Genomic DNA, 57671 nt, shown 5'->3' on the forward strand with positions numbered 1-57671 from the left:
TGCCGCGACCACGACATCCTGTTCGTCGTCGACGAAGTGATCACCGGATTCGGGCGTATCGGCGGTTCGTGGTTCGCCTCGTCCCGGTTCGACCTGCGTCCCGACATGGTCACCACCGCCAAGGGAATGACCTCCGGCTACCTGCCGATGGGTGCGTTGTTCGTCGCTCCGCAGGTCGCCGAGCCGTTCTTCGCCGGTGGAGTGTGGTGGCGTCACGGATACACCTACGGCGGTCATGCCGCTGCCGCGGCGGCCGCCCTCGCGAACCTCGACATCCTCGAGCGGGAGAACCTGCTGGCCGAGGCAGCGCGGATCGAGAGGACGCTCCACGAGAAGCTCGCCCCCCTCGCGGCGCACCCGCGGGTGGCCGAGGTGCGCAGCGGTGTCGGGGCGGTGGCAGCAGTACAGCTCGCGGATCCCTCCGAAGCCGCCGAATTCGTCAAGACGCTGCGGCAACACGGAATCGCGGGACGCGCCGCAGGTCAGGGGGCGATGCAGATCTCGCCGGCGTTCGTGATGACCGACGAGCAGATCACCGAGCTCGCTGCCGGAATCGCCGCAGCGCTCGGCTGATACGTTCCTTCGGCCCGAGGGGAACTTCGGCGAGATCCAGCTCGGCGCTGCCGTCACGTGCAGCGAGGGACCGTGCGTAGCGCTCGTGCAAGACCGCGCGTACTTCGTCGGGGCTGTAGTGCCGCCGCTGTCTTTCGTTGCGCGCGGCGACCACGCCCGTCGTTGCGACACCCACGAGCCCGGCGAGTCCGACGAGTTTCCACCACTTGCCACCGCGCAGCGCCATGCGAACGACCCTAGCGCCCGGCAGACGTGGCAGGCTGACGGCATGGACACTTCCTCGGGAGCCCGGACCGTCGGCGCGCGTTCGCGTCTCACGCTCGACGAGGCGGTGGCGACGACCCGTACCGGCGACATCTGGATCTTCAGAGGTCCGACGCCGGCGGACCGTGCGGTCCGGACGTTGACGAATGCGCCGGTGAATCATGTGGGGATGACGGTGGCGCTCGCCGACCTGCCGCCGCTGATGTGGCACGCCGAATTGGGCCGGACGCTGCCGGACATGTGGACCGGTCGGCACCAACGCGGCGTCCAGTTGCACGATCTGCGTAGTGCGGTGCAGGTCTGGGGGGCGCGTTACGGTCAGCGGGGCTGGTTGCGGCAGATCTCGGTGGCGGTCACACCGCAGCAGGAGGATCAGCTGCTTCGTACCATCGCGCGGTTGGACGGGACTCCGTTCCCGTCGACGACGAAGCTCACGGGGCGGTGGTTCGCCGGTCGGCTTCCGCGTCGTCGCCGATCCACTCTTCCGTCCGGGGGGCTCGAGAGTGCGTACTGCGCGGAAGTCGTCGGGTTGACGATGGAGGAGATGGGGTTGCTGCGGCAACGACACAGGGGGAGCAACTGGTACGACCCGGGACGTTTCTGGAGTGGAGATCGGCTTCCGCTCGCGCCGGGCGTGGAGTTCGGCGGTGAGATCGAGGTCGTGCTCGACGAGGCCGATCTCGCTGCGGGCCGGGCCACAGGCGCCGCACTCGCGCAGTGAGTACTCCTCGCGGAAGTGATGAACACCTCCTCGGTAGTTATGAAAGGTAAAATCGATAGGTAGCTCTACACTGATAGGCGTGACCGATCAGAGTTACCAGCCCACCCTGTCGCAGCTGCGTGCCTTCGTGGCAGTGGCCACCTACCGCCACTTCGGCACGGCCGCAGCGCGCCTCGAGGTCAGCCAGCCGACGCTGTCGCAAGCTCTGGCGGCCCTCGAGAACGGCCTCGGGATCCAACTCATCGAGCGGAGCACCCGGCGCGTACTCGTGACCCCTTCGGGAGCGCGCCTGCTTCCTTACGCAGAGGTGGTGCTCGACGCCGCCGACGGCTTCGTCGACGCGGCGGCGGGCGTGTCGGACGGATTGTCGGGTCCGTTGCGCGTGGGGTTGATTCCCACCGTCGCGCCGTACGTGCTTCCCGAAGTGCTGCCTGCGCTCGACGAGACGATGCCGACGCTGGCGCTGCAGGTCGTCGAGGATCAGACGGCCCGGCTGATCGATGCGTTACGTGCCGGAACCCTGGACGTAGCTGTGCTCGCCTTGCCCACCGACGTGTCGGGGTTGATCGAAGTTCCTTTGTACGAAGAAGATTTCGTTCTCGTCCTCCCGGCCGGACACGAGTTGGCCGGGCGCACGGACATGACGGTCTCGACGCTCGGTGATGCCCGGTTGCTGCTTCTCGACGAGGGGCATTGCCTACGGGACCAGACACTCGATCTGTGCCGGTCCGCCGACGCGCGGCCCGCGCTCGGCGACACTCGCGCGACCTCTCTGTCCACTGTGGTGCGTTGCGTGGCAGGGAGATTGGGGGTCACGCTCGTTCCCGCCTCCGCCGTCGCCGTCGAAACCGCACGAGGCGACCTCGATGTCGCGCACTTCGCGCATCCGGCACCGGGCCGCCGGATCGGTCTGGTGTTCCGCTCGTCGTCACCTCGCGGCGTGGACTATCACATCCTCGCGGAGACTATCCGCGGTTGCGTCCCCCCGGCCTGCCGGCCGGTCTCCTGACGGTCCGAGCTCACCGGCGCCCGCGCCGCGGCCGACCGGTTCGCTTCGGGCCGCCTCGACGGGCGGTCCCCCCTTCCGGTGTCCGCTTCTTCGGAGCCGAACCTTTTCGTTCCCCGCGCCGTGAGGCGCTTCCGGCCTCGGGGTCGGATTCCTCGCGACGTCCCCGCGAACTGTTCGCCGTCCGTCCTCGAACGATGCCGACGAACTCGTCGACCAGTTCGGTCGTCCGGTCGGCGATCCAGACGAGACCCACCTGGGAAGCCGGTGCGTCGACGACGGGCCGATAGGTCAGGTCCCGTCGGTGATGCAGGCGTGCGAGCGATTGCGGGGTGACGAGTATGCCCACCTCCGACGCGACGTGGGACACGGCCTGCTCGGTGGTTTCGGGACGTTCGAAGGCGGCCTCGCCGGGCAACGCGGCCCAATCCAGAACGTCGTCGAGAGGATGCAGGACCGTCTCGTCGGCGAGATCGGCGACGGACACCTCGTCCACCGCCGCGATCGCATGTTCCTTGGGCACCACCACGACGGAGACCTCGGTGTAGAGCGGGATCACCGACAGGCCGTCCCGCTGCAGCGGCAGGCGAAGCAGCGCGATATCGGCTGCATCCTCCCGCAGCGGATCCGCCCCGGCCGTCGGCTCGACGGCAACCAGTTCGATCGGTACTTCCGGCATCCGCTCGTTCCACACCCGCACCCACTTCGCGGGGGTTACTCCCGGAACGTAGGCCAGGCGGAAGGGCTGCACGGTCGGTTCGCTCACCGAGCCAGGCTACCGCCCCTGATGCTCCGGCCCTGCAGCGAATCAGCCCTCGACGATCTCGAACTCGTCGAAGACCACTTCACCCGCCGCATCGGACTCTGCGAGATTCACCTCGCCGACCAGCGCCCAGCCGTGGTCGCCCTGGGGGTCGTGCAGAGTCTGCCGTACCCGCCACAGTTCCGGCCCGGTCTCGACGGAGAACAGCATCGGGCCACGCGCATCGGGACCGGTGCCGATCTCGTCGTACTCCTCGAAGTACAGCTCGAGCAGGTCCTCCCAGTCCTCGGCTTCGAGCCCGTCCCCGAGCGTGGCGAGCTCGTCCCAGCGTCTGCGTGCGGCGAGTTCGACCCGCTTGAACATCGCATTGCGGACCATGACGCGAAATGCGCGCTCGTTGGCGGACAGGGGACGCGGGGTATCGGTGCCGAAGGCGATCTGCTGCCCGTCGGCTTCGGCGCCGGGTTGGGTCAACGATTCCCATTCGTCGAGCAGGGACGAGTCGACCTGCCGGATGAGTTCCCCGAGCCATTCGGTGATGTCGTCGAGTTCCTCGGTCCGGGCGACATCCGGCACCGTCTGCCGCAGGGCCCGGTAGGCATCCGCGAGATACCGCAGGACGAGCCCCTCGGAGCGGGCGAGCCCGTAGTGCGAGACGAGCTCGGAGAAGGTCATGGCGCGTTCGATCATGTCGCGCACCACAGATTTCGGCGAGAGCGGAAACTCCGACACCCAGGGGTGTCCAGAGCGATAGGTCTCGAAGGCCGGTTCGAGGATGTCGACGAGCGGCTTGGGCCAGGTGATCTCCTCGAGCAGTTCCATGCGCTCGTCGTACTCGATACCGTCGGCCTTCATCTGCGCGACAGCCTCTCCTCGCGCGGCATGCTGCTGCGCCATGAGCACCTGTCGCGGATCGTCGAGCGTCGACTCGATCACCGACACCACATCGAGGGCGTAGCCGGGTGAGTCGATGTCGAGGAGTTCGATCGCGGCGAGCGCGAACGGCGACAACGGCTGGTTCAACGCGAAGTCGCGTTGCAGGTCGACCGTGAGCCGGGCGGTGCGGCCGAACTCGTCCGGTTCGTCGAGTTGTTGCACGACACCGGCCTGCAACAGGCCCCGATACAGCGAGATCGCCTTGAGGATGTGCTTCCGCTGCGCAGGCCGCGGTTCGTGGTTGTCCTCGAGCAGATGTCGCATCGCGTCGAAACAGTTGCCGGGCCGGGCGATGACGTTGAGCAGCATCGAATTGCTCACCGAGAAGCGCGACTGCAACGGTTCGGGAGAGGCCGCGATCAGTTTCTCGAAGGTCCCCTCACCCCACGACACGAAGCCCTCGGGAGGTTTCTTGCGCTGCACCTTCCGGCGCTTCTTCGGGTCGTCTCCGGCCTTGGCCAGAGCTCGTACGTTCTCGATCTCGTGCTCGGGAGCCTGCACGACCACGGTGCCCATCGTGTCGAATCCGGCGCGCCCCGCTCGCCCCGCGATCTGGTGGAACTCGCGGGCCTTGAGCTGACGGGTCCGGGTTCCGTCGAACTTCGTGAGTCCGGTGAGCAGCACGGTGCGGATGGGAACGTTGATCCCGACTCCGAGCGTGTCGGTTCCGCAGATCACCTTCAGCAATCCGTCCTGGGCGAGCTTCTCGATCAGGCGGCGGTATTTGGGCAGCATGCCCGCGTGGTGGACGCCGATGCCGTGCCGGACGAGGCGCGAGAGAGTCTTCCCGAATCCGGTCGAGAACCGGAAACCGCCCAGGGCGGAGGCGATGGCTTCCTTCTCCGCCTTCGTGCACATGTTCACGCTGGTGAGTGCTTGGGCGCGCTCGAGAGCCGCTGCCTGGGTGAAATGCACGACGTAGACCGGTGCCTGGTGGGTGGTGACGAGCTCTTCGATGGCCTCCCCGATCGGGGACTGCGAATAGGAGAACGTCAACGGAACCGGACGTTCGGAACCGGAGACCTCCACGGTGGGCCGGCCGGTGCGACGGGTGAGGTCCTTCTGCAGGAAGGACACGTCGCCGAGAGTGGCCGACATGAGCAGGAACTGGGCGTGCGGCAGTTCGATCAGCGGCACCTGCCAGGCCCAGCCCCGGTCGGGTTCGGAGTAGAAGTGGAATTCGTCCATCACCACCTGCCCGATGTCCGACTCCGCGCCCTCGCGGAGGGCGAGGTTCGCGACGATTTCCGCGGTGGCGCAGATGATCGGTGCACCCGAGTTGACCGACGCGTCACCGGTCATCATGCCGACCTTGGCGGCCCCGAAGACGTCGCACAGGGCGAAGAACTTCTCGCTGACGAGCGCTTTGATCGGCGCTGTATAGAAGGTTCGCTTGCCGGAGGCGAGGGCGAAGAAGTGCGCACCGAGGGCCACCATCGACTTTCCGGAGCCGGTGGGTGTGGCAAGGATGACGTTGGAGCCGGCCACGAGTTCCATGAGTGCTTCTTCCTGGGCCGGATAGAGTGTGATACCCCGATCCGTCGTCCAGGTGGTGAACGCGTCGAACAGTGCGTCGTCGTCGACGGGGTCGGGTATCAGGTCCGGAAGCAGCACTTCTCCAGGCTAGTCGGCCGCTGTGCGACCGCCCGCGCCGGTCACGTGGCGCTGCGTTCGTCGGAACCCATCGCGCCCAACACGGCCATGCGGGTCTCCGGGCCACCGGTGATCTGCGATTCGCTCACGCCGGACATGAGCAGTCTTCTCCAGCGGTCCTCGTCGAATTCGAGTGGAGCGGTGGTCTCGAGGAAGTTCTCGACCACCTGCAGGAATCGGAGCGGGTCGTCGCGGAACGGGAAATGGCCTGCGCCCCGGAAGATCTCGAGGCGCGAGCCCGGCATGGCCGAATGGGCGAGATAGCCGTGCGCGATCGGAATAACGCTGTCGTGATCACCCCAGATCAACTGAACGGGCAGATTCTCCGTCAGGTAGCAGCGGTCGAGCATGGTCACGACCTGCCCACGCCAGTCCACCACGGCCCGCAGGGTGCGCAGATACGCCTCGTAGGCCGTGGGATCCGGCAGATTTCCCAGCACGCGGACCAGATCCGAGGTGTCGTGAAGCAATGCGCCCGGCCGCAGCGGAGACGCGTTGACCCGGTTCAGCACGACCCCCGCGGCACGGAGGGCCGGCATCGCTCCGGGAAGTCGCAGGATCCTGAGAGCCTCGCTGATGATCGGCACCGAGATCAGGCGCAGTGCCGGGTGGACCTCCTTGGTGACCCCTCCCGACGCGACGAGCACCAGACGGTCGACCATACGGGGGAACTGATAGGCGAACTGCATGGCCACGCCGCCGCCGAGCGAATGACCGATCACGGTGACCGACTCGACTCCCAGGACCGACAGGAGATCGCGCATGCCGTTCGCGTAGGCCGCGACCGAGTAGTCGGCGCGCGGCTTGTCGGACCGGCCGTGACCGAGCAGGTCGGGCGCGATCACGGTGTACTTCTCCGCCAGGTGCGGGATGACGTCCTGCCAGGTCGAGGAGTCGTCACCGATGCCGTGGACGAGCAAGAGGGCAGGACCGCTGCCGGCCAGGCGGAAAGCGCGTCGGTAGCCGTGGATGGTGCGGAATACGATCCGGGGTTCGTTGTCCGGAACCGGGCGAAGCGTCCGGGCGCGCGGTGGAACCATGAGCGTCTCCTGCGACGTCGGTGAGCGCGTGGCGGTAGCCGGTCGCTCCGGCCTTCGGGCAAGGCCGGATAAACTACCACTCTTGCATGTCGCCGAAGCGTACCGCCTGTATGTGACGTCGACAACGACGATTGTGACGTTCATGAAACATCCGGCGGGCCCGTTGGGGGCTCAGCGCGGTGCGGAGTCGTCTCCCTCGTCCGTGTCGAATCCGCCCGGTCGCTCGTCGCCGGGATTGCTGTCGCCCGGCTCCGGAAGATCGTCGTCGGTATCGGTGCCGCGCCGGTCGTACTCGGCGAGGAAGCGTTCGAACTCCGCTCCGATCTCCTCGCCGGTCGGCAGACTCTCGTCGGAGGGCAGGGGAGAGGTCTGTTGTTCCTGGGCGGCCACGTAGCTGTCGTACTGCCGTTCGAGCGCGTGCACCACCCCGAGGACCTCTGCGTTGTCCTCGATGTGCTCGTCGATCTGCTCGCGGACGCGGGCGGCGGCCTCACCGAGCGCCCGCAACGGGAGGTCGAGTCCACCGACCTCGGCGAGATTCGTCAGCAATGTCTCCGCAGCCGCCGGATAGTCGGTCTGAGCGAGGTAGTGCGGGACGTGCACCGAGAAGCCCACCGACTCGTGCCCGTGCTGCCCCATCCGGTATTCGAGCAGGGACGACACCCCGGCGGGAACCTGCAGTTCGCCCGACCAGCGGTGGTGCCCCGCGATCAGGTCCTTGTTCGTCGAGTGCGCGGTGACGGCCAGCGGCCGGGTGTGTGGGATTGCCATGGGGATGGCATTGAGACCGATCGTCCGGCGCACGCCGAACTGCTCGGCGAGCAACCGGACCGCGGTGATGAAACGCTCCCATCTCAGATCCGGTTCGGCGCCCGCGAGCAACAGGAAAGGAGTGCCCGCTTCGTCGATGAGCGCGTACAGATTCAGTTCGGGCTCCGCATAGTCCGAGAAATGGTCGGCCTTGAACGTCATGAGAGGACGCCGCGACCGGTAGTCGATCAACTCGTCGACGGCGAACGACGCCACAAGCTCGGTCTCGAGGTTCTCGCGCAGGTGCGTGGTCGCCAGGCGCACCGCGTGACCTGCGTCGGCGAACCCTTCGAGACCGTGCACGAGCACCGGTCCCTCGCCGTCCGGCGAGGTGAGCTGAGGAGCGGGGAACTCCAACTCGTACATTCGGGACTGCTCGTCCATCTGCGAACCACTCCGATCACGCTTCGACTCGGCATCTCCGCCGGGGCCACCCGACGTGGCATGGTGGTGTTCGAGTCTAATTGACGCCACGACGGCCGAATCCGGGTGCACACCGTGCCGACGTCGACGACCAACGGAGGTGCGGGTGACCCGACGTGAAGCTCGTCCGGGCCGCCGTACACGGGCGGGTCGGTGCGTGGTGGTCATTGCGTGTCTGGTGTTCGCACCCGCCTGTTCGAGCACCGTCTCCGGTGACCCCCGGCCGGCCTCGGCGCCGGCAGCGACGACGTCCGCTGCCGGGCCGGCGAGCCGACCACCGGTGGAACTACTGCTCCCGCCGGAGCGGCTGCCCGCGCAGTACGTCGCGGTGGTCCTCCCGCCGGAGGCGGTAGCGCAGGCCGCGCCCGACCTGACCGGTATCCATCCCGGCTCGAAAGTGGACCCGGGCGGCTGCCTGCCACCGGCCCAGGACTACGGTTCCGGCGGAACGGCCATGGTGGTCGGCACGAACAACCGGAGTCGTGCCACGATCAGCGTCGAGGTCGCCCGGTCGGCACAGACCCTCGCCGATTATCGGACGTACCTGACGGAATGCTCGCGTGTGGAAGCCACCGTGCGTGGGGTCACCTCCACCGTGGAGACCGTCCTCGAGGACGATCCCGCCCCACCCGTCGGCGCCGCCGAGACGCTGGCCCTGACCCGGACGGTCCGTTCCGGACAGGGGCCGGGGAGCGTGACCCAATCGATGACCACGCGCGTCGCGCAGATCGAGGATGTGCGTGTGACGGTCACCTACATGTCCTTCGATTCGGCACCTCCCGATGCCGCGAACCTGGACCGTGTGTTCCGGGAGGCCGTCGAGTACGCCGCACAGCCCTGACGGGCGGTGGGGCAGCTTAACAGCGCGCTCCGACTTGCGTGGTCGGCCGTGTGGGTTTCCGGTCTCCCGCGGCAGGTTTGTCCACACGCCGTGGGTTCATCCCCAGATGACCGTGGATCCCCGTCGTGACCGGCTTCGAGGTCCGAGTCGTAGACCACGGTGCGAGCATGACAACTTCCACACCCTCTTCCTCGCATCCACTCCGTCTCGGCGATGTCGGTGAGGTGATCGCTGCACTGCCCGCGCTGATGGGATTCCCGCCGGCGCACTCGATCGTCGTGATGTGTCTGACGCCGACCGGCGACGCCCCGACCAGGCCCGGTGGGAAGGTGGCGACGATCGGTGCGGTGATGCGACACGACCTCGTCCTGCCGCGGGCGGGGGAACCGGTACCCGAACTCATGCGGGCGGCGTTCCGGCGGTTCTGTGCCGTAGGTGCTCGTGAGGGTGCCGAATCCGTGGTGGCCGTTCTCGTGGACGAAAGCCTCACGGATCGGGACGATCCGGCCGTTGCCGAGGTGTGCAGGCTCGTCGACGATTTCGCCGATCATCTCGACGCCGTCGGAATCGAACTGGCGGGTGTCTACGCACTTCCCGAGATATCCGGGGGAGCAACCTGGTTCGTTCCCGGCCAGGAATTCTCCGGCAGTGTGGCCGACCCCGGGTCCTCGGTGGTCGCTGCGGCACGGGTGTTCGAAGGAAGCCCGATCCGCGCTTCCCGCAGGGAACTCGAGGCGCTGCTCGCCCCGTACCCGCCCGCGGTGCGGCAGGAGGTCGCGCGTTGCATCGACGAAGTCGTCGAAACGCGCGACCGCGAGTACGAGCGCTGCGCCCGGGACGGTGGTGGCGAACGCGCCGATCGTCTCGAACTCGAGACGGTGCTCGCGCACATCGAGGCCTACGCGGAGGGGGCCGATCCGACCGCCTCCGATTTCGCCGAACTCGCGGTGCTGCTCGCCAACCGGACGGTCCGGGACGCGGTCATGGGGCTCGCCACCGGTCCGCTCGCGCGGTCGGCAGAGCGCCTGTGGGCCGAACTCGCGCGAGCACTGCCCGATCCCGAACGCGCCGACGCCGCAGCTCTCGTCGGTTTCGGTGCCTATGTGCGGGGAGACGGCCCACTCGCGGGTGTCGCGCTCGCTGCGGCCCTCGAATCCGATCCCCGCCACAGACTTTCGGATCTCCTCGACCAAGCGTTGCAGGCAGGCCTGCGGCCGGAGGCGATCCGCGGGCTCGCCGAGACGGGCCACGAGATCGCGGTCCGGTTGGGGCTGGTGCTACCGCGTGGCGACGAGCAGTCCTGACACCGAGTTGCGAAACGCGCTCAGCTACGGCGTGCGGCATGCAGCCGGTCGCCGAGTCCTCGGGTGAACTCCCATGCGTCGGAGACGATCCCGTCGAGATCGGTGTGCTGGGGGTTCCACCCGAGTTCGGCGATGGCGCGACTGCTCGAGGCGATGAGGACGGCGGGGTCTCCGGCACGGCGCGGTGCGTCGACCGCGGCGATCGGCAGTCCGGTGACACGTTCGCACGCCGAGATCACCTCGCGGACGGTGAAACCTTCGCCGCTCCCGAGGTTGTAGATGTCGTGACGTCCGGACTCGGACTTGGTCAGCGCCAGCAGGTGGGCGTCGGCGAGGTCCTTGACGTGGATGTAGTCACGTACCGCGGTGCCGTCCTTGGTGGGATAGTCGGTGCCGAAGACGGAAATATGATCGCGCACACCGAGAGCGACCTGCAGCACCAGGGGAATCAGGTGTGTCTCGACAACACGGTTCTCCCCGGCTCCTCCGTAGGCGCCGGCGACGTTGAAGTAGCGCAGGCTCGTCGCCGCGAGACCGTGAGCATGCGCGTACGAGGAGATCGCGTGGTCGATGGCGAGTTTCGACGCACCGTAGGGGTTGGTGGGTCGTGTGGGCGCATCTTCGGTGATGGGCACGCTGTCGGGCTCGCCGTAGGTAGCGGCGGTGGAGGAGAAGACCAATCGCGGCGTGCCCGCGCGGCGCATGGCCTCGAGCAGAGCGAGGGTGGTCACCACGTTGCCCTGCCAGTACTTCTCGGGGAACTCCACCGACTCGCCGACCAGCGATTGTGCACCGAAGTGGAGAACGCCGTCGAAGCGCGGGCCGGTTCCGGAGAGGAGCTCGCCGGCGACGACCGCGATGTCGCCCTCGACGAAATCGGCACCCGATGGGACCGCATCGGCGTTGCCGGTGGACAGATCGTCCACGACCACGACGTCATGGCCACGTTCGAGCAGCACGGTCGTGCACACGCTGCCCACATATCCGGCGCCGCCGGTCACAAGAAGTCTCACGGTGGGAATCCCCTTTTTCGCATGCCCGTGCCGGACATGCGAAAAAGGGGTCTGCGTCAGACCTGCTTCACCTGCACGGCGTGGGCCATCTCGTCGGAAAGCTCGAAGCTGTCGTGACCGGCCACGGTGATCGACACCGAGCCCGGTCGCGTCTCGACTGTAACCCGCGCGTCCGGTACGACACCGGCCTCACGTAGCCGGGCGATGATCTCCGGGTCGGACTGCACGTACTCCGCGAGCCTGCGGACCACCACGGCGGTCGGGCGGCCGGGCGGGATCTCCGTCAACCGCACCAGCTTCTCGTCGACGACCGCCGTGCGGTCCAGGCCCAGCTGGGCCAGACCCGGGATCGGGTTGCCGTAGGGGGAGGTCGTCGGGTTGTTGAGCACCTCGACCAGGCGGCGCTCGACTTCCTCGCTCATGACGTGTTCCCAGCGGCACGCCTCGGCGTGCACGTTCTCCCAGTCGAGACCGATCACGTCGACGAGGAGCCGCTCTGCGAGCCGATGCTTACGCATGACGGAAACCGCGAGGTCGCGGCCCTTCTCCGTAAGCTGCAGGTGCCGGTCGCCGGCAACTCGGAGCAGGCCGTCACGCTCCATCCGAGCGACGGTCTGGCTCACCGTGGGTCCGCTCTGCTCGAGACGCTCGGCAATGCGCGCGCGCAGCGGCACCACGCCTTCCTCTTCCAAGTCGTAGATGGTCCGGAGATACATCTCCGTCGTATCGACCAGGTCCTTCACTCTCACACCCCTTCGTCTGGGCCGATTCTAACCGTGCGAACAGGGCAGCGGGGGCGGCCCGGGAGGCTCGCATGTCCGTGGGCGGACCAGTAGCGTCTGTGTCCATGACCACGAGCTCTACCGCGGCGGGCGGTACGACACAGCTGAGCGGCGATCGGATAGTGGTATGGAGCCCCGACTACCTCGATTACCGGTGGGGTTCGACACATCCGATGAATCCCACGCGTCTCGATCTCACGATGGCGCTCTCCCGCAGTCTCGGTCTCCTCGAGGGCGTCGAAACGTTGCGCCCGTCCCCTGCCGAGGACGGCGACCTGCTGCGCATCCACACAGCCTCCTATGTCGACGCGGTCAAACGTGCGGGCTCCGCGCCCGAGGGCACGTCACCTCCGGCCGATGCTCCCCACGGCCTCGGTACCGAGGACAATCCGATCTTCCCCCGCATGCACGAAGCCAGCGCGACCCTCGCCGGAGGAACCCTCGCGGCCGCGCGTGAGATCGCGAGCGGCCGAGCTCGCCGCGCCGTGAGCATCGGCGGCGGCATGCACCACGCGATGGCAGACTGGGCCGCCGGATTCTGTGTCTACAACGATGCCGCCATCGCGATCTCGTGGCTGCTCGACCACGGCTACGACCGCATCGCGTACATCGATGTGGACGCCCACCACGGGGACGGGGTGCAGCACGCCTTCCTCGGCGATCCCCGGGTCCTCACCATCTCCTTGCACCAGCATCCGGCGACGTTGTGGCCCAACACCGGGTGGTCCAGCGAGATCGGATCGGGTCCGGCGGAGGGCACTGCGATCAACCTCCCGGTGCTGCCGGGCACCGTGGACTCGCTGTGGTTGCGCGCCTTCCACGCCGTCGTGCCGGGAGCGATCGCTGCGTTCCGCCCACAGATCCTCATCAGTCAGTGCGGAGCCGACAGTCACCGCGAGGACCCCCTCGCCGACCTCTCGCTCACCGTCGACGGTCAGCGTGCGTCGTATCTGGCCATGCGGGATCTGGCCGATCGCTACTGCGAAGGTCGCTGGCTCGCTGTCGGTGGCGGCGGATACGGCCTCGTGCGGGTGGTCCCGCGCGCGTGGACGCATCTGATCGCGGCAGCACTGGATCGCGAGATCGACCTGAAGACACCGATTCCGGCGGACTGGCGCGAACGCGTCGGCGCACTCGCCCCGAGCGTCGAACTGCCCGACGACATGGGAGAGGACTCCGACGTGTCGTACCTGCCGTGGGACGGTCCCGGCGGCACGCCGGAGACGGGGATCTCGTCTCTCGACCGTGCACTGACCCGCATCGATTCCGCGATCATCGCCACGAGGCGCGCGGCGTTCCCGCTGCTCGGCCTGGACCCGGAGGACCCGCGTGACTGAACAGCACAACCCCGCGGCGGGATCGAGTTCCGATCCTGTGCAGGGCACGACGGCGGTGGGGGAGACCGATCCGGCTCGCGAGCGGGCCCTGGCCCGGGCGCGGGACTATCCGCGGCACTGGGTCGCCGACGTACTGGCCTCCGACGGCGGTGTAGTCCACTTGCGCCCCATCGTTCCCGAGGACGCCGACAGGATCCTCGCCTTCCACAGCAAATTGTCCGAACGCACCCGTTATCTGCGGTACTTCGGCCCGTATCCGACGATCTCGAAGAAGGACCTGTTCAACTTCACCGTGGTCGACCACCACTCCCGCGTGGCGTTCGTCGCGGTGCTCGGCGACGAGATCATCGCGGTCGGGCGGTACGAAGGGCTGCCGAACGAAGGTGACGGACTCTCCGCGGAAGTGGCCTTCACCGTCGCCGACGCCCACCAGGGGCGCGGTCTCGGTCCGATCCTGCTCGAGCACCTCGCCGGAGCAGCCGCCGAAAACGGACTGCACACCTTCGTCGCCGAGGTTCTCGCCGAGAACCGGCACATGATCACGGTGTTCCGGGAAGCCGGTTACCAGGTCAGCCGCAGTTTCGAAGGGGGAGTGGTCCGGCTCGAGTTCGCGATCGACCCCACCGAGGCGCTGGTCTCGGTGCGCAACGCACGCGAACGTGCCGCCGAGGCGCGCAGCGTGCGCAACATTCTGAGCCCCGGCAGCGTTGCCGTCATCGGCGCGTCCACCGACAGCCGCAAGGTGGGAAACGCCGTGCTCGTGAACATGTTGCGCAGCGGGTTCACCGGACCGGTCTATCCGGTCAACGCCGAGAACCGGTCGGTCCGGGGTGTCCGCGCGTACCCGACCGTCCGCGACATCCCGGACGAGATCGATCTGGCGATTGCCGCAGTGCCGGCCGAGTCGATCGATTCGGTGCTCGACGACTGTCTCGCCAAAGGTGTCAAGGCGCTGCTCGTCGTCTCGTCGGGGTTCGGCGAGACCGGACCGGAGGGCCGCGACGCAGAGCGCAGGCTCGCCCTCGCTGCCCGCTCGCACGGCATGCGCCTGATCGGACCCAACGCTCTCGGCGTGGCCAACAACGACCCCGCGATCCGGCTCAACGCCACCCTCGCACCCGTGCTGCCGGCCACCGGCAACGTCGGGTTCTTCTGCCAGTCCGGTGCGCTCGGCATCGCGATTCTGGACGAGGCCGCCAAGACCGGGGTCGGCCTGTCGTCCTTCGTCTCGGCGGGCAATCGCGCAGACCTCTCCGGCAACGACCTGCTGCAGTACTGGGACACCGACCCGGCGACCGAGGTGGTGCTGCTCTACCTGGAGAGTTTCGGAAACCCGCGCAAGTTCTCGCGTATCGCCCGCCGGGTGGCGCGCAGCAAGCCCATCGTCGCGGTCAAGAGCGGCCGTCATGCAGTTCCTCCGGCGCTTGCCGCCCGAACAGGTGAGATGGACGACACCATCGTGCGGTACCTGTTCGAGCAGGCGGGTGTCGTGCAGGTCGAATCCATCGGTCAGTTGTTCGACTCGGCGCTGTTGTTCGGCTACCAGCCGTTGCCCGCCGGTCCGCGGGTCGCGGTGGTGGGTAACTCCACGGCTCTGGGGGTTCTGGCCGTCGACGCCGCACGCGGGCAAGGGTTGCAGGCTCCGGACGCAGTGGATCTCGGCGCGCAGGCGTCACCCGAGGAGTTCGCCGAGGCGGTCGCGCGGGCACTCGAATCGCCGGAAGTCGATTCGGTGATCGCCGTCTTCGTTCCGCCGGTGGCCGTGGACGTCCAGCCGTACGCTCAGGCACTTCGCGACGCGGTAGCCGGTTCGGAGAAGCCGGTGGTGACCACCTTCCTGGCGACGGAGGGTATTCCCGACGTGCTCGCGGTCCGAGGACCGGACGGGACGCCGGTCCGCGGGTCGGTGCCCTCGTATCCGGGTCCGGAACGAGCGGCGCTCGCCCTGGGGCGGGCATGGCGGTACGCGAAGTGGCGGAGTCGTCCGCCCTCTCAGGTCGTTCGCCCCGCGGGCATCGACCCCGAGCGCGCACGCACGCTCGTCGAGGGTTGGCTCGAGACGACTCCCGACGGCCGATTCCTGTCGGATACCGAAGCGGCGTTGTTGCTCTCCTGCTACGGGGTGGAGATCGCCGATTTCCGCGCGGTGACGACGGAGGACGAAGCGGTGGCGGCTGCCGAGGAGGTCGGCTTCCCCGTGGCGGTCAAGGCCACCGGCGCTCAATGGCGGCATCGGCCGGACCTGAGTGGCGTCCGGCTCGATCTCGTGGACGCCGACTCGGTGCGAGTCGCCTATCGCGACCTGGCGGCGGTGACAGGGGAGCCGTTGCTGCACGTGCAGCGTATGGCGCACAAGGGCATCGGTTGCGCGATCCGTGTGCAGGACGATCCCTCGTTCGGTTCGCTGATCTCGTTCGGTCTCGCAGGCGTGATCTCCGACCTCCTCGGCGACCGGGCGTATCGCGTCCTTCCCCTGACGGAGGACGAGGCTGTCGAGCTGATCGACGCGCCGAAGGCTGCACCCCTGCTGTCCGGATACCGGAACGCCACGCCGGTGAACAAGCCGGCACTGGTGGACTTCGTGCAGCGCATCTCGGCGCTCGCCGACGATCTCCCCGAGGTGCGAGAACTGGTGTGCGAGCCGGTGCTGGCCTCGGCGCTGGGTGCCGAACTCACCGACGCCCACGTTCGGATCGGCCCCGAACCACACCCCCTGGACCTCGGCCCGCGCAGGTTGCGCTGACGGACGCCGACGGACAGGACCCGGACACAACGATCCCCGAGAACCCAGCCCGGTTCTCGGGGATCGGATCCGCTGACGCGCCCGGTCAGCTGGCGTAGGCGCGAAGGCGCTCGGCGCGGTCTCCTTCACGGAGCTTCGCCATCACTTCGCGCTCGATCTGGCGGACCCGCTCACGGGACAACCCGAAGAGCTTGCCGATCTGGTCCAGGGTGCGAGGCTGGCCGTCGTCGAGTCCGTAGCGCAAGCGGATGACCTGCTGTTCGCGCTCGTCGAGCGTGGCGAGCACGCTGCGGACGTCGCTGTGCAGAAGGCCGGCGATGACGGCGGTCTCGGCGGAGGTCGCCTCGGCGTCCTCGATGAAGTCGCCGAGCGGAGCCTCCTCGTCGTTGCCTACGGGCATGTCGAGGCTCACCGGGTCGCGGCTGTGGTCGAGCAGGTCCGCGATCTTCTCGACGGGGATGCCGGACTCTTCGGCGAGTTCATCGTCGGTCGCCTCGCGGCCGAGCTGCTGGTGCAGCTCGCGCTTGATGCGGGCGAGCTTGTTGACCTGTTCGACCAGGTGGACGGGGAGCCGGATGGTGCGGCTCTGGTCGGCCATGCCGCGGGTGATGGCCTGACGGATCCACCAGGTCGCGTAGGTCGAGAACTTGAAGCCCTTCGCGTAGTCGAACTTCTCCATCGCCCGGATCAGGCCGAGATTGCCTTCCTGGATGAGATCCAGCAGGGGCATGCCCCGCCCGGTGTAACGCTTCGCCAGCGAGACGACGAGGCGGAGGTTCGCCTCGAGTAGGTGACTGCGAGCAGCCTGCCCTTCGCGGACGATAGTGGCGAGGTCACGCTTCTTCGCCGCGGACAGGCGCTTCTTCGTCTCGAGCAGGTGCTTGGCATACAGGCCGGCCTCGATCCGCTTGGCCAGCTCCACCTCGTCGGCTGCGGTCAGCAGGGCAGTCCGTCCGATGCCGTTCAGATATACGCGAACGAGATCGGCTGCGGGGCTCTGACCGTCGAGGTCGGAATCGCTGCGAGCGGTTGTTTCGGGGCGTGCCATGACGTGCCTCCTCATCGGTGGTGTCTCAAGGGGTTCAACGAGCGGCGAAGCCGTGGAGTTCCCGTCTACCCGCGAGTACCACCGCGCTGACCTGCGCTAACCCGATCAGCTCCTGAGAAGTTGCTGAGAGAACCGAATCGTGGAACCTCAGGGGGCCCGAAGCGGAATCAGGCCGGTTCGACCAGCCCGTGACGGACGAGTCCGTGGACGAGGCCCACCGCCCGATCGGACAGTTCGTCCTCGTCCTCGTCGTGCGCCGCCGCGAGCAGGGAGACGAGATCTCCCAGCGGCAGCCCGTCGGCACGCATTCCTCCGAGCAGAGCGGCGGCGAGATCGTCCACCTCGTGTTGCCAGGCCGGGCCGCCACCGCGGTGCACTCGCGCCACCACCTGTTCCCAGCCCTCCGCGCCGGGCAGGTGAACCCGCTCCAGAGCCGTGTCGGGGCGAACCACGAAGCGGCCGTCGAGTACGTCGTTCGCACGCAGCCAATCGAGGCGGCGGAAGTAGTCGACGGCCTCGTCTCCGAGCGCGTCGGTGAAGGCATGCCGCAGGTCCTCGGCGAGCACGTCGGATGGAAGATCGGTGCGGCGCAGATAGACGAAGCCGAACCCCACGCCTTCGACACCGTTCTCCTCGAAGTGCTCGAGCCACTGCTCGGCGCGCACCGCCACCGCCGGGTCGCGCTGATCGGCGTCACCGTCGCGCAGCCAGGTACCCACGTACAGGGCAGGGTCGGCGACGTCACGCTGCACGATCCAGGCGTCGATGCCGTGGGAAGGCAGCCAGGACGCCACCCGGGCCCGCCAGTCCTCACCCTCGATGTGCACCCAGGAAGCGAGCATCGCAGCGGTTCCACCCGGTGTCAGGTAATCGGCTGCCTGCGAGATCATGAGCTTGCTGGCGCCGTCGAGATCGAGACCGGAATCGCGGTAGCTGTGCTCGACCCGTCCCGCGCTCACCACGAACGGCGGATTCGCGACGATCCCGTCGAAGGTGCGCCCGGCCACCGGGGCGAACCAGGAGCCTTCGAGAAACTCGATGTCGATCTCGTTGAGCGCGGCACCGGCGGCCGCCAAGGCCAGACAACGGGGATTGATGTCGGTCGCGGTGACCTCTCGTGCGTAGTCCGCGGCCCGGATGGCCTGGACTCCGCAACCTGTGCCGAGATCGAGCACCGACCCGACCCGATCGGTCGGTGTCGCCTGCAGCAATGACAGCGAAGCCTGTCCGACGCCGAGAACATGATCGGGACGGGTCGGGACCGGCCGGATCGAGCCGTCGAGATCGGACAACACCCAGCGACTTCCGGCACCGGCATCGAGCGGACGAAGATCGAGTGCAGCCCGAAGATCGTCACCGTCACGTTCGAGCAGCCCTGCACGCACCGCCTGATCGGGTGACACGGGCGCGAGCGCACGGCCGACTTCCGCCTCGGAACAGGGGTCCTGGAGGAGGAACAACCGCACCAGCACGCCGAGATCCCCGGCGTCGCGTGCGCGGCGCCGCGCAGGAACGGGTTCGCTGCGCCCGAGTGCGGCATGTGCCTCGGGGCCGAGGAGGTCCCGCACGGTGTCGAGGTCGTAGCGGCACCGGAGCAGGGCAGTACGCAAGGCCGGGCAGAGTGACAGGAGAAGGTCGCGGTCCACCACGACATTCTCGCAAGCGCCCCGGTCGCCCTTCCGCTCAGCCGTCGGTCGAATCCGGACGGCTCAGCCGTCGGTCGAATCCGGACGGCTCAGCCGTCGATCACGTGAGGGCGGGACGACTCGATCGACGGCACGTCGTCATAGCGGCCGTCCCAGCGACTCGGCTCGTCTTTGCGGCGGGGCGGGCGATCGTTGGCGATGAGGACGGCGATCCACGGCAGCGGAATCGACACCCCGATGATCGCCATCGATATCCAGGGATTCTCCCAGACGCCGTAGGCGATCGTCGCAAGGAGCAACGCGGGGATGCGGAAGGACATGATGGTGAGGTACTTGCGAACCCGTGCTCGGTGCTGATCTTCGAGCGATGTCTCCGCTGCGGTGATCAGAACCGGGTTGTCGGGCGACCCGTTCTCGGGGGATCCACCGAAACCGTGAGTTCTTGCCATGTCTTCCACCTTCCCACGACAGACCGTCGCCCGCACGTACGCATCCGGCCGTTCCGTGCGGCATCATGGACACGTGAGCACGGATATCAAGGAACGGCCGGATACCACCACCGACGAGACGACCCAGGACGACACTCCGAAGTTCTTCCATTACGTGAAGAAGGACAAGATCGCGGAGAGTGCGGTCATGGGTACCCACGTGGTTGCGCTGTGCGGTGAGGTCTTTCCGGTGACCCGGTCGCCGAAGCCCGGCTCGCCGGTGTGCCCCGAATGCAAGAAAGTCTACGACGGTTTGCGCAAGGGCGACTGAGGTACCGGGCGGCACGACTCGTCGTCCGTCTCGGTGCCGGGTGATTCCGGCGGCGTGATCTCGGCCGGGGGGACTTCGGATCCCCCGGCCTCCTCGTCGTGGCCGGCCGGATCGGCTTCGGCAGGCTTCCCGTCGATCGGCCACGATTCCGGTTCGCGTTCATCTGCTCTGACGAGGTCGGACAGCCGGATCGCGGTTGAACCTGCAAGCCATCGCGTGAGGTTCGTCACCGGGCCGCTGTCCGGTGAGGAATCACGCGCTGCCTGTTCGGCGATCCACTCGCGCCACTGTTCCAGGCGGGTGGCGCGGGCCGGCCAGAACTCCTGCACCGTGGCATTGAACTCGGCTCCGAGCACCACGGCGAAACCCAGGAAGAACGTGAACAGCAAAAAGGCGATGGGTGCGGCAAGGGCCCCGTAGGTATAGCCGGTACCGGAGACCCATGTCAGATACCAACGCAGGATCACGCTCGAGGCGAGAAAGAAGACGCCGGCCAGCACCGCGCCGCCGAGCAGACGGTGCCACGGCAGCGACTTGGGCAGCGCGACCTTGTACAGGGTTGTCAGACCGATCAGGAGCAGCAGACCCACGGCGGGGAAATAGAAGGTGTCGATTATCCGCGAGCCGAGGTCGAACCATGCATCGGGCAGCAACTGGCCGATGAGCGTGGGGCCGAGGGCGACGAGTGGCAGTGTGAACACTGCGAGGATCAAGAAGACCACATAGAGCAGCAGACCGAAGATCCGCTGCCAGACAGGGTGGCGGTGGTCCTGCTGATGGTGCGCTTCGACGATCGAGTCCACGAACGTCGAGATCGCCGACGACCCCGCCCACAGCGACAACACGAAGCCGAGGGACATCACGTCGGCGCGCCCGCGGCCGAGGACGTCCTCGACGGTCGGTTCGATGATCTGGTCGACGACACTGTCGCTGAAGACCGAGCGGAGGAAGATCACCGTTTTCGAGGTGATGATCTCCAGCGTGTCCGGGCCGAACCATCCACCCACATAACCGAGGCTGCCGATCAATCCGAGCACGAGCGGCGGGAGTGAGAGGGTCTGCCAGAAGGCCGCAGTCGCAGCTTTGCTGAAGATCGAATGGTCCCACGCCGACGACGCGGTGTGTGCGACGACTTCCCACCCCTGTACCACCACGTGCCGTATGCGGCCGCGGGATGCCTGGGGGTGAGGTCGTGGTGTGGCGTTCATCTACTTCCAGAATTCCTGAAGTCACGCTCGCGTGCGCGCTCAGGCAGGTAAGGCTGCGTCGAATTGTGCCATGTGGTTCCGGGGACCCGCCGACGCCCGGCTACGGCGGGTCTGCGGCTGCCGAGACGATAGGCTGCATGACGGTCGGAGCCCGGACGAGTGCGTCCGGACCGACTCGAGTGAAGCGGACAAGGAGCACGAGAAACCGGTGAGCACCGAAACCGTCGGACAAGCTACGACCTCCGCCCCTGTGGCCCAGTTGCGTGCCTGGCAGCGGCGCGCCCTCACCAAGTATCTCGCCACGAAACCACGCGACTTCCTGGCCGTCGCGACCCCCGGAGCCGGTAAGACCACCTTCGCGTTGCGCGTGGCCTCCGAACTGCTGCGCGACCGCACGGTGGACCAGATCACGGTCGTTGCTCCCACCGAGCACCTCAAACACCAGTGGGCGGGTGCGGCGGCCCGCATCGGCATAGCCCTCGACTCGAACTTCACGAACTCCACCGGGCAGACGTCGAGTGACTACCAGGGTGTCGTGGTGACCTACGCCCAGGTCGCGTCACACCCGTTCAAACATCGCGTACGCACGGAGGCGCGCCGCACACTGGTGATCCTCGACGAGATCCACCACGGTGGCGACGCGAAGAGCTGGGGCGAAGGCATCCTCGAAGCGTTCGGTGACGCCACCCGCCGGCTGGCGCTCACCGGTACCCCCTTCCGAAGCGACGACAGTGCCATCCCGTTCGTGACCTACGAGCCGAACGAGGACGGCCTGCTGCAGTCGAAGGCCGATCACGCCTACGGTTACGCCGACGCGCTCGCCGACGGCGTCGTGCGGCCCGTCGTATTCCTCGCCTACTCGGGTGAGGCCCGGTGGCGCACGAGCGCCGGGGAGGAGTTCACTGCGCGCCTGGGTGAGCCGCTCAGCGCCGAGCAGACGGCGCGGGCATGGCGGACCGCCCTCGACCCCGAGGGCGACTGGATTCCCGCGGTACTGGGGGCGGCGAACACCCGTCTTCAGCAGTTGCGTGCCGGCGGAATGCCGGATGCCGGTGGTCTCGTCATCGCGACCGATCAGACCACCGCCCGCGCGTACGCGAAGATCCTCGAGGCGGTCACCGGCGAGATGCCCACCGTCGTGCTCTCCGACGATCCCACGGCGTCCGAGCGGATCTCACAGTTCAGTGCCGGGAATCAGCGCTGGATGGTCGCGGTCCGCATGGTCTCCGAAGGTGTCGACGTTCCGCGACTCGCGGTAGGGGTGTACGCGACCAGCGCATCGACACCGCTGTTCTTCGCTCAGGCGATCGGCCGGTTCGTGCGGTCGAGGCAGAAGGGGGAGACGGCCAGCGTCTTCCTGCCGTCCGTGCCGGTCCTGCTCGAACTCGCGAGTCAGCTCGAAGCCCAGCGCGATCATGTGCTGGGGAAGCCGCACCGAGTCAAGGAAGGTTTCGACGACGAGCTACTCGCCGACGCGAATCGACGCAAGGACGAGCCGGGCGAGGACGAGAAGGCGTTCCATTCGCTCGGTGCCGAAGCCGAACTCGATCAGGTGATCTACGACGGATCCTCGTTCGGCACGGCGACATTCGCCGGTTCCGACGAGGAGGCCGACTATCTGGGGCTGCCGGGACTGCTCGACGCGGAGCAGATGCGGGCGCTGCTGCGTCAACGTCAGGAGCAGCAGCTGAACAAGCCGAAGCCCGAGCCGGCACCCACCCCTCCGCCTCAGGTCACCGAGCGGGTCGAAACTGCCGATACCCTCGCGCAACTCCGCCGCGAGCTCAACTCGCTCGTCGCGGTCGTCCATCATCGGACCAGGAAGCCGCACGGCGTGATCCACGGGGAACTTCGTCGCCAGTGCGGCGGACCGCCCACGGCCATGGCCACCGCCGAGCAACTCCGCGATCGCATCGCCATCCTGCGTAGCTGGTGAGCCGGCCCGAGCAGATCGGGCATGACGACGAGAACGGGCGACCACCTGCAGGTGGTCGCCCGTTCTCATCGGTCGGGTCTCGGAGCCGTGGGCTCCGGACGGCGGATCACACGGTGGCGTCGGACTCGCTCACGATCGTCGCTCCGAGTTCACGGAGGCGGTCGGTGTGCTCGTTGGCGTGGTGCCCGCAGAACAGCAGTTCTCCTCCGGTGGGAAGGACAGCGCGGACACGAGCGGCAGCATTGCACCGATCGCAGCGATCTGCAGCGGTCAACTTCGGGCTGGTCAACGTACCGGGCATGACTCCTCCAAACTGGCCACCGCTCACATCGGGTGCCTGGGTCTGGTCCGCCGCACCGGCCGGCGCGGTGGATCTACTCTGACAGACGATTCGTATTCACGTGTTGTTCCCCGGGATGCCCAATGGTGGCGTGTTTCACGCATGGAGCAGCGAAAACGCTGCGACGTGCCGGTATTCGGCCCCGTGTGTTCGCTCACAGCGCAGCCGGTCGGGGTGTGCTGCCGAGTCCGGGACCCGGTTTCCGCATGCACGGTCCCCGGACGGACAATGACGCCATGGCCGAGATCTTGCTGCACATCATCTCCCGTGAGGAATGGGACCGCGCCCGTCGGCTCGGTACGGTCACCCCGCCATCCCTCGCATCGCAAGGGTTCGTGCACCTGTCCACTCCGCACCAGGTGCATCTGCCGGCCGACCGGCTGTACTCCGGCCGCCGGGATCTGGTGATCCTTCACGTCGACCCGGCCCGCCTCGCCGATCCGGTTCGTTTCGAACCGGGCGTACCGGAGGATCCCGAGTCCATGAGATTTCCTCACCTGTACGGACCGTTGCCGGTGGACGCTGTGGTGGAGGTCGCGACCTACCTGCCCGGGCCGGACGGCCACTTCGCACCGTACGAAGGCGAGCGAGCGGACACGGTGAGGTCGGAGGACTAGTCCTTCGACACGAACGTCGACGTGACGCCGCTTCCCGGAATCGGCGTTCGCAAGGACTTCGAGCTCTCGAATACACCGCGAACGAATTGACCACCGGCTTGCTGGTGGCGGGGATCGCTTCCGCATACGTGATGATCACCGCGATACTCGGCCCCGTGGCAGCACGGGTGGTCGAACCTACGGTGCGCGTGGCGTCTGCGTGACTGCCGGGAAGCGCGGGGGCGCAGTGGATCCCGGTGACGAGCCGGAACTTCTGTAACGGTGGTCGGTCGGGCCCTCCCATCTCTCCCGGCACAACGAGAACGAGGGCCACCCGGGACGGGTGGCCCTCGTTTCTGCGAAGCGCGTCAGTCGAGGTAGTCGCGCAACACCTGCGACCGGGACGGGTGGCGAAGTTTCGACATGGTCTTCGACTCGATCTGCCGGATGCGTTCGCGCGTCACGCCGTAGACCTGACCGATCTCGTCGAGGGTACGTGGCTGGCCGTCGGTGAGACCGAACCGCAGACGCACGACACCCGCCTCTCGCTCCGAGAGGGTCTCGAGCACGGACTGAAGCTGGTCCTGCAGCAGGGTGAAGGACACAGCGTCGACCGCGACGACGGCTTCGGAGTCCTCGATGAAGTCGCCGAGCTGACTGTCGCCCTCGTCGCCGATCGTCTGGTCGAGGGAAATGGGCTCACGAGCGTACTGCTGGATCTCCAGCACCTTCTCGGGGGTGATGTCCATTTCCTTGGCGAGCTCTTCGGGCGTGGGTTCGCGTCCGAGATCCTGCAGCAGCTCACGCTGGATACGGCCGAGCTTGTTGATGACCTCGACCATGTGCACCGGAATGCGGATGGTGCGTGCCTGATCGGCCATCGCGCGGGTGATCGCCTGGCGGATCCACCACGTCGCGTACGTGGAGAACTTGTAACCCTTGGTGTAGTCGAACTTCTCGACTGCGCGGATCAGGCCCAGGTTGCCTTCCTGGATGAGGTCGAGGAAGGCCATACCGCGTCCGGTGTACCGCTTGGCCAGCGACACCACGAGACGGAGGTTGGCTTCGAGCAGGTGGTTCTTGGCGCGGTTGCCGTCGCGGCAGATCCAGTTCAGATCGCGGCGCTGGGCGACGGGGAGCTTCTCGCCCTTCTCGGCCAGCTGCTGCAGCATGTAGGTGGCATAGAGGCCGGCTTCGATGCGCTTGGCGAGCTCGACCTCTTCCTCTGCGTTGAGGAGCGCGACCTTGCCGATCTGCTTGAGATAGGCGCGTACGGAGTCCGCCGAGGCGGTGAGCTCGGCGTCCTTGCGGGCCTGGCGCAGCGCTTCGGACTCCTCCTCGTCCCAGACGAAGTCTCCCGAGGCCTTGTCCTTCTCACTGGGCTCGTCGTCGTCGACCACGACATCCTCGGCGCCGGCGAGGTCACCCTCCGAAACCTCGAGGTCCGCGAGATCTGCTTCGTCGGCGGCGTCGAAGTCCTCTTCACCCGGACCTGCAGCCTTCGTCGCCTTCGTGGCCTTCTTGGCGGTGGTCTTCTTCGCGGCGGTCTTCTTGGCAGCGGCCTTCTTTGCAGGAGCCTTCTTGGCTGCTGCCTTCTTCGCGGGGGCCTTCTTCGCAGCGGTCTTCTTGGCCGGCGGCTCGGCACCGGGTGCGGTGCCCTCCGCGGCGCCTGCGACGCTCGGAGCGTCCGGAGCGGGTGCCGATTCGTTGGCGGAATCAGCGGTGTGGATGTCGGTGGCTGCCACGTACGCCCTTTCGTGACGAGGTAGTGCGGCGTCGCGCCAGAGTTGTTCCGGCGGAGAGGTCTGTCGGGATGAGGGCCGGTTCCGGCCGGCTGTGCACCATTGTAACGATGCCTCGGCCGGCCGATGCGCCGGACTCAGGGAGTGACACCCGTTTTCGCAGCGTAGGCCGCCCCGACGATCCCGGCCGCGTTGCGCAGTTCGGCGGGAACGACAGGGGTTCGATTGGTCAGCAGAGGGATCCACTTCTCGTGCTTGCGGCTGATCCCCCCACCGGCAATGAACAGGTCGGGCCACAGGAGGTTCTCGAACCGCACGAGTACGCGGGAGACTTCCTTGGCCCACTGCTTGTAGGACAGGTCTTTGCGCTCCTTCGCCGACGACGCGGCGCGATGCTCCGCTTCCTTGCCGTCGACCTCCAAGTGTCCGAACTCGGTGTTCGGGAGCAGGTCGCCGTTGTGCAGCACCGCCGAACCGATACCTGTCCCGAAGGTCAGGAGCACCACTACTCCTTCGGTGTCCTTCGCGGCGCCGAAACGGTCCTCGGCGATGCCGGCGGCGTCGGCGTCGTTGAGGACCGAGACCTCCCGTCCACCCAGCGCCTGCGCGAACAGTGTGCGGGCGTCGGTGCCGATCCACGACTTGTCGATATTGGCGGCGGTTCGGGCCACACCGCCGGTGACCACACTGGGCAGGGTGACACCGACCGGACCCGACCAAGCGGCCTGCTCGACGATCTGCGCCACTGTCTTCGCTACGGCATCGGGAGTGGACGGTTGCGGAGTGAGGATCTTGATCCGGTCGCCGACCAGCTCACCGGTGTCGAGGTCCACCACGGCGCCCTTGACGCCGCTTCCCCCGACGTCCACACCGAACCCATGGTTGGCCGGAGCGGATCTCTCCGTGGGGACGTCCTGTGTCATCACACGCTTCCTCTCGCAGGGTGAGACGGGTTTCTCCGCGCCTGTCGCAACGATAGTGCCCGGTGTGGTCGGGTGCGGCACTCACTGGCGAAACCCTCGCCGCTGTGTTCGGATCGGTTCGTGCACGCACACAGAACGCTCTCCGAACCCGAGTCGACCGCCCTGAGGGAAGTTGCCGTGACCGTCGCGCGTGAGGCCGCCGCCTACGTGCGTGCGCGCAGAGCCGAACTGTTCGGTCCTCCGGGATCCGGTGAGGACACCCGCGTCGGGACGAAGTCGACTGTGACCGACCCCGTCACGGCGGCCGACACCGAGAGTGAGGAACTGATCCGCCGCCGCCTGACGGAACTGCGGCCGGGCGACGCCTTCATCGGAGAGGAGACCGGTGGTGACGGCGAGGCGGCGACGTCCACGACCGGTGTCGAATGGGTCGTCGACCCTATCGACGGGACCGTGAACTTCGTCTACGGCCTCCCGGCGTCGGCGGTGTCCGTGGCCGCCCGGGTCGGTGGCCGCTCGGTGGCAGGTGCCGTCGTCGATATCGCCTCCGGTGAGACGTTCTCCGCAGCCGAAGGTCTCGGTGCGCATCTCGAGGCGGACGGCATCCGGGTCCGGTTGCGCTGCAATCCCGTGACCGATCCACGTCTTGCGCTCGTCGCCACCGGGTTCTCGTACTCCTCGCACAGACGTGCGCGTCAGGGCGAATTGGTGGCCGCGCTGTTACCCCGGGTGCGTGACATCCGCCGTGTCGGTGCGGCCGCCCTGGACCTGTGCATGGTCGCAGCCGGCCGGGTGGACGCCCATTATGAGCACGGTCTCGCTCCGTGGGACTGGGCGGCGGGCGCTCTCGTGGCAGCGGAAGCCGGCGCGGTGGTGCGTCTGCCGGCCGGGTCCGGGGACGACGGTGAGATCACCGTCGCGGTTGCTCCGGGTCTTGCCCCCGATTTCGAAACTCTGCTCGCCGAAATCGGGGCGCTGGACGCAATTCCGAATTGACCGTTTCGCCGCACTGGAATTTGTCGTCCGTCACTATTTCCTGCGTACGTGACGAAAAACAGGATGCACGGTCTGTGAAAATACTTCAGCACTTTGCATTGCGCGCGGCTGTGAGTAGATCAAGATCGAGAGGTGCCGTTTGCTCGCCCGCCGGCACCTCGCGTAGCGATCGCAGTACCTCCTCGGCATCCGCACCGGGGGAAATTTCCCGGAAGTAGGTGCCCAGCGCGAGGTCGACCGTGTCGTCCCCGCGAGAGTCCTGCACCAGTTCGGCGCAGGGCGCGATCAGCCACACGGAGGACGCAGCCGCGCGTCCGGCCTCGCCGAACCGGATCTGGCCCTGGCACTGCATGTTCTGGTCGACGTAGACGGGATCGTTGCCGGCCTGCACGTCGGGTGGGCTGGAGAATCCGTAATCGCTCAGCTGAGCGGCCACGTGCGTGGCCTGACCGCGTTCGCCGTTCGCGTTGAACACCCGTACCCGGGTGGCCGCCAGGGGAGCGGGTTCGACCTCGAGCAGTGTCGACCGGCCCACGACCTCCCCGAGCGGGGCAGGTTGCGGACCGTCGGGGTCCGTGGATTCGGTCGGGGGAGCGTTGCACGCGACGGTGGTCGTGACAGGCTCGGAGGCACTGAACACCGAGGACCACACGACGATGGTGGCGGCGGCGAGAACCGCGCCCGCCATGGCTGCCGGGACGGCCCGGCGCCGACGGAACGGACGGCCGCGGTCGTCGGTTGCGCTTCCTTCGGTGATCAGGGAAACCACGCGGCCCTGCCTCTCGTCTTCGTGCCGGGATCGTCGCACACACTGTAGAGGCCGGAGGCCGACGCGGTGGAACCGCAGGGCCGGGAGGAAATGTCACGAGTCACTTCGGTGTTGATGACGATTGCCGGACGATTCCTGTCGATTTCGACCATCGATTGCATATTCGTGGGCGAGGTCGGCTATTGTTCGGCGGCCGAACCGTCGAAGAATGATCGGTGCGGCGTGAAAACAGAGTGAATTCGGGTGTGTGAAGTGATTGGCGCACCCGTCGGGAACTCCCACGGACGGCCGTGCGTTGCGCTAGCCGGGAGCACCCGTTCGGATCCTGGCCGGCGACCGGCACGAGTACTAGAAGGTAAGAGGAAATGGCGACTGACTACGACGCACCCCGGCGGACCGACAGCGACGATGTGTCGGAGGACTCACTCGAGGAACTGAAGGCCCGGCGTAACGAGGCGCAGTCCGCAGTTGTGGACGTCGACGAATCGGACACCGCCGAGTCCTTCGAGTTGCCCGGGGCGGATCTGTCCGGAGAAGAACTGTCGGTGCGTGTCGTCCCGAAACAGGCCGACGAGTTCACTTGCTCGAGTTGTTTCCTGGTGCATCACCGGAGCAGACTCGCGAGTGAGGAGAACGGCGTCATGATCTGCCGCGACTGCGCGGCATGAGGAAGTAGACCGTACCGACGCGGGTGACTACGGCGCGCCGTAGTCACCCGCGTCCGGGCGCACCGGTGGCTCCGTTCCGGCGTTTCGGCGCACGCTACTTCTCAGCGGACTGATCGCAGCCGAGCGCGGCGAGCAGTTCGGCCGGTCGCCGCGTGCTGATCAGCCAGTACGGCGTCGGATCGTCCGGGTCGTCGAGCACGATCAGCGCCATGGTGCTCACCCATGGGCGGTGCTGGACGAACGCCGCCGGATCGAGTTGGCGACCCATCGCGGCACTCTTCGCCGATGCCGGGACCACCACCCCCCGCGAGATCAGGTCCACGGGCAGGTGGGCACGGCCGACGACGAGTTCGCCGCCGACCACCTCGACCCTGGTGCGTGAGAGCCGGACGAGGATCCAGATCGGCAGCGGCAGCAGGATGACGTATGGCAGCCATGCGTACATACCCGGGGCTCCCATGTGCAGTTCGGCTGCAAGGAGGGCCGCCACGCCGAGTCCGATCGGCCACCACCACCACGGCACCCACATGCGCTCGGAAAACGTCGGAACCGACGTCGGAGGTGTGGTCGCTGACGTACGCGAAGATCGAGACACACCGTAAGGATAGTCGTCTCGCAGGAGCGAACCGCCACGCGAGTAGTCTCGGTGCACGTGACCGATCTTCCCCCGATACCACTGCGCCGGCTCGACCCGGAACTTCCTGTGCCGACCCGTGCCCATCCTGGTGATGCCGGGGTGGACCTGTGCACCTCGGTCGATCTGATCCTCCGGCCGGGAGAGCGGGCGCTCGTCGGCACCGGGATCGCGGTCGCGCTGCCCGAAGGAACGGTCGGGTTGATCCACCCGCGTTCGGGTCTTGCCGCCAAGTTCGGACTGTCCGTCGTGAACACTCCCGGGACGGTCGACGCGGGCTACCGTGGAGAGATCAAGGTGTGCCTGATCAACCACGACACCGAGCACGCCGTCGAACTCCGCCGTGGCGACCGCATCGCGCAGTTGCTCGTCCAGCGCGTCGAACTCGTCGACTTCGTCGAAGTGGACGAACTCGACGATACGGCGCGGGGCAGCGGGGGATACGGATCGAGCGGCGGGCACGCCGGCCTCGTGAAGGAGGGTTCCTGACATGTTCGGACGACGCCGCAAGGACCGGGAGTCGCGTGCCGGGGCGACCGACGCCGCTGCGCTCGCTACCGGTGCCCACGACGATTTGTACGACGAGCACGACGGATACGACGAGTACACCACCGGTCGCGCACCCGACGACGGTGGTCCTTACGACATCGACGAGGTCGACGAGGAGACGGTGGGTGCCTCCCGTCTCGATCTGGGATCGGTGCTCGTACCGCTGCCGCCCGGAGGACAGATCCAGGTCGAGATGGCGCCCAACGGGTCGCCTCAGAATGTGCATCTCGTGACCCAGTACGGCCGGATAACGATCTCCGCGTACGCGGCGCCGAAGTCGCCCGGACAGTGGCGTGAGGTCGCGGCCGAACTCGCGGAGACATTGCGCAACGACAACGCCGAGGTCAGCATCGAATCGGGGCCGTGGGGCCGCGAACTGCACGGCAGAACCGCCAACGCAGATCTGAGGTTCATCGGTGTCGATGGCTTCCGGTGGATGATCCGCTGTGTCGTGGCGGCACCTCCGGGGAACGCGGGCGCGGACTCCGAACTCGTCCGAACGGCGCGGTCGTTGATCTCCGGAACCGTCGTCCGGCGAGGATCCGACCCGCATCCGGTCCGGACGCCGCTGCCGATCGTCCTTCCCGAGGCGCTGGCCCGTCAGCTCGCTGCGGCACAACAACAACAGCAACAGCAGGCAGCACAACAGCAGCAGCAAATGTCACAGCAGCAGATGGCGCCACAGCAACAGCAGGTGGCGCAGCAACACCCAGCGGCCCGAAACCAAGCGGCTCAGCAACAAGGGCCCGTCGTACGGCCGCAGGGCGGGCCGGCAGCACCCCGAACCGGTCCCGTTCCGCGGACGGCCCCACCGCGACCGCCCACCCAGCAGGCACCGCCCCCGCGCCGGGGTGAGTCCGGCTCGGCGATGCAGCAACTCGGCTTCTAGGTCGGCACCGGAGCGACCTGCTCGAGGGCGGTGAGGCAGGCCCTGCCGAGCACGCCGGGGTCTTCCCCGATCCGGTCGAGTCCGATCGTGACGAGCTTCGCCCGGGGGAGTTCGTGTGCCCACTGCTGCGCCACCGCAAGCGGATGGACCGCATCGTCCACGGCGGCGGCGATGCCGACCGGCGTGCGCACGGCGCGCAGTTCGTCCACGTCCAGCGCCCGATAGCGAGCGGCCTCGTCGAGTGCCGACGGCAGGTCAGGCCACTGGGCGTGCCACGAGCGGGTCAGTTCCCGTGCGAGCCATGCCGGGCTCGACGCCGTCATTGCAGCGGTGACGGTGGCCAGGCCGTGCGCGCGCAGTTCGGAGGCCGTCCACCGCGCACTCGCGGCGGCCGGCGCTTCTCGCGGATCGCCGGTCCATGCGGGTAGAGCCGCGAGGACGCCGAGGACTCGGGACGGATTGTCGAACGCCCAGCGCAGCGCGACGGCCGCTCCGATCGATACGCCCCCGACGAGGATCGGCGTGTCCTCGGCGGCAGCCTCGAGGGCTGTGAGGTAGCTCGAGACCACACCGCGAGGGTCCGGATCGACGGCGATGGGCGTGATACCTCGGCGTCGAAGTTCTGCGCCGAACGCCTTTTCGGCGAAGCATGCGTCCGAGCCCGTGCCGGGAAGCAGGACCGCGGTACGAGAGCTCCTCGGGAGTTCGCCTGGGACCGGAAAGGCCGGAGATTCGCTGCGGGACATGCGCATGATCCTGCCCCATAGGGGCTCGGTGACCTTGCTTGCCGTGCCTGCACGGCAATGTGCACCTCCGCGCTTGTACTGGGCGCGAATGCGTCTACAGTGGCGATCGAAGAAGAATTTCGGTGGCACGCGATCCGTGCCCCTCCCGTACAGGAGCGTGCTATGGCTTCCCCGGCCGGCTACCTGCGTCGGCTCACACGGCGGCTCACCGAGGACATCGAAGAGCTCGACGCCGAAGAGATGGCCGAATCCTCCCACTCCACCGGGGCTCTGCCCGTGGTGGAATGCGCCCGAGGTCAAGAAGTGACCATGTACGGGCGCCTGCGCAGCGTCGAGTCGTGCTCACGTGCGGCTGCCGCCGTTGTCGAGGCCGAGTTCTTCGACGGAACCGACTCGATCCAGCTCGTATGGATCGGCCGTCGCCGTATCCCCGGGATCGAGCCCGGACGAACGCTGACGGTGCGCGGGCGCGTCGGTGAACGCGAAGGCCGCAAGGTGATCTACAACCCCTACTACGAGCTGCGCAACCCGGCCTGAATCGGGAACCTCGCGGGTCGTCGCCGCCCGCCCGATGTGGCACCCTCGTAGGAGTGAGCGACACCAACCAGCAGACCATGCTCGAACAACTCGGTGGGATCAGCGGGTTGGTCTACTCCACGCTGCCGGTACTGGTCTTCGTTCCGGTCAACAGCGTGTGGGGACTCACGGCGGCCGTCTGGGCCGCGCTGGGCGTCGCGCTGGGAGTGCTCGTGTGGCGCATTGTCCAGCGCTCGCCGATCCAGCCTGCGATCTCCGGTTTCTTCGGAGTGGCCTTGTGTGCATTCATCGCCCACCGGACGGGCGACGCGAAGGGCTACTTCCTCTTCGGCATCTACGCCAGTCTCGTCTATGGTGGCGCTTTCCTGGTGTCCGTGCTCGTCCGCAGGCCGCTGGTCGGCGTGATCTGGGGAATGCTCAACGGCCAGGGATCTCGGTGGCGGTCCCATCCGAGGGCTGTGCGCGCCTACGATGTCGCGACGCTTGCCTGGACTCTGGTCTTCCTGGGCCGCTATCTCGTGCAGAACCATCTCTACGACGAAGACCGCACGGGGTGGCTGGCGGTCGCGCGTATCGGAATGGGCTGGCCGTTGACGGCCGTGGCGCTGCTGGTGACGCTCTGGGCGGTGCGTCGCGCCGACCGGGTTGTCGAGCCCCCGGTCGCGGAGACGGTCGACGACGGAATGCCGAGCAACTCCCGCGACTAGCGGTTGACGGCCCGCCGGAGATCGTCCTCGACGTCCTCCGCCGCGACGAACAGCAGCTCGTCGCCGCCTTCGAGTGGATCGTCCGGCTGGGGGACGATCACACGGCCACCGCGCAGAATCGCGACCAGAGCCACGTCGCGTGGCAACTCCAGTTTTCGTACCGGTTTCCCGGCGAGGGCAGTGGTATCCCGGAGCGTGACCTCCACCAGGTTCGCGCCCTTGCGGAGTGTCAGCAACCGCACCAGATCGCCGACGGTGACCGCTTCCTCGACCAGCGCGGCGAGCATGCGCGGGGTGGACACGGCGACATCCACGCCCCACGACTCGTCGAACAGCCACTCGTTGCGCGGATCGTTGACGCGCGCCACGACCCTCGGGACGCCGAACTCGGTTTTTGCCAGGAGGCTGAGGACCACGTTGGCCTTGTCGTCCCCCGTCGCGGCGATCACGACGTCGTACTGCTCGAGCCCGGTGGATTCCAGAGAACTGAGTTCGCAGGCGTCGGCGTGAACCCACATCGCGTCCGGTACAGCATTCGGTTCGACGTGCTCGAGTTTGCGTTCGATCAGCATCACTTCGTGAGAGTTGCGCAGAAGTTCCCGCGCTATCGAACGTCCCACCGCACCGGCACCGGCGATGGCCACCTTCATGTGAGCTTCCTCTCGGTGAGCGGGTCAGTTCTGATCGACCGGTGGGTTCTCGGCACGCGTGACCGCCTCCGAGACCGAACCCGACACCGCTGCGATGTACACGCGATCCTCGGCCTGGAGCACCGTCCTGCGGTCGGGCAGCAGTCCGGTCCCGAATCTGATCAGGAACGCCACGCGGGATCCGGTGGCCTCCTCGAGATCGGTGACCCGCCGACCGACCCATCCCTCGTGCACGTCGATCTCGGCGATCGCGACCGATCCGGTGGGATCGCGCCAGCGGGCGCTCTCGCTGTCGCGCGTGAGCGCGTGCAGGAATCGATCGGTGGTCCACGGCACGGTCGCCACTGTGGGAATACCGAGCCGCTCGTACGCCGCAGCCCGTTTCGCGTCGTAGATCCTCGCGACGACGCGTTCCACGCCGAAGATCTCCCGGGCCACGCGCGTCGAGATGATGTTCGAGTTGTCGCCGGACGACACCGCGGCGAAGGCGTCGGCATGTTCGATTCCTGCGGAGATCAGCACGTCGCGGTCGAAACCCATACCGACGACAGTGCGTCCCGAGAAGTCCTGGCCGAGCCGCCCGAATGCCGTCTCGTCCCGATCGATGACCGCGACCTCGTGACCGAGCCGGAGGAGAGCCGTGGCCACTGCCGAACCCACTCGACCACACCCCATCACCACGACGTACACCCCGCGGACTCCGTTCCGGTCGACGTTGCCGGACGGCCCGCACCGGACCGTCGAACCGAACGGTACCGCGTGCCGATGCTCGAGCGGCCCCGACCCGGCCGAGGCGTACTTCCTGGCCCGAACCGCATAGGCTTTGCGCGTGTCCAAGCTTTCCACCGCGGCGAAGCGGCTACTTCTCGGCCGCCCCTTCCGCAGCGACACCCTCGGGCACGAGTTGCTGCCCAAGCGCACCGCGCTGCCGGTATTCGCTTCCGATGCGTTGTCGTCGGTCGCCTACGCGCCGGAGGAGATCTTCCTCGTCCTCTCCGTGGCGGGTCTGTCGGCGTACGCATTCTCACCGTGGATCGGTCTTGCCGTCGCCTTCGTGCTCGTGGTCGTGATCGCCGGCTACCGCCAGACCGTGCGCGCCTATCCTTCCGGCGGAGGCGATTACGAGGTCGCCACGAAGAATCTCGGCTCCACCGCAGGGCTGGTCGTCGGCAGTGCGCTGCTCGTCGACTATGTCCTGACCGTGGCCGTGTCGTTGTCGTCCGCTGCGGCGACGGTCGGTTCGGCGGTGCCGTTCGTCGCCCGGCACAAAGTGCTCTTCGTGATCGCTGCGATCGTTGTGCTCACAGCGGTGAACCTGCGCGGTCTCCGGCGGGCGGGGAGAGCCTTCGCGGTGCTCACCTACACCTTCGTCGGCTGCATGTTGCTCATGCTCGGCTCCGGCCTGTTCCGAATCGTCGTCCTGGGTGAGGAATTGCGAGCCGAGTCGGCGGATTTCGAACTCGTCGCCGAACAGACCGATCTGACGGCGATCGCGTTCGTTCTTCTGTTCGCCCGTGCATTCTCGTCCGGATGTGCGGCGCTCACCGGCGTCGAGGCCATCAGCACGGGCGTGCCGGCCTTCCGGAAGCCGAAGGCGCGCAACGCGGCGACGACGCTGCTCCTCCTGGGCGGCATCGCCGTCACGCTGTTCCTCGGCATGGTCTTCCTCGCCGAGCGGCTCGGTGTCGTGGTCGCCGAGCACCCCGAGAGCCAGCTGCGCGGTGCACCCGAAGGGTACGAGCAGAAGACGCTCCTCTCTCAGATCGCCCACGCGGTCTTCAGCGGCGTACCGGTGGCGTTCGTCGTGATCACGATCCTCACCGCGGTCATCCTCGTACTCGCAGCCAACACGGCGTTCAACGGTTTCCCCGTACTCGGCTCGGTTCTCGCACAGAATCGCTACCTGCCGCGCCAGTTCCACACTCGCGGTGATCGGCTGGCCTTCAGCAACGGCATCCTCTTCCTCGCGGGCATCGCTGTGATCTTCGTGTGGGTCTTCGAAGCCGAGGTAACCCGGTTGATCCAGCTCTACATCGTCGGTGTGTTCGTCGCCTTCAGCGTCGGGCAGGCCGGCATGGTCCGGCACTGGACCCGGCAGCTACGTACCGAATCCGATCCCGCTGTCCGGGGACGGATGGAACGGTCCCGGTTGATCAACGCGGTCGGGTGCGTCTCCACGTCCGTCGTGCTGCTCGTGGTGCTCACCGGAAAGTTCGCTGCCGGCGCGTGGATAGCCGTCATGACGATGATCGTCGCCTTCGTGATGATGAAAGCGATCCGCCGGCATTACGACACGGTCACGGCAGAACTCGAGAGTGCGGACTGGGACGGGGTACTACCCAGCCGCACGCATTCGATCGTGCTCGTCTCGACCCTCCACCTGCCCACCATGCGTGCTCTCGCCTACGCCCGGGCCACTCGCCCGGACACCCTCGAGGCGATCACCGTCAACGTCGACGACGAGAGCACCCGGCGCCTCGTGCTCGAATGGGAGAAGAGCGACCTGACAATTCCGCTGAAGGTGGTCGAGTCTCCCTATCGTGAGATCACACGGCCCGTGCTCGACTATGTCCGCCGGGTGCGGCGCGATTCTCCTCGGGACGTCGTCACCGTGTTCATCCCCGAGTACGTGGTGGGGCACTGGTGGGAGCAACTGCTGCACAACCAGAGCGCATTGAGGCTCAAGAGCCGGCTCTTGTTCCAGCCGGGCGTGATGGTGACCAGCGTGCCCTGGCAGTTGCGCTCGTCCGCCTCGGTGCCCGGAAACGGACATGGCGGCGACGCGGGCTCCGCAGGACGAGCCGTGGCGGACGGACAGAAACGACAGTTCGACAACGAGGAGGAACCGCGGTGAATCGTCAGGCACACCCGCGCACGGATTGGTCCGGCCGCAGGATCGAGGTGGTCCTCGGTAATCCCGCTCACGGCGGGGCGTGTGTCGCGCGGTTCGAGGGCAGGGTGGTCTTCGTGCGGCACGGCCTGCCAGGGGAGCGGGTGTTCGCCCGCGTCACCGAGGACCGTGGGGGATCGTTCTGCTTCGCCGAGGTGGAGGACGTGCTCGAGCCCTCGGCCGATCGCGTGGACCCGGTCTGCCCGATCTCCGGGCCGGGCGGTGCGGGGTGCTGCGACCTCTCGCATGCTTCCGTTCCGGCGCAGCGCCGATTCACCGGAGCAGTCGTGGAGGAGCAGGTGCGCCGACTCGGGGGCGTGGACCGCGAGATCCTCGTCGAGGAGATCCCCGGTGGTGCTCCGGACGGCACGCTCTGGCGCAGCCGCGTGCGGCTCGCGGTGGATGCGGCAGGCAGTCCGGGTTACCGGCGATATCGGAGTAATCAGGTCGTCACGGACCTGGCGTGTCCCCAGATCGATCCGCGCGCGTATCTCGGACTCGCCGATCGTGTGTGGCGGCCGAACGGGGAACTCCAGGTGGTCCTGGACGGCGACGGGCACCGTCATCTCGTCGAGATCGCTCCGCCGCCGACCGGTGGTGGGGCGCGACGTCCCGGGCGCCGTGGAGCAGCCTCGCGGCGCGCTGCCGCGAGCGCGCCGCGCGCGGAGAAGGTGATCGAGGGTTCGGGTCGTGTGCTCGAACGCGTCGGCGAGCGGGAGTGGAATGTGTCTGCGACCGGATTCTGGCAGGCGCATCGCGGTGCTGCGGAAACCTATTCCGCGGTGGTGAGCGAATGGGCTCAGGCTTCGGCAGGTGCCACTGCATGGGATCTCTACGGTGGGGTCGGGGTGTTCGCCGCTGCGCTCGCCGAGCAGGTCGGGCCGTCCGGACAGGTCGTATCGGTCGAATCGTCCAGGACCGCTGTCGACGATGGAAGCGATGCGCTTGCCGACCTCGGCCAGGTGTCGTTCCGGCACGGTCGCGTGGAGCGGATCGTCGCCGATCTGCCGGAACCGGAGGTCGTCGTCCTCGATCCGCCGCGGGCGGGCGCAGGACGCGAGGTGGTGGCCGCGGTGGCCGACGCCGGTCCGCGGAGGATCGTTCATATCGGATGCGACCCCGCCGCATTCGGGCGCGATGTGGGACTGTACCGGGATCACGGCTTCGAACTGGCCGACGTTCGAGCCTTCGCGGCCTTCCCCTCGACCCACCATGTGGAGTGCATCGGCTTGTTCACCCGTTGAGCCGGATCTCCATCCCACCCGGCGTCGACGACCGTATGTGACCGGGCCGACAATGCGGTGCTTGCAGTGAAGTGGAGCAAAAGATTGCTTGCAGTCTGCAAGCATCTGTATATTTGCATGCGGTAATCAATTAATTTGCAAGCCGGAGGTTCGCTGTGTCCGACAAGGCTCAGGCTCACGAACTCGCCGACGCAATCTTTCTGCTCGGCCGGACGCTGCGGGGTGCTCTCGTGCACCACGACACCGACGTGCTCCCTTCCGCTCTCGTCGCGATATTGCTCATGCTCGCGCGGATGGGGGAGTGCCGCCCCAGCGAGCTCGCCGTGGAATTGTGCGTCAGCCAGTCGTCGTTGAGCAGACAGATCGCAGAACTTGTCGAGCGTGGCCTCGTGGATCGGCATCCCGACCCCGACGACCGGCGCGCTCATCGCGTGAGCTGCTCGGAATCGGGACTCGAAATCCTCGATCTCGTGCGCAAACGCCGAACCGAACGACTTTCCGCCGAACTCGCGGACTGGGACGAGACGGAGATCGCGAGCGCCATAACCACGCTCGAACGGCTCACTGCTTCCCTTGCTCCGCTCGTTGTCGATCCTCGAAGGAGCAATTCATGACGACGGTTTCCGGACCCGGAGCGCACACGGTCGCTCCCGGGGAAGAGGAACAGATGACGCACCGCGAGATCCTCGTCGTGCTCTCGGGTCTGCTCGCGGCCCTTTTCACGGCGATGCTGAGCAGCACCATCGTGTCCACGGCTCTTCCCACGATCATCGCCGACCTCGACGGCACCCAAACCCAGTACGCGTGGGTCATCACCACCGCACTGCTCGCGAACGCGGCCTCGACACCGATCTGGGGCAAGTTCGCCGATCTGTTCAACAAGAAGCTTCTCGTCCAGCTCGGAATCCTGATCTTCGTGGGCGGCTCCGTCCTCGCAGGCATGGCGCAGAACGTGCCGATACTGCTCGCAGCACGAGTCGTCCAGGGCATCGGTATGGGATGTCTGACAGCCCTGGTCGTGGCCATCATCGGCAGCATCATCCCGCCCCGGACACGTGGCCGGTATTCCGGCTACATGGGTGCCGTCATGGCCGTGGCGATGTCCGGTGGACCCGTGCTCGGCGGTGTCATCGTCGACACTCTCGGCTGGCGCTGGTGCTTCTTCGTCTCCGTGCCGATCGCCGTCGTGGCGCTGATGCTGCTGCAGCGGACCTTGCACATTACGACCGTCCGCAGGGAGAACGTGAGCATCGACTGGCTCGGCGCCACACTCATCACGGCAGCCGTGAGCGTCCTGCTCATCTGGGTGTCCTTCGCCGGTAAGGCCGGCTACTACGAGTGGGTCTCCGTCGAATCCGCACTGTTCGTGGGCGCCGGCCTGGTTCTGCTCATCGCGACTGTGTTCGTCGAGACGAAGGTCGCCGATCCGATCATCCCGCCGAAGATCGTCACCGAGCGCACCACTGCGCTTGCGATCATCGCGTCCGTCGCGGTCGGTATCGGCCTGTTCGGCGCGACCACCTTCCTCGGTCAGTACTTCCAGACAGCGCGTGCCTACAGCCCGACGGTCGCCGGCCTGCTCACCATTCCGATGGTCGCCGGCACGCTCGTCTCGTCGATGCTCTCGGGTCAGCTCATCACCCGCTTCGGTAAGTGGAAGGGCTTCCTCATCGGCGGTGCCGTCCTGCAGATGGTCGGATTCGGTCTGCTCGGGACCGTCGATCACCTCACGTCGCTGACCCTCATCGGCGTCTACATCGCGATCGTGGGCCTGGGCACGGGCATGCTCATGCAGAACCTCGTCCTCGCCGTACAGAACACGGTCAGCGTGCGGAATATCGGCGCCGCGAGCAGTTCCGTCGCCTTCTTCCGCACCTTCGGCGGGGCGATCGGTGTGTCGGTGCTCGGATCCATCCTCGCGGATCGTGTCGCGACGCTCTCGGCAGACGGCTTGGCGAAGCTCGGTGTGGACACCTCGGGAGGTGGATCCGGCGGAAGTCTCGATTTCTCCGCTATGCCGGCGCCGGTCGCGGAAGTCGTCCGTGCCGCCTACGGCGATGGGACGGCAACCCTCTTCCTCGTCGCAGCCGCGTTCGCTGTGGTTACCCTGATAGCGGTGATGCTGATTCCCAACCGGGCTCTGCGCACCACACTCGACCTCGTCGAGGAGGACCCGGCAGCCGACCGCGTCGAGCTCTCCTCGCAGGGGTGACCTCGATCACGTACCGACGTTCCGTCGGCCGACAACCAGGAGGTCACACGGAACCGAGGCGGTGGGGAGACACGCTCTGCTCCCGCGCTCCGTAGACTGAGGAAATCGCTCACGCGACAAGCGTGAGGCACGAGCCGGAGGGAGCTGTTCCAGTTGGGTGTTCTGTCCCGCATCCAGTCGCCCGACGATCTACGTCGGCTCTCCCCAGTCGAGCTCACCGAGCTCGCAGGGGAGATCCGGGAGTTCCTGGTCGAGAAGGTCGCCGCGACCGGCGGTCACCTCGGACCGAATCTGGGCGTCGTCGAGCTGACCATCGCTCTGCACCGGGTCTTCGATTCACCGCGTGATCCGATCCTCTTCGACACCGGTCATCAGGCCTATGTCCACAAGATCCTCACGGGTCGACGGGACGAATTCGACAGCCTCCGCCAGAAGGGCGGGTTGTCCGGCTACCCGTGCCGTGCGGAGAGCGAACACGACTGGATCGAGTCCTCGCACGCGTCGGCCGCTCTGTCCTACGCCGACGGGCTCGCCAAGGCCTATTCGCTGACCGGGCAATCCCATCGGACCGTCGTCGCGGTCGTGGGCGACGGCGCGCTCACCGGCGGTATGTGCTGGGAGGCGCTCAACAACATCGCTGCCGGCCAGAACCGGTCGATGGTGATCGTCGTCAACGACAACGGCCGGTCGTATGCGCCGACGATCGGCGGACTCGCCGAACATCTCGCCGCGCTGCGTCTCAAGCCCGGTTACGAACGGGTGCTCGACAACAGCCGACGGATGGTCAAGCGGATCCCCTGGGTCGGATCAGCCGCCTACTCGGTACTGCACGGTATGAAAGCCGGCGTGAAGGACGCGGTCAGCCCACAAGTGCTGTTCACCGATCTCGGGATCAAGTATCTCGGTCCGGTCGACGGGCACGACGAGCAGGCCATGGAATCCGCGCTGCGACGTGCCAAGGCCTACGGCGGTCCCGTCCTGGTCCACGCCGTCACGCGCAAGGGCGCCGGATACGCGCCGGCCGAGAATCACCTCGCCGACCAGATGCACGCCACGGGTGTCATGGATCCGCGCACCGGCCGGGCCAAGTCCGCGTCGGCGCCGGACTGGACCTCGATCTTCTCCGAGGAACTCATCACGCTGGGGGAGCAGCGGAACGACGTCGTGGCGATCACCGCCGCGATGCCCGGCCCGACCGGGCTTTCCAAGTTCGGGGAGCGCTTCCCCGAGCGCACCTTCGACGTCGGTATCGCCGAACAGCACGCCATGACGTCCGCGTCCGGGCTGGCGCTCGGCGGAATGCACCCCGTGGTGGCGGTGTACTCCACCTTCCTCAACCGCGCGTTCGACCAGCTGCTCATGGACGTAGCGCTGCTCCGGCAACCGGTCACCGTGGTCCTCGACCGCGCGGGCGTGACCGGCTCGGACGGCGCCAGCCACAACGGCATGTGGGATCTGTCCTTGCTGGGCATCGTTCCCGGAATCCGGGTCGCTGCGCCGCGCGACGGAGCGACGCTCCGTGAGGAACTCGGTGAGGCGCTCGGCGTCGATGACGGCCCGACTGTGCTGCGCTTTCCCAAAGGTTCAGTGGGAGAAGACATCCCCGCGCTCGAACGGATCGACGGAACGGTCGACGTACTGCGGATGCCGAAGGCGCGTCGCGGAGACGTACTGGTCGTCGCGGTCGGGGCTTTCGCGGGCCTTGCACTCGACGTCGCCGATCGACTCAGCCGACAGGGGATCGACGCCGCAGTCGTCGACCCGCGGTGGGTACTTCCGGTGCCCGACGCAGTCGTCGACCTTGCGCGCGGCTTCCGGATCGTCGTCACGATCGAGGACAGTGGCGTGCACGGTGGTGTCGGCTCGGCGGTCTCCGCCGCCCTGCGCCGCAACGATGTCGATGTGCCCACACGCGATCTCGGTGTACCGCAGAAGTTCCTCGACCACGCCTCCCGCAACGAGATCCACGCCGAACTCGGGCTGACGGCACAGGATGTGGCCCGTCAGGTCACCGGCTGGGTCGCGGGCCTCGACAGCGAAGCCGAGGAGCGTCCGCGGCCGTCGGCGGTCGAGCAGTCCGACCGGGAAGCCGGCTGATCGGCGAAGGCGACCACAGCGCCGGTTGAGGGTCCGTACCCGTCGGGTACGGACCCTCACGCGCGTCAGCTGTGCATGTCCTCCAGTTCCATGCCCTTCGTCTCGCGGATCTTCGCCTTGACGAAGAAGAACGACAACAGGGCGAACAGCGCGAACAGTCCGTAGAGGAACCACAGGCCCACCGCGGAGGTGAGCGGCGGGAATGCCAGCGTCACCGTAAAGTTCGCGATCCAGTTCGCTGCGGTGCTGATGCCCAGTGCCACCGCACGCATGCGGTTGGGGAACATCTCGCCGAGCATCACCCACATGATCGGACCCCAGGTGGCGGCGAAGAAGATCACGAAGAGGTTCGCTCCGACGAGCGCGATCGCACCCCAGGGCGCCGGGAGCTCGACGTCCTCACCGCTGCCGACCGCCTGAGAGAACGCGATCGCCGCAAGCAGCAGGCTCACGAACATTCCGAGCGAACCCGTCATCAGCAGCGGCCGACGACCGATCTTGTCGACGAACAGGATCGAGACAAACGTCATGACCACGTTGATGACGGCAGTGATCACCGAGGTCGTGAACGATTGATTCTCCGAGAAACCCACCGACTTCCACAGCGTGGTGGAGTAGTAGAAGATCGCATTGATGCCGACGAACTGCTGGAAGATCGCCATGGTGATACCGACCCACACCAGCGGTTGCAGTCCGAATACGGGACCGCGGATGTCGCCGAATGATGCCCGGGATTCCCGGCGCAGGGTCAGCCTGATCTCCCGGACTCGTTCGTCGGGGCGCAGCTCACCGGTGACGTTGGCCAGTACTGCCGCAGCCTCCTCGTCGAGATCCTTGCCGACGAGATAGCGCGGCGATTCCGGAATCGTCATCGCCAGTACGCCGTAGACCACGGCCGGCGCTACACCGACGAGGAACATCCACCGCCAGGCTTCGAGATTCCACCACAACTCGTTCGACGCTCCACCGGCCGCATTCTGCAGAATCGCGTCCGACAGCAGGGCCGCGAAGATGCCGAGCGTGATGGCGAGCTGCTGCAGCGAGGCCAATGCTCCGCGGTAGCGCGCCGGGGCGATCTCGGAGATGTAGGTCGGAGCGATGACCGACGCGATACCGATGCCGAGACCGCCGAGCACACGCCACAGCATCAGGTCCGGAACGCTGAACGCCAGGCCCGAGCCGATCGAGGAGATGACGAAGAGCGCCGAACCGAGGAGCATCACGCGTTTGCGTCCCCAGCGATCGGCGAGCCGGCCTGCGAACCACGCACCGACCGCGCATCCGAGTAGAGCGATGGCCACGGCGAATCCGGTGACGAACGAACTGAGCGCGAAGTTCTCCTGGATGGAGTCCACGGCCCCGTTGATGACCGAACTGTCGAAACCGAAGAGGAAACCGCCTACGGCAGCCGCGACGGTGACTGCGATGACTTTCGCGGCGTGAGCGGTCGATGGCTGGGTCACCGGAGGACTCCTGGATCGGACAGGCCGCAAGGGCAGGAAAAGGCCGGACACTCTGGGTTCCTTCGAGTGACATTACGCTGCGCCGACTCGGCGGACGTGACGTTTCGGACGCGAATCGGTCGTCACGAAGCCGCTCCCGTCGGCGCTGACCGGCCTTGTACCGCCACTCCGGGAAGGATCTCAAGTTAAGAGAAATTCTCATCTGCCCTGCGGGTGGTGGCCGGATCGAAGGAGAATGCTCGCTCCGCTATTGACAGCAGATGATCAGGCAATACATTCTCCATTCATGACTCGGCGACGACCGGATGCGACAGTAAGCGGTGTGGTGGGTGAAGCAGCGTTCCTGCTCACCTCGCCCCGGAGGTTTCTCATGGAGATAGCGCTGCCTCCGGTAGGGCACGGCGTGCTCGAACACAGCAAGGCGCTCACCGATCCCGTCACGCGATTCCGGAACACGAGTGCGTACATCTTCCTGGTGGCGTTCGGCGACGAGGAGGAACGGCGCCGGGTGGTGCGCTTCGTCAACCGCGCCCACGCCCCGGTGCGCTCGGACGGATACAACGCCTTCGACCCGAAACTTCAATTGTGGATCGCCGCGGTGATGTTCCACGGCGGCCGCGACATCTACGAACGCCTCTTCGGCGCACTCGACCGGGCCGACGCCGAACGGCTGTATCGGGACTTCGCGGTCTACGGCACCTCACTGCAGGTACCGGCGGACATGTGGCCCGCAGACCTCGACGCGTTCGAGGCGTACTGGCACAGCGTCGTCGACGATCTGGTCGTCGACGAGCCCGTCCGTGCCTACGCTCGTGCCCTGCTGTCCGGTGGCGATCTCCCCGTCTTCGTCCGGCCGGGGATGGCGATCAACCGGTTCTTCACCCTCGGGATGCTCGAACCGCGGATCCGCGAGGCCTACGGGTTCGCGTGGAGCGACGTGCAGCAGCGACGGTTCGATCGCGTCATGAAGGTCGCGGCGCCCGTCTACCGGTCACTGCCCACGGCGCTGCGGCACCTGCCGATGAAGCTGGTCCTGCGCGACGCGCGCCGACGGTTCGCCGCAGCCCCGGCCGACGCCGCAGCATAAGAGCCGGCTCGCCACCGTGCAGCGAACGTCAACTCGTTGCGGTGAGTGCTTTCGCCAGTCGCGGCACGGTCAATGCGCGCTGCCACGGCCGGGCTCCGCCCTCCCTGAAGCGTCCGTCGATGTACTCCTCGACATCGGCGCCGGCCGAGACGTCCCAGTCCCAGCACAGACGGCGCACGAGTTCGGGACTGACGAGATTCTCGACCGGAACGGAGACTTCCTCGCCGAGAGCCGTGAGCTCGCCACGCGCGGCGGCGAGACGTGCCGCCTCCTCCGGATGATGCCGCGCCCACCGCCCTGCAGGGGGAGGACCGGTCAACGGCGGTGTGATGGGCGGGAGCCGGTCCTCGGGCAATGCACGGGCCCGTTCGATCGCGTTCAACCACGCGCGTGCCGAACGGCGCTGCCGGGGACCACCGAAGACGGGCAGTGCCTGCAACTGTTCGAGCGTCGTGGGATTTGCCTCCGCAGCAGCGACGATCGCAGAATCCGGAAGGATCCGCCCCGGAGCGATGTCGCGTCGTGCGGCGATCTCGTCGCGCGTGGTCCACAATTCGCGGACGATCGCGAGGCGGCGCCGGTCCTTGATCATGTGGATCTTCGACGTACGTCGCCATCGCTCGGGCTTGGGCGCCGGGGGTCCGGCGAGGCGGATGTGCTCGAACTCCTGGGCTGCCCATTCGGTCTTGTTCTGCCGCTCGAGTTCACGCGCCATCGCCTCTCGGAGGTCGACGAGCGGTTCGACGTCGAGCGCGGCGTAGTTGAGCCACGACTCGGGCAGCGGCCGCGTCGACCAGTCGGCCGCGCCGTGCCCCTTGCGCAGTTCCAACCCGAGTGTTTCGGCGACGAGTGCGGCGAGGCCGACGCGAGGGAAGCCCGCGAGGCGTCCGGCGAGTTCGGTGTCGTACAACCGCGCCGGATGCAGGCCCAGTTCGGCCAGTCCGGGCAGATCCTGGTCGGCGGAGTGCAGAACCCATTCGAGCTCGTTGAGCACGGCGGCCAGCGGAGCGAGATCGTCTCGCGTTGGAATCGGGTCGAGCAGCACCGTGCCGGCGCCGTCCCGTCGCAGCTGGACGAGATAGGCACGCGCAGAGTAGCGGTAACCCGATGCCCGCTCGGCGTCGACGGCCAGTGGGCCGTGCCCTTGTTCGAGAAGCGCCGCTGCTTCGGCCACTCCGCGCGCCGTGGTGACGACCTCGGGGACACCGTCGCGGGGTTCGAGGAGCGGCACCGTCGTCACATGCTCGTCCTTGTGCGCGTCCTCGTCGTCATGTCGTGCCGGCATGGGCGTGACTCTAGCCCTGTCCCGTCCGGGCGCAATGCGCCTGTCTACGACACGAAGCACCGGACCGCTCGGTGGTCCTAGGGCTCCAGCGCGCCGGCTGCGAGGATCAGGTCGTCGAGGGCGGGGCCGAAGTCGTCGACGAGTTCCCACAGATCGGGTACCAGATCGGGGCACGAGATCAGCCCGATATCGAGTTTCCCGTCGAGGGAGAGCACCGTGACGTTGAGTGCCGCGCCGTGGAAGATCGGTCCGAAGGGGTACATCGCCGTCATGCGCGCCCCCATGAAATACAGCGGCACGGGTGGGCCGGGGACGTTGGATATCACGAGATTGTGGATCACGGGATGCCGGTCGGCGAGCTCGAGGCCGGCGTAGGCGCGCATCGCGGGCGCGAACACCGCTGCCCCGAGGAACTGTGACCAGTCCTGCAACAGGTTCGCGCCGAGGTCGGCATTGTGTTCCTTGGACACCGCGTTCGCTTCCGCGAGGGCACGCAGCCGCTCGGCCGGATCCGCGATGTGGGTGTGGAGCTCCGCGAACATCGCAGAGACCTGGTTACGTCCGGGTCGCTCCGACATTCCGTGGACCGAGACCGGAATCATCCCGACCAGGGGCGAATCGGGCAGTTCGCCCCTGCGCTCGAGATACCTGCGTAGCGCACCCGCGCACATGGCCATCACCACGTCGTTGACGGAGACGTCGAAGACCTGCTTCACCAGCTTGACGTCGTCGAGGCTCAACGCGACGAATCCGACGTTGCGATGGCCGGTGATAGTGGTGTTGAACGACGTGCGAGGAGCCGTGAACGGAGCCGGCATCGCGTCGCCGCGCCGGGCACGGGCAATCCAGGACGTCACCGACGTCACCGCGGAAGGTAGGATCCGCAGCAGGTGGAGCGGTCGCCGAGCGACATTGAGCGCACCGGAGATCGCGATGCCGAGCTCGGTCGCGTCTCCGGCACCTTCTCCGGCAGGTGCCGGGCGCGGATCGGCCGGATCGAGACTGCACAACTGCGCGATGAGGGCCGCGCCGGAGACCCCGTCCACCCCGGCATGGTGCATCTTCATGATGACTGCGATCTTTCCGTCGTCGAGACCGTCGACGAACCACATCTCCCACAACGGCCGAGAGCGATCGAGGGGCTGGGCGGCGATATGGCCGCACAGTTCGGCGAGTTCGACCCGCGTGCCCGGAGCCGGAACGCCGACGTGGTGGACGTGCCGGTCGAGATCGAAGTCGTGGTCGTCGACCCAGACCGGATGGTCGAGGTTGAGTTTGCTGTCGGCCAGCTTCATACGGAACTGCGGTACGGCGGGGAGCCTCGCCTCGAATTCCTTGCGAAGACTCGGGAAGTCGTAACCGCCCGGGACGGTGGACGGATCCAGCACGATCAAGCCACAGATGTGGAGAAGCTGGCTGGGGGTCTCCAGATACAGGAAACCTGCGTCGAGTCCGCTGAGTCGCTGCATGGATCCAGGTTAGAACAGGTTCTAGAAATATGGTCGGAATGCGGCATTTTCACCGCTGCAATCGTGCGACTCCCGTAGGAGGCAACCCGGCGGCATAGGCGAGAACATCGCAGAACGCCTCGACGTGGGGGGTCAGCAGGTCGGACTGCGGCGTCCACGACGCGCGCAGTTCCAACTGATGAGCACGGGCCGGGCCCGCGATGTCCCCGAAGCGTACGGAGGTCGTCGACGTCACTGTGCCCCCGAGCGCCGTGAGGGGCTCTCCGTGCGCGCCGAGGGCGTCGACGAGCCAACTCCACGCGACCTCGGGTAGCAGTGAATCCGATGCCAGGCTCTCGTCGACGTCGGCCTGGATATACGAGACGAGCCGGGTCGTCCCGTGCCATGCTTCGTCGCCGTCAGGGTCGTAGAGCAGGATGAGGCGGCCGAACGCATCGCCTTCGGACTGCTCGGGCACGCGATCGGTCTCGTCGTGCAGGACTTCGGCGCCCAAGGCATAGCTGTAGGGGGCGAGCCGTTGCGGGGGCCGGATCGGCCCTACCTCGATCTCCGGGCGCACGGTTGCTGCGTTCATCGCTTCGATTGCGGAACGGAAGCGGGCCGGCTCGGCGGGCGAGGTGGTCACCGAGCGGACGTTAGTGCCGGTGACGCACCGCACGCGGGAGGCGCGCCGATTCCGGTGGACGGGGCGGCCGTGGCAGCATGGGCAAAGGGCCCGGACGGCACGTCTCGGTCCGAGGCCCGACATCACGACGCCCGGCGCGATGGCGCGCACGGCCCGAAGAACGAGGATCGATGACCGGCTTGGAGAACACGAACGTCGGCTCTGCGGTGCCCGCGGAGTACCCCTCGCGGAGGGTTCTGCCGCACGCCCCCCTGTTGGCGGCCGCGCGCGGTGAACGACCGGTCCACCGTCCCGTGTGGTTCATGCGCCAGGCAGGCCGGTCCCTGCCCGAGTACCGGGAGATCCGCGCCGGCGTCGGCATGCTCGAATCGTGCTTCGATCCGGAGCTGGTCTGCGAGATCACGATGCAGCCGGTACGACGGCACAAGGTCGACGCCGCGATCCTGTTCTCCGACATCGTCGTGCCTCTCAAGGCCGCCGGAATAGACCTCGACATCGTCGCCGGTACGGGTCCGGTCGTCGCGAACCCTGTTCGCACCGCCGCCGACGTCGCCGCGCTGCCTTCGCTCGAGCCGGAAGAGGTCGGGGCGGTCGCCCGCGCGGTGAGCCTGCTGACCCACGAGCTCGGCGACACCCCGCTCATCGGTTTCGCGGGCGCACCCTTCACGCTGGCGTCCTATCTGGTGGAAGGCGGGCCGAGCCGTAACCACGAGCGCACGAAGGCGCTCATGCACTCGGACCCGCAGACCTGGCACGCCCTGCTCGGCAAGCTCACCGATGTCGCCGTCGCGTTCCTGCGCGCTCAGATCGGCGCCGGTGTCGACGCCGTTCAGCTCTTCGATTCGTGGGCGGGGGCCCTCTCGCTCGCCGACTACCGCGAGTACGTCCTGCCCCACTCCGAGCGCGTGTTCGCGGAGATCGCCGGTGCGGGTCTACCGCGCATCCACTTCGGCGTCGGCACCGGAGAACTCCTCGGGGCGATGGGTGAGGCCGGCGCCGACGTGGTCGGCGTCGACTGGCGCATTCCGCTCGACGTCGCCGCGACCCGAGTGGGCGCGGGGAAGGCACTGCAAGGCAATCTCGATCCTGCGATCCTGTTCGCCGGCTGGGACGTCGTCGAACGCGAAGTGCACCGCATCGTCGCGGAGGCCGACCGTGCGCTCGCGGCCGGCGCGACCGGCCACATCTTCAATCTCGGCCACGGCGTCCTGCCCGACACCGACCCCGACGTCATCACCCGAGTAGTCGAGCTGGTGCATTCGCTGTGACTCCGCCGACGGTCGCGGTCGTCGGCGGCGGGATCAGCGGACTGGTCGCCGCCTACCGCCTGCGGCGCTCGTTCGGCGCCGCTGCGAGGATCGTCGTTCTCGAACGATCCGCGCGGCTCGGCGGCAAGCTCCGCACGGTGCCGTTCGCCGGGGACCCTGTGGACGTCGGTGCCGAGGCGTTCATCGCGCGCCGTCCCGAGGTCGAGGAACTCGTCGCGGAACTCGGCCTGGCCGACCAGCTCGTGTACCCCTCGGGCGCCCGTCCGTTGCTGTTCGCCGGCGCGCGACTGCATCCGCTGCCGACCGGCACTCTGATGGGGATTCCGGCGTCCGCGCAGGCCGTCGAGGGACTCGTCGACGACGACACACTCGCTCGCATCACTGCCGAACCCACCCTCCCGCTGCGCTGGGACCGGGGGACGGACATGTCCGTCGCCGATCTGGTCCGCTCGCGCTTCGGTGAGCAGGTCGTGCGGCGCAGCGTCGATCCACTCCTCGGCGGTGTGTACTCGGGACTGTCCGACACCGCGGGCGTTCGGGCCGCCGTCCCGACACTCGCCGCGGCACTCGATGCCGGTGCGACGAGCCTGAGCGATGCCGTCGCCCGGGCGCTGCCTGCGCCGTCGGACGCACCGGTCTTCGGGACACTGCGCGAGGGATACGGCGTACTGCTCGAGGCACTGGTCCGGGCAGCGGACGCAGAGTTCCTCTACGGCACGGCGGCGTCCGGCCTGCGCCGGACAGGAGGGAAGTGGTCGGTCGACCCCATCGGTGAGGTCGACGGGGTGGTGCTGGCCGTCCCCGCGCCGGATGCCGCTCGCCTGCTCGCCGACAGCGTGCGGCCCGCAGCGCAGTGGGTCGCCCAGATCCCGCTCGCTTCGTCCGTGGTGGTCGCACTCGCGTTCCCGCACGACACCGGCCTGCCGCAGAACTCCGGGATCCTCGTCGCGACGGGGGAGGACCTGTCGGCGAAGGCGTTCACGCTGTCGAGCCGGAAATGGCCGCACCTCGCGGAACGACCGGTCGCGCTCGTCCGCGCATCGTTCGGCCGGTTCGGGGACGACGCGCTCGTCGATGCGCCGGAGACGCAGCTCGTCGAGCTTGCCCGTACCGACCTCGCCACCGTCACCGGATTCGACGCGCAGCCCGTCGCCGCCTTCGTGCAGCGCTGGCACGGAGGACTACCGCAGTACCGCGAACACCACGGTGAGATCGTGGCTGCCTTCGAAGCCGAGATCGCGGGCATCGACGGACTCGAGGTCGCCGGCGCGATGCTGCACGGTGTGGGTGTACCGGCATGTGTCGCAACAGGCACGGCCGCCGCCGCACGACTTGTAGACCGAATGGCAGGATGAACGGTATGGCACGTCTCGACTACGACAAGCTCAATTCCACCCTCCGCTACGCGATGTGGTCGGTCTTCCAGGTCCGGCCCGGAGTGCTGGGCGACGACCGCACCGCCGCGATCGAGGATGCGAAGGCGTTCTTCGCCCGCTTCGACGACTCCGATGTCGTCGTGCGAGGTCTCTACGACGTCGCCGGTACCCGCGCCGACGCCGACTTCATGATCTGGACGCACGCCGAGCACCTCGAGGACCTGCAGAGGTTGTACGCGGACTTCCGGCGCACCACGATCCTCGGTCGCGCGAGCACGCCGGTGTGGTCGAACGTCGCCCTGCACCGACCTGCGGAGTTCAACAAGAGCCACGTCCCCGCCTTCATCGCGGGGGAGGATCCCGGCAACTACATCTGCGTGTACCCCTTCGTGCGCTCCTACGAGTGGTATCTGCTGCCCGACGAGCAGCGCCGCAAGATGCTCGCCGATCACGGCAAGGCCGGGCGCGGCTATCCGGACGTGCGCGCCAACACTGTTCCGGCCTTTGCTCTCGGCGACTACGAGTGGATCCTCGCCTTCGAGGCGCCGGAACTCGACCGCATCGTCGACCTCATGCGCGACCTGCGTGCCACCGATGCGCGCCTGCACGTCCGGGAGGAGACCCCCTTCTTCACCGGGCCACGCGTCGACGTCGAAGCGCTCGTCGCCTCGCTGCCCTGACGTGACCTCGGCGAGCGGGGGGCCGCCGGAGGGAGACGGCCGGTTGTTCTCCCAGATGGCCCACTGGGGAATGTTCTCGGCCCGGGCGCGCGACGGCGAGGTCGTCGCCGTGCACCCCTACGGCGGGGACTGCGATCCCTCACCGATCCTGGACAACATTCCCGGATCGGTGCGGCACCGCTCCCGCATCGCCGGTCCGGCCGTACGTCGCGGCTGGCTCGAGAACGGGCCCGGACCGAGCACACGACGCGGCGACGACGAGTACGTGGCCGTGTCCTGGGACGAACTCACCGAGATCCTCGCGGGCGAGTTGCAGCGAGTGAAGGATCGCCACGGCAACCGGGCGATCTTCGGTGGTTCCTACGGCTGGTCGGCGCCGGGCCGGTTCCACCACGCGCAGAGCCAGGTGCACCGCTTCCTGAAGATGTTCGGGGGCTATACGCGCTCGGTTCACTCCTACTCGCTAGGTGCGACCGGGGTCGTCATGCCGCGGGTGGTGGGCACCCACTGGAAGCTTTTCGCCCGCGCCACCTCCTGGGAGGTCATCGCCCGCGAGACCGATCTCATGGTGTGCTTCGGTGGTGTCCCACTGAAGAACACATCTGTCAACGACGGTGGCACGAGCGACCACCCCACACGTAGTGCACTCGACCGGATGCGTGCTCGCGGCGGGCGGATCGTGTCGATCAGCCCCCTCCGCAGCGACGTGCACGGCGAGCACGAATGGCTCGCTCCGCGCCCGGGCACCGACGTCGCGATCATGCTCGCACTCGCGTACGTCCTGGCCACCGAGGATCTCGCCGACCGCGCCTTCCTCGATCGCTACTGCACCGGTTACGACCGCTTCGAGGAGTATCTGCTCGGACACACCGACGGGGTGCCCAAGACACCGGAATGGGCAGCCGGGCTGTCGGGCCTGCCGGCTTCGGACCTGGTCGATCTCGCGCATCGCATGGCCACCGGACGCACCCTGGTCTCGGTCACCTGGTCGCTGCAACGTGTCCGCCACGGCGAACAGGCGCCCTGGGCAGGCGTGACCCTCGCCGCCATGCTGGGTCAGCTCGGAATGCCGGGAGGGGGGTTCGGCCACGGCTACGGCTCGATGAACGAACCCGGTCTCGCCCCCGTCCCGTATCCGCTGCCCACGCTGTTCCAGGGCAACAACGACGTCGAGGACTTCATCCCCGTCGCCGCGATCTCGGACCTGCTGCTGCGACCGGGCGAGCAGTTCGACTACGACGGCCGCCGCCTCACCTTCCCGGACATCCGGCTGGTGTACTGGGCGGGAGGAAACCCCTTTCACCATCACCAGGACCTCGGGCGGCTGCGCCGCGCTCTGCAGCGACCGGACACGATCGTCGTCCACGATCCCTACTGGACGCCGATGGCCAAGCACGCCGACATCGTCGTGCCGTCGACCACTGCGCTCGAGCGCGACGACCTGACGTGCACGCGCAACGATCCACTGCTCGTCGCGATGCAGGCTGCCGTACCGCCTTTCGCCGATGCCCGCGACGACTACGAGACCTTCACCGCTCTCGCGCACCGTCTCGGATTCGGCGACCGATTCACCGAAGGACGAACGTCCCGGCAGTGGATCGAGCACCTCTACGAGCAGTGGCGAGGGTTCGTCCTCGCAGACGAACAGCGCGTCGAGGATCCGCCGCCGTTCGACGAGTTCTGGTACGGGGGGCCGGTACGGATGCGCACCGAGGACGACCTGACCCTGTTCGAGGATTTCCGGACCGATCCCGACCGCCACCCGTTGCGCACCCCTAGTGGACGAATCGAGATCTTCTCAGCCGACATCGACTCGTTCGGTTACGACGACTGTGCGGGACATCCGAAGTGGTACGAGCCCGACGAGTGGCTCGGTTCCTCCCGTGCCGAAAGGTTCCCGCTGCATCTGATCGCCAACCAGCCGGCCACACGTCTGCACGGGCAACTCGACCACGGCGCGGTGAGCCAGGCGTCGAAGATCCGCGGCCGGGAACCGATCCGGATGCACCCCGGCGACGCCTCGGCACGCGGCCTCGACCACGGCGACATCGTCCGCGTGTTCAACGATCGAGGCTCCTGTCTGGCCGGGGTCGTGGTGGACGACGGCCTGCTGCCGGGTGTCGTCCAGCTCGCGACGGGGGCCTGGTATGACCCGCTCGACCCGTCCGATCCCGGATCGATGTGCGTGCACGGAAATCCGAACGTCCTCACCCCCGATGTCGGAACCTCGTCGCTGTCGCACGGCTGCACCGGACAGCACGTGCTCGTCGACGTCGAGCGCTTCGACGACGACCTGCCACCCATCCGGGCCTACGATCCGCCCGTCATCCGCTGACGGTCCGCCTCACAGATCGAGGGACGACTGCACCTCGTGCAGAGTCGCCGCCGATGCGGCCAGGCCCGAGGCTTCCTCCTCCGACAGCGGAACCTCGAGCACGGTGTGTGCGCCGAGGGAGTCGACGACGGTGGGCAGAGACAGACACACGTCGCGCAGTCCGTGCCGGCCCGTCTGCAACGTCGAGACAGGCAGGACCCGCCGCTGATTCCGCAGGACCGCCTCCACGATGCGCGCGGACGACAACCCGATCGCGAGATTCGTTGCACCCTTGCCGTGGATGATCTCGTAGGCACTGCGGACGACCTCGTGGAAGAGGTCGGTGCGGACTTCGGGTCCGAAGACGGGTTCCCCGTCGATGGTGAACGCATCGACGGGCACCCCGCCGACCGTCGCACCGGACCACAGCGCCACCTCCGAATCGCCGTGTTCCCCGACGACGAACGCGTGGACGTTCTCCACCGCGACGCCCGCGCGGTGGGCCAGCAGGTACCGCAACCGCCCGGAGTCGAGAACCGTTCCCGATCCGAAGATCCGGCCGTCGGTGACCCCGGTCGCGGAGATCGCGGCGTAGGTGACGATGTCGACGGGGTTGCTGACGAAGACGATCACCGCGTCGGGGGAGACGGCCAGCAGGCGGGGAGTCAACTCCCGTACCAGGGCGACGTTCGCGGCGGCGAGCTCGAGGCGGGACTGACCGGGTTGCTGCTTGGCTCCCGCAGTGACGACGACGAGATCGGAACCGGCGGTGACGGCGATGTCGTCACCGCCCTCGATCAGGCACGACGGAGCGAACTGGGTTCCGTGGTTCAGATCGAGGATCTCGGCACGCACCTTGCCGGGATTCGTGTCGAACAGCGCCATCACGTCGGCCGAGCCTCGCACCAGGCACGCGTAAGCCACTGCGGTGCCGACACTGCCGGCCCCGATGACGGACAGTTTCGTACTTCTTCCGACAGCTGTGTGAGTCGCGGTCATGGAACGCCATTCTCGCTTCCGGGGCGGCTGTGCGCGACCGGAGTCGGCAGAATCCGCCACGCGGTAACCTCGGCCGACGGGCGCCAGGGACTCTAGCCTCGATGCATGGCCACGTCACCCTTCGACGCCGTCCTGTTCGATTTCTCCGGCACTCTGTTCCGCCTGGAAGAGGACGAGAGCTGGCTCGCGGACATTACCGACTCCGCCGGCGAGCCGTTCGACGTGCATCGGCAGGCCGAACTGATGCGGCGCCTGACCACGCCCACCGGGCAGCCGGTCGAGATGGACGCCGCCGAACACCACGCCTGGACCAATCGTGACCGCGAACCTCGGTGGCACCGAGAGGCGTATCTGACCGTGCTGCGCAGATCCGGCGTTGCCGACCCGGAGCAGGCGACGGCGCTCTACGAAAAAGTGATCGACCCGGAATGCTGGACGGTCTATCCGGACACCGTCCCGGTGATCGAAGCACTCACCGGGGACGGCCTCGCGGTCGGTGTGGTGAGCAACATCGCGTTCGACATACGACCGGCGTTCGAGCGGCTGGGTATCGACGACCTGGTGTCGGTGTTCGCGTTGTCCTTCGAGGTCGGTGCGGTCAAACCGGAACCGGAGATCTTCCGCTACGCCGTCGATACCCTCGGCGTAGACCCACGGCGCACGCTGATGATCGGGGACAGCGCGAAGGCGGATGGTGCCGCCCGGTCGATCGGGTGCTCCTTCGAACTCGTCGACTCTCTGCCCACGACCGAGCGGCACGATGCGCTGTGGGCGGCGCTGGCCGCGGCAGGACTCACTCCGACGGAACCAGGCGCAGGGAGATCGAGTTGATGCAGTACCGCTTGTCCGTGGGGGTGGGATAACCCTCGCCCTCGAAGACGTGCCCGAGATGACTGTGGCACGAGGCGCACACGACCTCGACACGTCGCATACCCAGCGAGTTGTCCTCGCGCAGGATCACCGCGTCCGAGTCGGCCGGGTCGAAGAACGACGGCCAACCGCAGTGGGAGTGGAACTTCTCGGTGCTACGGAACAGTTCGGCGCCACACGCGCGGCATTCGTAGACGCCCTCGGTCTCGGTGTCGGTGTACTCGCCGACGAAGGGACGTTCGGTGCCTGCCTGCCGCAGCACGGCGAACTCGGCGGGAGTGAGCTTCGCGCGCCACTCCTCGTCGCTGTGGACGACCTTGGGCGCGGGTTCCGATCGGGGAGCAGACGTCATGATCTCCACGCTAACCGCGACCGGCGCGCACGTCACGTCCGAGCGGGTTCCTTCTCCGGGAGGAGATGCGACGGTTCGATGCCGTCCGCGAGACGCCCCTCGCGGCGCGCCGCGAGATAACGGTCCACCAGCACGGCGAAGACGACGATGAGCAGCAGCGACCAGCCGAAGGTGGTCTTCATGTACTCCGCTGCCCGCCCGGCTTCCACCCAGCGACTCGACAGCCACGAGTCGTAGCTCAGGAATCCGTAGACCGCGAGCCAGGCGGGCCAGTTCCGCATCACGGAGTTCGGCAGAAGCACCGTCATCAGCAGCGGGAACAGCATCATCGAGTAGTACATCTGCCCGAGCGAACCGAGAAGGAACGAGGCCGCGAGCAGCACGCCACCGGTGGTGCACACGAAGAACACCTCGTCGTGCCGGCAGTAGCGGTAGAGCAGCCACACCGAGACGGCGACCATTACCGCGAGTACCGCGCGCAGGCCGAAGATCAACCAGGCGGGCAGCCCGTAATACATGCCGTTCCCGACGATCGCGCTGTTGAAGTAGTCACGGGACTCGAGCAGATACGGCACGGTGTGTTCGACGAACTGCCAGGCGTCGACCGACAGCGGCCACGCGATCAGCATCAGAGCGAGCGGTACGCCCGCAGCGGTGAGGAACACCTTCCACTGCCCTCGTACGAGTGGTAGCAGCAGCAGTGGCGCGAGGATGGGTTTGACCGCGAACGTCAGGCCGAGTGCCGCTCCCGCCCACAGATCCCGCCGTTTGAGCAACAGTGTCAGGAACGCCATCTCGCCGAGGAGGACGAGCCCGTTGATGTTCGTGAACACGAGGGTGTTCGTGACCGTCTCGGAGGCGAACGCCGCGAAGACCATCACAGGGGCGACCGGCGAATCGAGTCGCAGACCGAACATGCGCAGCAGCAGGTACAGCGCCACGAGAATTGCGATCGCGTTCGCCAGGATGAACAGCCAACGCGACCGCTCGGGGTCGATCACCGCGATCGGCGCGATCAGCAGGGTCCCGGAGGGCGGGTAGAGATAGTGGGGATCGACCCACTGGAACTCGGCCGTGTACACCGGCCTGCGGTTGAGAAAGGCCAGCGCAGCGTTGTAGACCGGGGTGAAGTCGTCGGTTCGAAACCCGTTGACCGCTTTGACGACGACCCGATGCAGGACCGTCATGACTGCAAGGGGCCACATCACCGCCTTGACCACGTCGGCAGTCGTGCGTGCGGTCCGAGGCTCGAGACTTCTGAGGAGCACTACGGCACGGTACACCGCGCCGATGCGGACTCACGCACACGCCCTGCACCGGGACGGCGACCCGGCGTCGCGATCGTCACGCGGGGCACAGACTCCCGTTGGGTGGCAGCTCTCCACCGGACAGATAGATTTCCATCCGCGACTGCACGCAGCCCGAATGCAGCGCCGCCGAATATCCGGCACCCTGCCACGACAGCGCTGCCCACGCGATGCCGCCCGCTGTGAGCACACCGGTGACCGACTCCACGCCGGCGTTGCCCACGATCGGGTCGGCGGCGCCCGAGGAGACGAGCACCGGCACGTCGAGGGCCGCAGGCAGCGGCGGCGGCGGCAGGCTCGGCCACGCCGCGCACGCGGTGAGTCCCGAAGCGATTTCGGCCCCGTAGAGCGGGTACAGCGTGGACCAGTTCTGCGCGAGATCACCTGCGTGGGCCGGGGTCGGCCACCGCTGACCGTCACTGCACTGCGCTACGAACTGGCCGTCCGTCGCAAGGGCCTCCTCGGCGGCTCCGACGAGCTCGATCAGCGGCATGACGTCCCCGTCCCGGGCCCCGGCGAGGACGTCCGCCACTTCGCGGACGCGAGCCTGTAGGTCCGCGCGAGGTGTGCCGAGAACCCCG

Annotated in this window: 53 protein-coding genes and 1 pseudogene (2 of these 54 only partly in view); 27 read left to right on the plus strand and 27 right to left on the minus strand. The window is 67.3% G+C overall.

The window, feature by feature from the left end:
• A protein-coding gene (locus ABZ789_RS01360; RefSeq protein WP_358418208.1) for an aminotransferase class III-fold pyridoxal phosphate-dependent enzyme crosses the window boundary here: on the plus strand, positions 1–573 show its end. Its footprint begins 621 nt before the window's first position; the window shows 573 of its 1194 coding nt (coding positions 622–1194); its start codon lies off the left edge, out of view; the stop codon is at positions 571–573.
• Here ABZ789_RS01360 and ABZ789_RS01365 read toward each other — a convergent pair.
• Positions 533–799 (minus strand): hypothetical protein, encoded by a 267-nt coding sequence (locus ABZ789_RS01365; protein WP_358417813.1) that lies wholly within the window; start codon positions 797–799, stop codon positions 533–535. The genes ABZ789_RS01360 and ABZ789_RS01365 overlap by 41 nt on opposite strands.
• 42 nt (positions 800–841) lie before the next feature.
• Between ABZ789_RS01365 and ABZ789_RS01370 the strand changes: the two genes are divergently transcribed.
• Both ABZ789_RS01370 and ABZ789_RS01375 read left to right on the plus strand, forming a co-directional pair.
• Positions 842–1558, plus strand: coding sequence for a hypothetical protein (locus ABZ789_RS01370; RefSeq protein ID WP_358417815.1), 717 nt, complete (start codon positions 842–844; stop codon positions 1556–1558).
• 79 nt (positions 1559–1637) lie between these two features.
• Positions 1638–2567: a hydrogen peroxide-inducible genes activator gene (locus ABZ789_RS01375; protein WP_358417818.1), complete on the plus strand. Its 930-nt coding sequence runs from the start codon at positions 1638–1640 to the stop codon at positions 2565–2567.
• A 10-nt stretch (positions 2568–2577) separates the two neighbouring features.
• Here ABZ789_RS01375 and ABZ789_RS01380 read toward each other — a convergent pair whose 3' ends face one another.
• The 4 genes from ABZ789_RS01380 to ABZ789_RS01395 form a co-directional block, all read right to left on the minus strand.
• Entirely contained in the window at positions 2578–3330 is a 753-nt protein-coding gene (locus tag ABZ789_RS01380; RefSeq protein WP_358417820.1) for a LysR family substrate-binding domain-containing protein, read from the minus strand.
• Between the two features lie 42 nt (positions 3331–3372).
• Positions 3373–5877: a DUF3516 domain-containing protein gene (locus ABZ789_RS01385; protein ID WP_358417823.1), complete on the minus strand. Its 2505-nt coding sequence runs from the start codon at positions 5875–5877 to the stop codon at positions 3373–3375.
• A gap of 41 nt (positions 5878–5918) precedes the next feature.
• Complete coding sequence (locus ABZ789_RS01390; protein WP_358417826.1) at positions 5919–6956, minus strand: alpha/beta hydrolase; 1038 nt, start codon at positions 6954–6956, stop codon at positions 5919–5921.
• Positions 6957–7127: 171 nt separating this feature from the next.
• The gene (locus ABZ789_RS01395) at positions 7128–8150 is read right to left on the minus strand and encodes a PAC2 family protein (RefSeq protein WP_358417828.1); all 1023 of its coding nucleotides are present in this window, start codon (positions 8148–8150) and stop codon (positions 7128–7130) included.
• 145 nt (positions 8151–8295) lie between these two features.
• Here ABZ789_RS01395 and ABZ789_RS01400 point away from each other — a divergent pair, with 145 nt between their 5' ends.
• Together ABZ789_RS01400 and ABZ789_RS01405 are read left to right on the plus strand one after the other, a co-directional pair.
• Positions 8296–9030 (plus strand): sensor domain-containing protein, encoded by a 735-nt coding sequence (locus tag ABZ789_RS01400; protein ID WP_358417831.1) that lies wholly within the window; start codon positions 8296–8298, stop codon positions 9028–9030.
• Positions 9031–9197: 167 nt separating this feature from the next.
• Complete coding sequence (locus ABZ789_RS01405; RefSeq protein ID WP_358417833.1) at positions 9198–10334, plus strand: DUF4192 domain-containing protein; 1137 nt, start codon at positions 9198–9200, stop codon at positions 10332–10334.
• Between the two features lie 20 nt (positions 10335–10354).
• Here ABZ789_RS01405 and galE read toward each other — a convergent pair whose 3' ends face one another.
• Positions 10355–11347, minus strand: a complete 993-nt coding sequence (gene galE, locus ABZ789_RS01410) for a UDP-glucose 4-epimerase GalE (protein WP_358417835.1) — start codon at positions 11345–11347, stop codon at positions 10355–10357.
• Between the two features lie 56 nt (positions 11348–11403).
• Complete coding sequence (locus ABZ789_RS01415; RefSeq protein ID WP_358418211.1) at positions 11404–12090, minus strand: iron dependent repressor, metal binding and dimerization domain protein; 687 nt, start codon at positions 12088–12090, stop codon at positions 11404–11406.
• 104 nt (positions 12091–12194) lie between these two features.
• On the opposite strand from ABZ789_RS01415, the gene ABZ789_RS01420 reads away from it, so the two are divergent.
• The gene (locus ABZ789_RS01420; RefSeq protein ID WP_358417838.1) at positions 12195–13466 is read left to right on the plus strand and encodes an acetoin utilization protein AcuC; all 1272 of its coding nucleotides are present in this window, start codon (positions 12195–12197) and stop codon (positions 13464–13466) included.
• A 55-nt stretch (positions 13467–13521) separates the two neighbouring features.
• The gene (locus ABZ789_RS01425) at positions 13522–16209 is read left to right on the plus strand and encodes a GNAT family N-acetyltransferase (protein WP_358418214.1); all 2688 of its coding nucleotides are present in this window, start codon (positions 13522–13524) and stop codon (positions 16207–16209) included.
• Positions 16210–16294: 85 nt separating this feature from the next.
• Here ABZ789_RS01425 and ABZ789_RS01430 read toward each other — a convergent pair whose 3' ends face one another.
• The 3 genes from ABZ789_RS01430 to ABZ789_RS01440 all read right to left on the minus strand — a co-directional run bounded on the left by ABZ789_RS01430 (position 16295) and on the right by ABZ789_RS01440 (position 19352).
• Positions 16295–17257, minus strand: a complete 963-nt coding sequence (locus tag ABZ789_RS01430; protein ID WP_358417840.1) for a sigma-70 family RNA polymerase sigma factor — start codon at positions 17255–17257, stop codon at positions 16295–16297.
• Between the two features lie 167 nt (positions 17258–17424).
• Complete coding sequence (locus tag ABZ789_RS01435; RefSeq protein WP_358417843.1) at positions 17425–18903, minus strand: class I SAM-dependent methyltransferase; 1479 nt, start codon at positions 18901–18903, stop codon at positions 17425–17427.
• A gap of 89 nt (positions 18904–18992) precedes the next feature.
• The gene (locus ABZ789_RS01440; RefSeq protein WP_358417846.1) at positions 18993–19352 is read right to left on the minus strand and encodes a DUF3099 domain-containing protein; all 360 of its coding nucleotides are present in this window, start codon (positions 19350–19352) and stop codon (positions 18993–18995) included.
• 73 nt (positions 19353–19425) lie between these two features.
• On the opposite strand from ABZ789_RS01440, the gene ABZ789_RS01445 reads away from it, so the two are divergent.
• Positions 19426–19662: a DUF3039 domain-containing protein gene (locus ABZ789_RS01445; protein WP_358417849.1), complete on the plus strand. Its 237-nt coding sequence runs from the start codon at positions 19426–19428 to the stop codon at positions 19660–19662.
• Here the strand turns inward: ABZ789_RS01445 and ABZ789_RS01450 are convergent.
• Complete coding sequence (locus ABZ789_RS01450) at positions 19635–20870, minus strand: YihY/virulence factor BrkB family protein (protein WP_358417851.1); 1236 nt, start codon at positions 20868–20870, stop codon at positions 19635–19637. The genes ABZ789_RS01445 and ABZ789_RS01450 overlap by 28 nt on opposite strands.
• A gap of 208 nt (positions 20871–21078) precedes the next feature.
• Here ABZ789_RS01450 and ABZ789_RS01455 point away from each other — a divergent pair, with 208 nt between their 5' ends.
• Positions 21079–22806 (plus strand): DEAD/DEAH box helicase, encoded by a 1728-nt coding sequence (locus ABZ789_RS01455; protein WP_358417854.1) that lies wholly within the window; start codon positions 21079–21081, stop codon positions 22804–22806.
• A gap of 106 nt (positions 22807–22912) precedes the next feature.
• On the opposite strand, the gene ABZ789_RS01460 is transcribed toward ABZ789_RS01455, so the two are convergent.
• Complete coding sequence (locus ABZ789_RS01460; protein ID WP_006551338.1) at positions 22913–23107, minus strand: hypothetical protein; 195 nt, start codon at positions 23105–23107, stop codon at positions 22913–22915.
• A 275-nt stretch (positions 23108–23382) separates the two neighbouring features.
• Here ABZ789_RS01460 and ABZ789_RS01465 point away from each other — a divergent pair, with 275 nt between their 5' ends.
• Positions 23383–23763, plus strand: coding sequence for a DUF952 domain-containing protein (locus ABZ789_RS01465; protein WP_358417857.1), 381 nt, complete (start codon positions 23383–23385; stop codon positions 23761–23763).
• Between the two features lie 347 nt (positions 23764–24110).
• Here the strand turns inward: ABZ789_RS01465 and ABZ789_RS01470 are convergent, their stop codons facing one another.
• Positions 24111–25487: an RNA polymerase sigma factor gene (locus ABZ789_RS01470; protein WP_358417859.1), complete on the minus strand. Its 1377-nt coding sequence runs from the start codon at positions 25485–25487 to the stop codon at positions 24111–24113.
• A 134-nt stretch (positions 25488–25621) separates the two neighbouring features.
• A complete protein-coding gene (gene ppgK / locus ABZ789_RS01475; protein WP_358417862.1) occupies positions 25622–26407 on the minus strand; it encodes a polyphosphate--glucose phosphotransferase in 786 nt (261 codons plus the stop codon).
• Positions 26408–26527: 120 nt separating this feature from the next.
• Here ppgK and ABZ789_RS01480 point away from each other — a divergent pair, with 120 nt between their 5' ends.
• Positions 26528–27403 (plus strand): inositol monophosphatase family protein, encoded by an 876-nt coding sequence (locus ABZ789_RS01480; protein WP_358417865.1) that lies wholly within the window; start codon positions 26528–26530, stop codon positions 27401–27403.
• Between the two features lie 85 nt (positions 27404–27488).
• Here the strand turns inward: ABZ789_RS01480 and cei are convergent, their stop codons facing one another.
• Positions 27489–28172: an envelope integrity protein Cei gene (gene cei / locus ABZ789_RS01485; RefSeq protein ID WP_358417868.1), complete on the minus strand. Its 684-nt coding sequence runs from the start codon at positions 28170–28172 to the stop codon at positions 27489–27491.
• Between the two features lie 365 nt (positions 28173–28537).
• Between cei and ABZ789_RS01490 the strand changes: the two genes are divergently transcribed.
• Positions 28538–28840: a DUF4193 domain-containing protein gene (locus tag ABZ789_RS01490; protein WP_006551346.1), complete on the plus strand. Its 303-nt coding sequence runs from the start codon at positions 28538–28540 to the stop codon at positions 28838–28840.
• Between the two features lie 94 nt (positions 28841–28934).
• Here ABZ789_RS01490 and ABZ789_RS01495 read toward each other — a convergent pair whose 3' ends face one another.
• A complete protein-coding gene (locus ABZ789_RS01495; RefSeq protein ID WP_358417871.1) occupies positions 28935–29369 on the minus strand; it encodes a DUF3093 domain-containing protein in 435 nt (144 codons plus the stop codon).
• A gap of 123 nt (positions 29370–29492) precedes the next feature.
• Between ABZ789_RS01495 and dut the strand changes: the two genes are divergently transcribed.
• Both dut and ABZ789_RS01505 read left to right on the plus strand, forming a co-directional pair.
• Positions 29493–29963 (plus strand): dUTP diphosphatase, encoded by a 471-nt coding sequence (gene dut, locus ABZ789_RS01500; RefSeq protein WP_358417873.1) that lies wholly within the window; start codon positions 29493–29495, stop codon positions 29961–29963.
• A 1-nt stretch (position 29964) separates the two neighbouring features.
• Positions 29965–30912, plus strand: a complete 948-nt coding sequence (locus ABZ789_RS01505) for a DUF3710 domain-containing protein (protein WP_358417876.1) — start codon at positions 29965–29967, stop codon at positions 30910–30912.
• On the opposite strand, the gene ABZ789_RS01510 is transcribed toward ABZ789_RS01505, so the two are convergent.
• Positions 30909–31658 (minus strand): alpha/beta hydrolase, encoded by a 750-nt coding sequence (locus ABZ789_RS01510; protein ID WP_358417879.1) that lies wholly within the window; start codon positions 31656–31658, stop codon positions 30909–30911. The two genes, ABZ789_RS01505 and ABZ789_RS01510, sit on opposite strands and share 4 nt — an antisense overlap.
• A gap of 162 nt (positions 31659–31820) precedes the next feature.
• Between ABZ789_RS01510 and ABZ789_RS01515 the strand changes: the two genes are divergently transcribed.
• Complete coding sequence (locus ABZ789_RS01515) at positions 31821–32195, plus strand: OB-fold nucleic acid binding domain-containing protein (RefSeq protein ID WP_358417882.1); 375 nt, start codon at positions 31821–31823, stop codon at positions 32193–32195.
• Positions 32196–32248: 53 nt separating this feature from the next.
• A complete protein-coding gene (locus ABZ789_RS01520) occupies positions 32249–32902 on the plus strand; it encodes a DUF3159 domain-containing protein (protein WP_358417885.1) in 654 nt (217 codons plus the stop codon).
• Here the strand turns inward: ABZ789_RS01520 and ABZ789_RS01525 are convergent.
• Entirely contained in the window at positions 32899–33552 is a 654-nt protein-coding gene (locus ABZ789_RS01525; protein WP_358417888.1) for a TrkA family potassium uptake protein, read from the minus strand. The two genes, ABZ789_RS01520 and ABZ789_RS01525, sit on opposite strands and share 4 nt — an antisense overlap.
• Before the next feature lie 24 nt (positions 33553–33576).
• Positions 33577–34242, minus strand: coding sequence for a TrkA family potassium uptake protein (locus ABZ789_RS01530; protein ID WP_358418217.1), 666 nt, complete (start codon positions 34240–34242; stop codon positions 33577–33579).
• A gap of 139 nt (positions 34243–34381) precedes the next feature.
• On the opposite strand from ABZ789_RS01530, the gene ABZ789_RS01535 reads away from it, so the two are divergent.
• From ABZ789_RS01535 to dxs, 5 genes and pseudogenes are all read left to right on the plus strand, one after another.
• A complete protein-coding gene (locus ABZ789_RS01535; RefSeq protein ID WP_358417891.1) occupies positions 34382–36406 on the plus strand; it encodes an APC family permease in 2025 nt (674 codons plus the stop codon).
• Positions 36403–37686 (plus strand): TRAM domain-containing protein, encoded by a 1284-nt coding sequence (locus tag ABZ789_RS01540; RefSeq protein ID WP_358417894.1) that lies wholly within the window; start codon positions 36403–36405, stop codon positions 37684–37686. The genes ABZ789_RS01535 and ABZ789_RS01540 overlap by 4 nt, the downstream gene beginning before the upstream one ends.
• A gap of 155 nt (positions 37687–37841) precedes the next feature.
• Entirely contained in the window at positions 37842–38300 is a 459-nt protein-coding gene (locus ABZ789_RS01545; RefSeq protein ID WP_358417897.1) for a MarR family transcriptional regulator, read from the plus strand.
• Complete coding sequence (locus ABZ789_RS01550) at positions 38297–39898, plus strand: MDR family MFS transporter (protein WP_358417900.1); 1602 nt, start codon at positions 38297–38299, stop codon at positions 39896–39898. The genes ABZ789_RS01545 and ABZ789_RS01550 overlap by 4 nt, the downstream gene beginning before the upstream one ends.
• Before the next feature lie 153 nt (positions 39899–40051).
• Positions 40052–41935: pseudogene (gene dxs, locus ABZ789_RS01555) on the plus strand (1-deoxy-D-xylulose-5-phosphate synthase); the annotation flags it as partial.
• A 125-nt stretch (positions 41936–42060) separates the two neighbouring features.
• Here the strand turns inward: dxs and ABZ789_RS01560 are convergent.
• On the minus strand, positions 42061–43488 hold the full coding sequence (locus ABZ789_RS01560) for a sugar porter family MFS transporter (protein WP_358418219.1): 1428 nt from the start codon (positions 43486–43488) through the stop codon (positions 42061–42063).
• 256 nt (positions 43489–43744) lie between these two features.
• Between ABZ789_RS01560 and ABZ789_RS01565 the strand changes: the two genes are divergently transcribed.
• Entirely contained in the window at positions 43745–44545 is an 801-nt protein-coding gene (locus tag ABZ789_RS01565) for an oxygenase MpaB family protein (protein ID WP_358417902.1), read from the plus strand.
• Positions 44546–44573: 28 nt separating this feature from the next.
• Here ABZ789_RS01565 and ABZ789_RS01570 read toward each other — a convergent pair whose 3' ends face one another.
• The 3 genes from ABZ789_RS01570 to ABZ789_RS01580 form a co-directional block, all read right to left on the minus strand.
• Positions 44574–45830: a ribonuclease D gene (locus tag ABZ789_RS01570; protein ID WP_358417905.1), complete on the minus strand. Its 1257-nt coding sequence runs from the start codon at positions 45828–45830 to the stop codon at positions 44574–44576.
• Positions 45831–45907: 77 nt separating this feature from the next.
• Positions 45908–47299: a wax ester/triacylglycerol synthase family O-acyltransferase gene (locus ABZ789_RS01575; protein WP_358417907.1), complete on the minus strand. Its 1392-nt coding sequence runs from the start codon at positions 47297–47299 to the stop codon at positions 45908–45910.
• A gap of 49 nt (positions 47300–47348) precedes the next feature.
• On the minus strand, positions 47349–47924 hold the full coding sequence (locus ABZ789_RS01580) for a DUF3000 domain-containing protein (protein WP_358417910.1): 576 nt from the start codon (positions 47922–47924) through the stop codon (positions 47349–47351).
• Between the two features lie 170 nt (positions 47925–48094).
• On the opposite strand from ABZ789_RS01580, the gene hemE reads away from it, so the two are divergent.
• Genes hemE through ABZ789_RS01600 form a run of 4 tightly spaced genes read left to right on the plus strand, consistent with a single transcriptional unit; the run spans position 48095 to position 53583 of the window.
• Entirely contained in the window at positions 48095–49192 is a 1098-nt protein-coding gene (gene hemE / locus ABZ789_RS01585; protein ID WP_358417913.1) for a uroporphyrinogen decarboxylase, read from the plus strand.
• Positions 49189–50547 (plus strand): protoporphyrinogen oxidase, encoded by a 1359-nt coding sequence (locus ABZ789_RS01590; protein ID WP_358417916.1) that lies wholly within the window; start codon positions 49189–49191, stop codon positions 50545–50547. Before hemE ends, ABZ789_RS01590 begins: the two co-directional genes overlap by 4 nt.
• A gap of 5 nt (positions 50548–50552) precedes the next feature.
• Positions 50553–51248: a hydrogen peroxide-dependent heme synthase gene (hemQ, locus tag ABZ789_RS01595; RefSeq protein WP_358417919.1), complete on the plus strand. Its 696-nt coding sequence runs from the start codon at positions 50553–50555 to the stop codon at positions 51246–51248.
• Positions 51249–51303: 55 nt separating this feature from the next.
• A complete protein-coding gene (locus ABZ789_RS01600; protein WP_358418221.1) occupies positions 51304–53583 on the plus strand; it encodes a molybdopterin-dependent oxidoreductase in 2280 nt (759 codons plus the stop codon).
• Positions 53584–53592: 9 nt separating this feature from the next.
• Here ABZ789_RS01600 and ABZ789_RS01605 read toward each other — a convergent pair whose 3' ends face one another.
• On the minus strand, positions 53593–54561 hold the full coding sequence (locus ABZ789_RS01605; protein ID WP_358417922.1) for an L-lactate dehydrogenase: 969 nt from the start codon (positions 54559–54561) through the stop codon (positions 53593–53595).
• A gap of 105 nt (positions 54562–54666) precedes the next feature.
• On the opposite strand from ABZ789_RS01605, the gene ABZ789_RS01610 reads away from it, so the two are divergent.
• The gene (locus tag ABZ789_RS01610) at positions 54667–55392 is read left to right on the plus strand and encodes an HAD-IA family hydrolase (RefSeq protein ID WP_358417925.1); all 726 of its coding nucleotides are present in this window, start codon (positions 54667–54669) and stop codon (positions 55390–55392) included.
• On the opposite strand, the gene msrB is transcribed toward ABZ789_RS01610, so the two are convergent.
• The 3 genes from msrB to ABZ789_RS01625 form a co-directional block, all read right to left on the minus strand.
• Positions 55355–55783: a peptide-methionine (R)-S-oxide reductase MsrB gene (gene msrB, locus ABZ789_RS01615; protein ID WP_358417928.1), complete on the minus strand. Its 429-nt coding sequence runs from the start codon at positions 55781–55783 to the stop codon at positions 55355–55357. The two genes, ABZ789_RS01610 and msrB, sit on opposite strands and share 38 nt — an antisense overlap.
• Before the next feature lie 32 nt (positions 55784–55815).
• A complete protein-coding gene (locus ABZ789_RS01620; protein WP_358417931.1) occupies positions 55816–57051 on the minus strand; it encodes a glycosyltransferase family 87 protein in 1236 nt (411 codons plus the stop codon).
• Between the two features lie 76 nt (positions 57052–57127).
• Positions 57128–57671 carry the 3' portion of an alpha/beta hydrolase gene (locus ABZ789_RS01625; protein WP_358417934.1) on the minus strand. 1016 nt of this gene lie beyond the right edge of the window, so the window shows 544 of its 1560 coding nt (coding positions 1017–1560); its start codon lies off the right edge, out of view; its stop codon occupies positions 57128–57130.

Source organism: Rhodococcus sp. NPDC047139, from assembly GCF_040643435.1.
Lineage (GTDB): Bacteria > Actinomycetota > Actinomycetes > Mycobacteriales > Mycobacteriaceae > Rhodococcus.

Coding starts and splice junctions, on each gene's coding strand:
- ABZ789_RS01365 (WP_358417813.1), bottom strand. CDS start 799: ATGGCGCTGCGCGGTGGCAAGTGGTGGAAACTCGTCGGACTCGCCGGG.
- ABZ789_RS01370 (WP_358417815.1), top strand. CDS start 842: ATGGACACTTCCTCGGGAGCCCGGACCGTCGGCGCGCGTTCGCGTCTC.
- ABZ789_RS01390 (WP_358417826.1), bottom strand. CDS start 6,956: ATGGTTCCACCGCGCGCCCGGACGCTTCGCCCGGTTCCGGACAACGAA.
- ABZ789_RS01395 (WP_358417828.1), bottom strand. CDS start 8,150: ATGGACGAGCAGTCCCGAATGTACGAGTTGGAGTTCCCCGCTCCTCAG.
- ABZ789_RS01405 (WP_358417833.1), top strand. CDS start 9,198: ATGACAACTTCCACACCCTCTTCCTCGCATCCACTCCGTCTCGGCGAT.
- ABZ789_RS01420 (WP_358417838.1), top strand. CDS start 12,195: ATGACCACGAGCTCTACCGCGGCGGGCGGTACGACACAGCTGAGCGGC.
- ABZ789_RS01430 (WP_358417840.1), bottom strand. CDS start 17,257: ATGGCACGCCCCGAAACAACCGCTCGCAGCGATTCCGACCTCGACGGT.
- ABZ789_RS01440 (WP_358417846.1), bottom strand. CDS start 19,352: ATGGCAAGAACTCACGGTTTCGGTGGATCCCCCGAGAACGGGTCGCCC.
- ABZ789_RS01450 (WP_358417851.1), bottom strand. CDS start 20,870: ATGAACGCCACACCACGACCTCACCCCCAGGCATCCCGCGGCCGCATA.
- ABZ789_RS01460 (WP_006551338.1), bottom strand. CDS start 23,107: ATGCCCGGTACGTTGACCAGCCCGAAGTTGACCGCTGCAGATCGCTGC.
- ABZ789_RS01465 (WP_358417857.1), top strand. CDS start 23,383: ATGGCCGAGATCTTGCTGCACATCATCTCCCGTGAGGAATGGGACCGC.
- ppgK (WP_358417862.1), bottom strand. CDS start 26,407: ATGACACAGGACGTCCCCACGGAGAGATCCGCTCCGGCCAACCATGGG.
- ABZ789_RS01490 (WP_006551346.1), top strand. CDS start 28,538: ATGGCGACTGACTACGACGCACCCCGGCGGACCGACAGCGACGATGTG.
- ABZ789_RS01495 (WP_358417871.1), bottom strand. CDS start 29,369: ATGTGGGTGCCGTGGTGGTGGTGGCCGATCGGACTCGGCGTGGCGGCC.
- ABZ789_RS01505 (WP_358417876.1), top strand. CDS start 29,965: ATGTTCGGACGACGCCGCAAGGACCGGGAGTCGCGTGCCGGGGCGACC.
- ABZ789_RS01510 (WP_358417879.1), bottom strand. CDS start 31,658: ATGTCCCGCAGCGAATCTCCGGCCTTTCCGGTCCCAGGCGAACTCCCG.
- ABZ789_RS01515 (WP_358417882.1), top strand. CDS start 31,821: ATGGCTTCCCCGGCCGGCTACCTGCGTCGGCTCACACGGCGGCTCACC.
- ABZ789_RS01525 (WP_358417888.1), bottom strand. CDS start 33,552: ATGAAGGTGGCCATCGCCGGTGCCGGTGCGGTGGGACGTTCGATAGCG.
- ABZ789_RS01550 (WP_358417900.1), top strand. CDS start 38,297: ATGACGACGGTTTCCGGACCCGGAGCGCACACGGTCGCTCCCGGGGAA.
- ABZ789_RS01565 (WP_358417902.1), top strand. CDS start 43,745: ATGACTCGGCGACGACCGGATGCGACAGTAAGCGGTGTGGTGGGTGAA.
- ABZ789_RS01570 (WP_358417905.1), bottom strand. CDS start 45,830: ATGCCGGCACGACATGACGACGAGGACGCGCACAAGGACGAGCATGTG.
- ABZ789_RS01575 (WP_358417907.1), bottom strand. CDS start 47,299: ATGCAGCGACTCAGCGGACTCGACGCAGGTTTCCTGTATCTGGAGACC.
- hemE (WP_358417913.1), top strand. CDS start 48,095: ATGACCGGCTTGGAGAACACGAACGTCGGCTCTGCGGTGCCCGCGGAG.
- hemQ (WP_358417919.1), top strand. CDS start 50,553: ATGGCACGTCTCGACTACGACAAGCTCAATTCCACCCTCCGCTACGCG.
- ABZ789_RS01600 (WP_358418221.1), top strand. CDS start 51,304: ATGGCCCACTGGGGAATGTTCTCGGCCCGGGCGCGCGACGGCGAGGTC.
- ABZ789_RS01605 (WP_358417922.1), bottom strand. CDS start 54,561: ATGACCGCGACTCACACAGCTGTCGGAAGAAGTACGAAACTGTCCGTC.
- ABZ789_RS01610 (WP_358417925.1), top strand. CDS start 54,667: ATGGCCACGTCACCCTTCGACGCCGTCCTGTTCGATTTCTCCGGCACT.
- msrB (WP_358417928.1), bottom strand. CDS start 55,783: ATGACGTCTGCTCCCCGATCGGAACCCGCGCCCAAGGTCGTCCACAGC.